51 protein-coding genes (1 of these 51 running past the window's edge) are annotated in these 57671 nt (G+C 63.7%); 21 read left to right on the plus strand and 30 right to left on the minus strand.

Annotated elements, in window-relative coordinates; genetic code table 11:
- Positions 1–143: 143 nt before the first annotated feature.
- The 3 genes from ACZXDY_RS04075 to eno form a co-directional block, all read right to left on the minus strand.
- On the minus strand, positions 144–1280 hold the full coding sequence (locus ACZXDY_RS04075) for a zinc-binding dehydrogenase (protein ID WP_464344611.1): 1137 nt from the start codon (positions 1278–1280) through the stop codon (positions 144–146).
- Between the two features lie 83 nt (positions 1281–1363).
- Entirely contained in the window at positions 1364–4210 is a 2847-nt protein-coding gene (locus ACZXDY_RS04080; RefSeq protein WP_464344612.1) for a glycoside hydrolase family 113, read from the minus strand.
- Positions 4211–4419: 209 nt separating this feature from the next.
- Positions 4420–5703 (minus strand): phosphopyruvate hydratase, encoded by a 1284-nt coding sequence (gene eno / locus ACZXDY_RS04085; protein WP_464344613.1) that lies wholly within the window; start codon positions 5701–5703, stop codon positions 4420–4422.
- Between the two features lie 167 nt (positions 5704–5870).
- On the opposite strand from eno, the gene ACZXDY_RS04090 reads away from it, so the two are divergent.
- The 5 genes from ACZXDY_RS04090 to ACZXDY_RS04110 all read left to right on the plus strand — a co-directional run bounded on the left by ACZXDY_RS04090 (position 5871) and on the right by ACZXDY_RS04110 (position 10249).
- Positions 5871–6863, plus strand: a complete 993-nt coding sequence (locus ACZXDY_RS04090) for a virginiamycin B lyase family protein (protein WP_464344614.1) — start codon at positions 5871–5873, stop codon at positions 6861–6863.
- A 113-nt stretch (positions 6864–6976) separates the two neighbouring features.
- Positions 6977–7429 (plus strand): preQ(1) synthase, encoded by a 453-nt coding sequence (gene queF / locus ACZXDY_RS04095; RefSeq protein WP_027579121.1) that lies wholly within the window; start codon positions 6977–6979, stop codon positions 7427–7429.
- Between the two features lie 129 nt (positions 7430–7558).
- Positions 7559–9043, plus strand: a complete 1485-nt coding sequence (gene pdxR / locus ACZXDY_RS04100; RefSeq protein WP_464344615.1) for a MocR-like pyridoxine biosynthesis transcription factor PdxR — start codon at positions 7559–7561, stop codon at positions 9041–9043.
- 82 nt (positions 9044–9125) lie between these two features.
- The gene (locus ACZXDY_RS04105; protein ID WP_464344616.1) at positions 9126–9755 is read left to right on the plus strand and encodes an FMN-binding negative transcriptional regulator; all 630 of its coding nucleotides are present in this window, start codon (positions 9126–9128) and stop codon (positions 9753–9755) included.
- Between the two features lie 47 nt (positions 9756–9802).
- Positions 9803–10249 carry a DMT family transporter gene (locus ACZXDY_RS04110; RefSeq protein ID WP_028167529.1) on the plus strand — a complete coding sequence of 149 codons (447 nt, stop codon included), beginning with the start codon at positions 9803–9805 and terminating at the stop codon, positions 10247–10249.
- 148 nt (positions 10250–10397) lie between these two features.
- On the opposite strand, the gene ACZXDY_RS04115 is transcribed toward ACZXDY_RS04110, so the two are convergent.
- The 6 genes from ACZXDY_RS04115 to tpiA all read right to left on the minus strand — a co-directional run bounded on the left by ACZXDY_RS04115 (position 10398) and on the right by tpiA (position 16230).
- Complete coding sequence (locus ACZXDY_RS04115) at positions 10398–11606, minus strand: MFS transporter (RefSeq protein ID WP_464344617.1); 1209 nt, start codon at positions 11604–11606, stop codon at positions 10398–10400.
- 19 nt (positions 11607–11625) lie between these two features.
- A complete protein-coding gene (gene kdsA, locus ACZXDY_RS04120; RefSeq protein ID WP_464344618.1) occupies positions 11626–12477 on the minus strand; it encodes a 3-deoxy-8-phosphooctulonate synthase in 852 nt (283 codons plus the stop codon).
- A 95-nt stretch (positions 12478–12572) separates the two neighbouring features.
- Positions 12573–12899: an NIPSNAP family protein gene (locus ACZXDY_RS04125; protein ID WP_464344619.1), complete on the minus strand. Its 327-nt coding sequence runs from the start codon at positions 12897–12899 to the stop codon at positions 12573–12575.
- Positions 12900–13146: 247 nt separating this feature from the next.
- Positions 13147–14778, minus strand: a complete 1632-nt coding sequence (locus tag ACZXDY_RS04130) for a CTP synthase (RefSeq protein ID WP_028167525.1) — start codon at positions 14776–14778, stop codon at positions 13147–13149.
- Between the two features lie 168 nt (positions 14779–14946).
- Entirely contained in the window at positions 14947–15342 is a 396-nt protein-coding gene (gene secG / locus ACZXDY_RS04135; RefSeq protein ID WP_028167524.1) for a preprotein translocase subunit SecG, read from the minus strand.
- A gap of 132 nt (positions 15343–15474) precedes the next feature.
- On the minus strand, positions 15475–16230 hold the full coding sequence (gene tpiA, locus ACZXDY_RS04140; RefSeq protein ID WP_464344620.1) for a triose-phosphate isomerase: 756 nt from the start codon (positions 16228–16230) through the stop codon (positions 15475–15477).
- Between the two features lie 311 nt (positions 16231–16541).
- Between tpiA and ACZXDY_RS04145 the strand changes: the two genes are divergently transcribed.
- The 5 genes from ACZXDY_RS04145 to ACZXDY_RS04165 all read left to right on the plus strand — a co-directional run bounded on the left by ACZXDY_RS04145 (position 16542) and on the right by ACZXDY_RS04165 (position 21343).
- Positions 16542–18443: a peptidylprolyl isomerase gene (locus ACZXDY_RS04145; RefSeq protein WP_464344621.1), complete on the plus strand. Its 1902-nt coding sequence runs from the start codon at positions 16542–16544 to the stop codon at positions 18441–18443.
- A 133-nt stretch (positions 18444–18576) separates the two neighbouring features.
- Positions 18577–19590 carry an anthranilate phosphoribosyltransferase gene (gene trpD / locus ACZXDY_RS04150; RefSeq protein WP_464344622.1) on the plus strand — a complete coding sequence of 338 codons (1014 nt, stop codon included), beginning with the start codon at positions 18577–18579 and terminating at the stop codon, positions 19588–19590.
- Positions 19591–19631: 41 nt separating this feature from the next.
- A complete protein-coding gene (trpC, locus tag ACZXDY_RS04155; protein WP_464344623.1) occupies positions 19632–20453 on the plus strand; it encodes an indole-3-glycerol phosphate synthase TrpC in 822 nt (273 codons plus the stop codon).
- Positions 20454–20457: 4 nt separating this feature from the next.
- The gene (gene moaC / locus ACZXDY_RS04160; RefSeq protein ID WP_028167519.1) at positions 20458–20961 is read left to right on the plus strand and encodes a cyclic pyranopterin monophosphate synthase MoaC; all 504 of its coding nucleotides are present in this window, start codon (positions 20458–20460) and stop codon (positions 20959–20961) included.
- A gap of 106 nt (positions 20962–21067) precedes the next feature.
- Positions 21068–21343: a hypothetical protein gene (locus ACZXDY_RS04165; protein WP_464344624.1), complete on the plus strand. Its 276-nt coding sequence runs from the start codon at positions 21068–21070 to the stop codon at positions 21341–21343.
- Positions 21344–21580: 237 nt separating this feature from the next.
- Here ACZXDY_RS04165 and ACZXDY_RS04170 read toward each other — a convergent pair whose 3' ends face one another.
- Together ACZXDY_RS04170 and ACZXDY_RS04175 are read right to left on the minus strand one after the other, a co-directional pair.
- Positions 21581–22915 carry a S41 family peptidase gene (locus ACZXDY_RS04170; RefSeq protein WP_028167517.1) on the minus strand — a complete coding sequence of 445 codons (1335 nt, stop codon included), beginning with the start codon at positions 22913–22915 and terminating at the stop codon, positions 21581–21583.
- 154 nt (positions 22916–23069) lie between these two features.
- Positions 23070–24236: an NADH:flavin oxidoreductase/NADH oxidase gene (locus ACZXDY_RS04175; protein WP_464344625.1), complete on the minus strand. Its 1167-nt coding sequence runs from the start codon at positions 24234–24236 to the stop codon at positions 23070–23072.
- 1182 nt (positions 24237–25418) lie between these two features.
- Here ACZXDY_RS04175 and ACZXDY_RS04180 point away from each other — a divergent pair.
- The 5 genes from ACZXDY_RS04180 (at position 25419) to ACZXDY_RS04200 (ending at position 29252) form a co-directional block, all read left to right on the plus strand.
- On the plus strand, positions 25419–26048 hold the full coding sequence (locus ACZXDY_RS04180) for an HAD-IA family hydrolase (protein WP_464344626.1): 630 nt from the start codon (positions 25419–25421) through the stop codon (positions 26046–26048).
- Between the two features lie 9 nt (positions 26049–26057).
- On the plus strand, positions 26058–27269 hold the full coding sequence (locus ACZXDY_RS04185) for a molybdopterin molybdotransferase MoeA (protein ID WP_028162733.1): 1212 nt from the start codon (positions 26058–26060) through the stop codon (positions 27267–27269).
- A gap of 201 nt (positions 27270–27470) precedes the next feature.
- Positions 27471–28172 carry a transcriptional repressor LexA gene (gene lexA / locus ACZXDY_RS04190; protein ID WP_028162734.1) on the plus strand — a complete coding sequence of 234 codons (702 nt, stop codon included), beginning with the start codon at positions 27471–27473 and terminating at the stop codon, positions 28170–28172.
- Between the two features lie 293 nt (positions 28173–28465).
- Entirely contained in the window at positions 28466–28891 is a 426-nt protein-coding gene (locus ACZXDY_RS04195; protein ID WP_028162735.1) for a hypothetical protein, read from the plus strand.
- A gap of 139 nt (positions 28892–29030) precedes the next feature.
- A complete protein-coding gene (locus ACZXDY_RS04200; protein WP_028162736.1) occupies positions 29031–29252 on the plus strand; it encodes a hypothetical protein in 222 nt (73 codons plus the stop codon).
- A gap of 9 nt (positions 29253–29261) precedes the next feature.
- On the opposite strand, the gene ACZXDY_RS04205 is transcribed toward ACZXDY_RS04200, so the two are convergent.
- Positions 29262–31550, minus strand: a complete 2289-nt coding sequence (locus tag ACZXDY_RS04205; protein ID WP_464344627.1) for a ComEC/Rec2 family competence protein — start codon at positions 31548–31550, stop codon at positions 29262–29264.
- 399 nt (positions 31551–31949) lie between these two features.
- Here ACZXDY_RS04205 and ACZXDY_RS04210 point away from each other — a divergent pair, with 399 nt between their 5' ends.
- Positions 31950–33278 (plus strand): MFS transporter, encoded by a 1329-nt coding sequence (locus ACZXDY_RS04210; RefSeq protein WP_028162738.1) that lies wholly within the window; start codon positions 31950–31952, stop codon positions 33276–33278.
- Positions 33279–33432: 154 nt separating this feature from the next.
- Here the strand turns inward: ACZXDY_RS04210 and ACZXDY_RS04215 are convergent, their stop codons facing one another.
- Positions 33433–33795, minus strand: a complete 363-nt coding sequence (locus ACZXDY_RS04215) for an SPW repeat domain-containing protein (protein ID WP_063623362.1) — start codon at positions 33793–33795, stop codon at positions 33433–33435.
- Between the two features lie 251 nt (positions 33796–34046).
- On the opposite strand from ACZXDY_RS04215, the gene ACZXDY_RS04220 reads away from it, so the two are divergent.
- The gene (locus ACZXDY_RS04220) at positions 34047–34229 is read left to right on the plus strand and encodes a hypothetical protein (protein WP_028162740.1); all 183 of its coding nucleotides are present in this window, start codon (positions 34047–34049) and stop codon (positions 34227–34229) included.
- A gap of 115 nt (positions 34230–34344) precedes the next feature.
- A complete protein-coding gene (gene glnA, locus ACZXDY_RS04225) occupies positions 34345–35775 on the plus strand; it encodes a type I glutamate--ammonia ligase (protein WP_464344628.1) in 1431 nt (476 codons plus the stop codon).
- A gap of 23 nt (positions 35776–35798) precedes the next feature.
- Here the strand turns inward: glnA and ACZXDY_RS04230 are convergent, their stop codons facing one another.
- Positions 35799–36191 (minus strand): YybH family protein, encoded by a 393-nt coding sequence (locus ACZXDY_RS04230; RefSeq protein WP_028162742.1) that lies wholly within the window; start codon positions 36189–36191, stop codon positions 35799–35801.
- A gap of 11 nt (positions 36192–36202) precedes the next feature.
- Entirely contained in the window at positions 36203–37900 is a 1698-nt protein-coding gene (locus ACZXDY_RS04235) for a glutamine--tRNA ligase/YqeY domain fusion protein (protein WP_464344629.1), read from the minus strand.
- Between the two features lie 249 nt (positions 37901–38149).
- On the opposite strand from ACZXDY_RS04235, the gene gltX reads away from it, so the two are divergent.
- Together gltX and gltA are read left to right on the plus strand one after the other, a co-directional pair.
- Positions 38150–39574 (plus strand): glutamate--tRNA ligase, encoded by a 1425-nt coding sequence (gltX, locus tag ACZXDY_RS04240; RefSeq protein WP_464344630.1) that lies wholly within the window; start codon positions 38150–38152, stop codon positions 39572–39574.
- 165 nt (positions 39575–39739) lie between these two features.
- The gene (gltA, locus tag ACZXDY_RS04245) at positions 39740–41044 is read left to right on the plus strand and encodes a citrate synthase (RefSeq protein ID WP_028162745.1); all 1305 of its coding nucleotides are present in this window, start codon (positions 39740–39742) and stop codon (positions 41042–41044) included.
- 95 nt (positions 41045–41139) lie between these two features.
- On the opposite strand, the gene ACZXDY_RS04250 is transcribed toward gltA, so the two are convergent.
- Positions 41140–42465: a carbohydrate porin gene (locus ACZXDY_RS04250; RefSeq protein WP_464344631.1), complete on the minus strand. Its 1326-nt coding sequence runs from the start codon at positions 42463–42465 to the stop codon at positions 41140–41142.
- Positions 42466–42965: 500 nt separating this feature from the next.
- Positions 42966–43373 carry a hypothetical protein gene (locus ACZXDY_RS04255; RefSeq protein ID WP_464344632.1) on the minus strand — a complete coding sequence of 136 codons (408 nt, stop codon included), beginning with the start codon at positions 43371–43373 and terminating at the stop codon, positions 42966–42968.
- A 90-nt stretch (positions 43374–43463) separates the two neighbouring features.
- Here ACZXDY_RS04255 and ACZXDY_RS04260 point away from each other — a divergent pair, with 90 nt between their 5' ends.
- On the plus strand, positions 43464–44018 hold the full coding sequence (locus tag ACZXDY_RS04260; RefSeq protein WP_464344633.1) for a TetR/AcrR family transcriptional regulator: 555 nt from the start codon (positions 43464–43466) through the stop codon (positions 44016–44018).
- 104 nt (positions 44019–44122) lie between these two features.
- On the opposite strand, the gene lpxB is transcribed toward ACZXDY_RS04260, so the two are convergent.
- The 13 genes from lpxB to tsf all read right to left on the minus strand — a co-directional run.
- Positions 44123–45310, minus strand: coding sequence for a lipid-A-disaccharide synthase (gene lpxB / locus ACZXDY_RS04265; protein ID WP_464344634.1), 1188 nt, complete (start codon positions 45308–45310; stop codon positions 44123–44125).
- Positions 45310–46167, minus strand: coding sequence for an LpxI family protein (locus tag ACZXDY_RS04270; RefSeq protein WP_464344635.1), 858 nt, complete (start codon positions 46165–46167; stop codon positions 45310–45312). Before ACZXDY_RS04270 ends, lpxB begins: the two co-directional genes overlap by 1 nt.
- 19 nt (positions 46168–46186) lie before the next feature.
- Positions 46187–46984, minus strand: a complete 798-nt coding sequence (lpxA, locus tag ACZXDY_RS04275) for an acyl-ACP--UDP-N-acetylglucosamine O-acyltransferase (protein ID WP_028162750.1) — start codon at positions 46982–46984, stop codon at positions 46187–46189.
- Between the two features lie 156 nt (positions 46985–47140).
- Entirely contained in the window at positions 47141–47599 is a 459-nt protein-coding gene (gene fabZ, locus ACZXDY_RS04280) for a 3-hydroxyacyl-ACP dehydratase FabZ (protein ID WP_028162751.1), read from the minus strand.
- Entirely contained in the window at positions 47599–48666 is a 1068-nt protein-coding gene (gene lpxD / locus ACZXDY_RS04285) for a UDP-3-O-(3-hydroxymyristoyl)glucosamine N-acyltransferase (protein WP_464344636.1), read from the minus strand. Before lpxD ends, fabZ begins: the two co-directional genes overlap by 1 nt.
- A 32-nt stretch (positions 48667–48698) precedes the next feature.
- Positions 48699–51278, minus strand: a complete 2580-nt coding sequence (bamA, locus tag ACZXDY_RS04290) for an outer membrane protein assembly factor BamA (protein WP_130229731.1) — start codon at positions 51276–51278, stop codon at positions 48699–48701.
- A gap of 175 nt (positions 51279–51453) precedes the next feature.
- Positions 51454–52605: an RIP metalloprotease RseP gene (gene rseP / locus ACZXDY_RS04295; protein WP_130229730.1), complete on the minus strand. Its 1152-nt coding sequence runs from the start codon at positions 52603–52605 to the stop codon at positions 51454–51456.
- Positions 52606–52647: 42 nt separating this feature from the next.
- On the minus strand, positions 52648–53871 hold the full coding sequence (gene dxr, locus ACZXDY_RS04300; protein ID WP_464344637.1) for a 1-deoxy-D-xylulose-5-phosphate reductoisomerase: 1224 nt from the start codon (positions 53869–53871) through the stop codon (positions 52648–52650).
- Positions 53872–53875: 4 nt separating this feature from the next.
- Positions 53876–54724, minus strand: a complete 849-nt coding sequence (locus ACZXDY_RS04305; protein WP_464344638.1) for a phosphatidate cytidylyltransferase — start codon at positions 54722–54724, stop codon at positions 53876–53878.
- On the minus strand, positions 54721–55479 hold the full coding sequence (locus tag ACZXDY_RS04310; protein WP_028162757.1) for an isoprenyl transferase: 759 nt from the start codon (positions 55477–55479) through the stop codon (positions 54721–54723). The genes ACZXDY_RS04305 and ACZXDY_RS04310 overlap by 4 nt, the downstream gene beginning before the upstream one ends.
- Before the next feature lie 14 nt (positions 55480–55493).
- A complete protein-coding gene (gene frr, locus ACZXDY_RS04315; protein ID WP_028162758.1) occupies positions 55494–56057 on the minus strand; it encodes a ribosome recycling factor in 564 nt (187 codons plus the stop codon).
- A gap of 150 nt (positions 56058–56207) precedes the next feature.
- The gene (pyrH, locus tag ACZXDY_RS04320; RefSeq protein WP_028162759.1) at positions 56208–56924 is read right to left on the minus strand and encodes a UMP kinase; all 717 of its coding nucleotides are present in this window, start codon (positions 56922–56924) and stop codon (positions 56208–56210) included.
- A 66-nt stretch (positions 56925–56990) separates the two neighbouring features.
- Positions 56991–57671, minus strand: partial view of a translation elongation factor Ts gene (gene tsf / locus ACZXDY_RS04325; protein ID WP_456642364.1) — the 3' portion only. It continues 243 nt past the right edge of the window; 681 of the gene's 924 nt are visible here — the last part of the coding sequence; its start codon lies off the right edge, out of view; the stop codon is at positions 56991–56993.

Below are 57671 nucleotides of genomic sequence, written 5' to 3' on the forward strand. Positions count from 1 at the left end.
CGATCACCTTCAAAACCGGCCTTGAATACTTCCATGCCGTCGCAGTCGGATGGAGCCTCAGAGATCCGTGCATGCCCTAGTGCTTTCGCAGGGACGACGTCGCGGGAGCGGTAAAAGCACAAGAGTGATCCGGAGCTACAGCACTACTTGTTCGGATTGATCAGGAATTTCTCGCCCGTTGCGCGCTTGGCATAGATGGCGATGTTGGAAAGCGACAGCGCTTCCGGCAGCGACACCACCTGCGTGTAGTGGCTTGCAAAGGTCGTTTTGAGTTCGTCGACCACACGCTGACGCAACCTTGCGAAATCCGCCGGCGGCAGCTTCTGCAGGAAATAGGTCAGGAGCCAGCCACCGACCCCCCACGCCATGCCGAAGCCGCGCGGCAATTCGACCGGTCCGGTGTCGAGGCTGCCATAGATATAGACCTGCTTGTGCACGGCCGAGCCGTAGCGGCTGTATTCCTTGGCGGTCTTGTTGATCGCGACTTCCATCGCATTGAGGATCTGGCCGGCGAGCTTGCCGCCGCCGATCGCATCGAAGGCGATGGTGGCGCCAGTCTCGACCAGCGCATTGGTGAGATCGTCGATAAATGTCGGCGCGGAGGAATCGACGACGTACTTGGCGCCGATCTTGTGCAGGATGTCGGCCTGCGCCTTGTTGCGCACGATGTTGACCAGGGGAATGCCGTCCTTGAGGCAGATCTTGTTCAGCATCTGGCCGAGATTGGAGGCGGCCGCGGTATGCACCAGCGCCTTGTGGCCCTCGCGCCGCATGGTCTCGGTCATGCCGAGCGCCGTCAGCGGATTGACGAAGCAGGAGGCGCCTTCCGCAGCCGTGGTGCCCTCGGGCAGCACCAGCACGTCCTTCGCCCGTGCCAGCCGATATTGCGCATACATCGCGCCGCCGAGCAGCGCGACCGTCTTGCCGAGCAGCGCCTTCGCCGCGTCAGACGATCCGGTCTTCACGACGACGCCGGCGCCTTCGTTGCCGACCGGCATCGACTGGTCGAGCCGCGCCGCGAGCCCGCCGAGCGCCGCCTGCGGCACCTTGGCGGAGACAATCGGAGATTCCTTGGTGCCGGAGGCCTTGGCAGTCGAGAGGTCCGCAGGGCCGATCAGAAGCCCGAGATCGGACGGATTGATCGGCGTCGCCTCGACGCGGACCACGATCTCGTCGGGACCGGGTTCGGGGATTGGCACCTCTACAAGCGAAATTTCCAGCTCGCCGCTCTTCTTGATCAGCGAACGGAGCTGAAGCCCAGTCTTGCCGTCGGATGCCATCGTACCCCTCCCTTGCTTGTTGTCTGGCCGCCTTCAGTTAGGCGGGGCGGCCGCAACAAACAAGGGCCCGAAAGAGGCGTCTGTCAGACGATCAGGAGATCATGCTGCGTGAGCGGTGCCGTGACGCCGGTCAGCGTGATCGAGGCGTCATGGCCGAGATCGATGACGGTGTCGTGCCCAACGAGGTGGACTGCGAGGTGCGAGACGTCGCTGGCGACCGAGGAATCGATCTGCAGGACATCGTGGCCGGGCCCCTCGCCCGCTCTGAAATGGTTGATGACGTCGTGACCCGAGGCTTCCTTGAAGACGAAGGTGTCGCCACCGGCGCTGTTCATGATATCCTTGCCGGCGGTCGAGGCCAGGGTGACGCCTGGCACGGCAGCGGACATCGTGTGCGAGCCGTCGTTGTTGTCGTAGGTGGTCGCGAGCCGGTGCCCCGCGGTGTCGAGAAGGTCATGCTTGGCCGAATAAGCCTGGCTCTGGATTTGGTAGGTATCGACCTCGCGGGTGCCGTCGGCGTGCCGCGTGGTCTGCACCGTCAGCTCGCCGTCGGGGTCATAGTTCGACTGGACGTAGCTGCCGTCGGTCTGAGTCACCGTTTGCAGGGTCACGTGCCCGGCAGTGTCATAGAGATCGAGCGTCTTGACGCCCGCGGCATCCACCATCTGCTTCAGCCAAAGCGAGCCGTCGTCACGGAACTGTTCCACCAAAAGGCTGTGGCCGGCGGCGTCACTAAGAACATGCTGCGACGCATAGGGCTTGTCGACGAAATTGAAATTGAAGACATCACGTGAGCCGTCGGCATGACGCAAGATCTCCGCGGCCAGGCTGCCGTCCGCCGCGTAGGTCGACTGTTGGTAGGACCCATCGGTCTGCGTCACCGTCTCCTCGACAAGGTGCATGCTGGCATCGTACCGATCCAGCGTCCTGACGCCGTTCATGTCGATGCTTTGTGTCAAGAGCAGCGATCCATCAGTGCGGAACTGCTCGATCAGGATGCTGTGGCCCGACGTGTCGGTCACGACATGCTGCGAGGCGTAGTCCTTGTCGGCAACGCCCGAAATAAAGATATCGCGCGAACCGTCGGTGTGACGGATGGTCTCGGTGGTCTGCGACCCCGTGACATCGAGCGTCCGCGTTTCCTGCACGCCGGCCAGGGCTGCCAGCATCGTGCTGGTGACGACCGTGGTGTCGGCAAATTTCAGGTACTCGACGTTGGTCAGACGATCGGCGCCGTCGCGGTCGGCGACATGGTCGTTGACCGTGATCGTGTTGCCGGAGACGGCGATGTCGTAGTCCGACCTCTTGCCGGAGAACAGCGCGGTATCCAGGCCCTCACCACCGTCGACGACGTCGTTGCCAGCGCCCCCGCTGATGTAATCATTGCCGGCGCCCCCATCGATCACATCGTTATCGGTGGTGCCGCCGAGGAACCAGTCCTGGTGGTTGGTGGTATCGAAGTGGATCATGCGTACGTAGAGATCGAACGTTCCCGGCGCGCTGGCATTGGTGGCATCGCTCGGGCTGACGGCGATGCCGTTGATCGAGACGTTCTTCAGGTGCAGGGCTCGCCCCGACGTCGAATTCACGAGTTCGATGTCGAGGCTGTGGACGGTGCCCGGATTGTTGAAGGTGACGGAAAAAGTCTGGTAGCCGGATGCGTCCGCCGCCGGCTTGAACTCGAAAATGCCGGACACGAGTTGGCCGTTGACCCAGACCCGCACCTGCGCGCCGACACCCGCCACCATCGAGCCATAACCCGTCATGGTAAGCGTCGTGGTCGGCGACGGCGCAATCGTGGTCGGACCGCCGACAATAATGTCGTTCCCTGCCCCACCATGGATCACGTCATTGCCGAGTGCGGCATTGATGTTGTCGCTGCCGCGACCGAGGTCGATAATGTCGGCGGCAGGCGTTCCGGTGACGGTGAGATCGGGAATAAAACCCTGGTCATGAAAATATTGCGAGACGATGGAAGCCGAGGGCTTCCCCATCACGGAATAGCCCGCGGCCGAATATTGATTGCTGAGGTCCCACTGCCAGAGCTCGACGCCCTTGAGCCAGCTTCCGCCTTGTGAGGCCCAGACCTGGAAGAACGCGTTGTAGGCGTCGGCCTGCGCGGCCGGATCCGGATCCCCGCCGGAGGCCCAGGACCCCGGAGCGATCGCGGTGCCCTCGATGCTGCGATAGCCGGCTTCGGTCATCAGAACCGGCTTGTCATATTGCAGCGCGAGCGAATGGAGGAAATCGACCGGTGATTTGTAGTCGAACGCGGCGGCGAAATACGGATTGGTCGGCACCTCGTTCCAAGCGTGAACGAGATCGTCCGCTGTCGGCGTCGTGCTCGACGTCAGCGGCGGATAGGTGTTGACACCGATGACGTCGAGTTGGTCCCAGAAGCTGACATGCGATGCTTCGTCGGTCGCGGCCGCGTAGGTTATCTCGCCGTGAAACACCAGGCGAACGGCGGAGATGATGTCGACCCAATAGGCACGGTATTGCGGGCCCGTGAGGCTACTCATCTCGTTGCCAATCACAAATGTATCGACCCCGCCAGCTTGCGCGATGGTCGCGAGGTGGACGACCTCCGCCTTGTAGGAAGCGAAGAAGGCACCGACGTCGCTCGGCGCAAGGCTCGATACACGAGTTCCATCAAGGGGGGAAAGCGAGGGCCGGAACACGATGGAGAGTCCCGCGTCGTGCGCTGCCTGAAAGCCCGCGAGCAGACTCTGATCGCCTTCCGTCTTGCCAGATACCGGGAAAACCGAACTGCTGGCCCCGTTGTCAGTCCAGATCCGCGTCGAGAGCAAAATAGAGTTTGAGCCAAGCGACGCGATGGATTGAAACGCCTGCCTTGCCGATGCGGTCGAGAGCTGTCCACCCCACTCGGAGAGCGCACCGAAACCTTGGATGTCGAACAAAGTCGCCACGCGAAAACTCCATCGTTGCTCGGATGGGTTTGCCGCGAAGCAATTACGTTCGTCTTAAACAGCTTGAGCGCTTTCGTAGGAAACGCCTGCAAAATTCGAATTCGGCTCGCGCGACGGTGATTTCGTCGCGCGAGGAGTTCCGATATTGGAACAGACTCGCGGGAACAGACCCGCGTCCGTGATCGGGCGCGTATTCGACGCGACGAGCGTTATGCCAACGCCTTGAATGCCGCCCTGCCCGCGTACACTGCCTGCTTGCCGAGCTGCTGCTCGATGCGCAAGAGCTGATTGTACTTCGCGGTCCGGTCGGAGCGCGCCAGCGAGCCGGTCTTGATCTGTCCGCAATTGGTGGCGACCGCGAGATCGGCGATGGTGGAGTCTTCCGTCTCGCCGGAACGGTGCGACATCACCGAGGTGTACGCGGCCTTGTTCGCCATCTCGATCGCGGCAAGCGTCTCCGTGAGCGTGCCGATCTGGTTCACCTTGATCAGGATCGAGTTGGCGCGACCATTCTTGATGCCGTCGGCAAGCCGCGTCACATTGGTGACGAAGAGATCGTCGCCGACGAGCTGGCACTTGCCGCCGATCAGATCGGTCAGCTCCTTCCAGCCCTCCATGTCGTCTTCGGACATGCCGTCCTCGATGGTGACGATCGGATAGCGCGAAACCAGATCGGCGAGATATTTCGCCTGCTCGGAGCGCGAGCGCGTCTTGTTCTCGCCGCCATAGACATACTCGCCGTCCTTGAAGAATTCGGTGGAGGCGCAGTCGAGCCCGAGCATGACGTCATCGCCGGCCTTGTAGCCGGCCTTGCCGATCGCGTTCATGATGAAATCGAGTGCGGCGTCCGCAGTCGGCAGGTTCGGCGCAAAGCCGCCCTCGTCGCCGACATTGGTGTTGTGACCGGCCTTCTTCAATTCGCTGCGCAGCGTGTGGAATATCTCCGAGCCGCAGCGCAGCGCGTCGGCGAAGGATTCCGCGCCGACCGGCAGGATCATGAACTCCTGGAAGTCGATCGGGTTGTCGGCATGCACGCCGCCATTGATGATGTTCATCATCGGCACCGGCAGCGTCCGCGCCGAGGTGCCGCCGACGTAGCGATACAGCGGCATGTCGAAGGATTCAGCGGCCGCCTTGGCGCAGGCGAGCGAGACGCCGAGGATGGCGTTGGCGCCGAGCCGGCTCTTGTTCGGGGTGCCGTCGAGGTCGATCATGATCTGGTCGATCCGGACCTGGTCCTCGACCGCATGGTCGCTGAGCGCCTCGAATATCTCGCCGTTGACGGCGCCGATCGCCTTCTGCACGCCCTTGCCGAGATAGCGCGCCTTGTCGCCGTCGCGCAGCTCGACCGCCTCATGCGCGCCGGTGGAGGCGCCCGACGGCACCGCGGCGCGGCCCACCGCACCGTCTTCCAGCACCACATCGACCTCGACAGTGGGATTGCCGCGGCTGTCGAGAATTTCGCGGCCGATGATGTCGACGATAGCGGTCATGATGTGCACTTCCTCAGGTGTGGTTCTGGTTAGATGCGCTGCGTCATACACGGCATGCAGCCAAATGTGAACGCTCACGCTTTGGCACGCATGTGACGCGGCAATGTGGTAGGTTTATGCTGATCTTCGCGTTTCAACCCATTGTTTCACAAAGCCGGGGTAACGCAATGAATCGACGCCAGTTTCTCGCTTCGAGCACTGCCGCAATGCTGGCAACGCCCATGGTGTTGCGCGCGGCCTGCGCCCAAGAGGGTGCGTTCCCCGTCAAATATTTCCCGGTGGCCCGCGGAATGGGCTCGCGCGACGTTACGCCGGCCCCCGACGGCACGATCTGGTTCTGCGGACAGCGCAATGGGAAACTCGGCCGGCTCGATCCGCGCGACGGCGCCTACAAACTGATCGACCTCGGACAAGGTGCCGCACCTCACGGGGTCATCCTCGGCCCGGATGGCGCGCCATGGATCACCGAAGGTGGACAGAATGCGGTTGCCCGCGTCGACCCCAGCGATCACAAGGTGAGATTGTTTCCGCTGCCCGAAAAATTCGCCTACGCCAACCTCAATACCGGCGTGTTCGACAAGAGCGGAATCTACTGGTTCACCGGTCAGTCCGGCTACTACGGCCGGCTCGATCCCAAATCCGGTGAGATGAAAGTGTTCGAGGCGCCGAGAGGTGTCGGCCCCTACGGCATCACGGTCACGCCGAAAGGCGATATCTGGTACGCCTCGCTCGCAGGGAGTCACATCGCCCGGATCGATCTCGCGACAGGGCGAGCGAGCGTGGTCGAGCCGCCGACGCCCAAGCAAGGCGCGCGGCGGATCTGGTCGGATTCACGGAGCCGCCTGTGGATCAGCGAATGGAACAGCGGCCAGGTGTCGATGCACGATCCCGCCGACGGCTCCTGGAAGGCCTGGAAACTGCCGGGCGAGAATCCGCGCACCTATGCAGTCTATGTCGATGACAAGGACAAGGTCTGGCTCACCGATTTTTCGGCGAACGCGATCGTGCGCTTCGATCCGGTGACGGAGACGTTTCGCTCGTTCCCGAGCGACAAGCCCGGCGCGAATGTGCGGCAGCTCGACGGCCGGCCGGGCGAGACCTGGGGCGGCGAATCCGGCAACGACCGTCTCGTCATGATTCAAACGACGGCGCCGGCATAGGACGCAAACCTGCCGGTGCTCTTCGGCGATCTGACGCGCTTCCGCCCTCCCCTTGACGGTTGACGAACAACCCCGCTTGCGTCCATGTCAGCGCTCCCCGAAGGACAGATTTCATGGCGCAAAGACCCCTGCAGCTCGGCCGTGCCGTCAAATGGCCCGACACTCCGGACAAGGCCGTGCTCGACCGCGTCCCCAATCCGCAGGCAGGCACCGATTACCTGGTGCGGTTCGCCGTGCCGGAATTCACCTCGATCTGCCCGGTGACGGGCCAGCCGGATTTCGCGCACCTCGTGATCGACTACGTACCGGGTCGCTGGCTGCTCGAATCCAAATCGCTGAAGCTCTACGCCGCGAGTTTCCGCAATCACGGCGCCTTCCACGAGGACTGCACGGTCATGATCGGCAAGCGGATCGCAAGCGAGATCAAGCCGAAATGGCTCCGCATCGGCGGCTACTGGTATCCGCGCGGCGGCATTCCGATCGACGTGTTCTTCCAGACCGGCCGCCTGCCCAAAGGCGTGTGGGTCCCCGACCAGGGCGTCGCGCCCTACCGCGGACGGGGCTGAAGCAATAATGCCGTTTGGCCAAATCGGGCCTGCGTTCGCTTCACTTTCCCGCTTGCACCGCCGCGCTTGGCATCCGTTCCGGAGGACGGCAAACTGGCCTTTGAAAACTTTCGGCTTTCGGAATCTTTCATGGGCCAGATCAAAGAGCATCCGAAGCGCGACAGCGGGCGCATGGGAGCGCGGCGCATCTACGAAGCCTTGCGAGACCAGATCCTGGGACGGACATACGGCACCGACGGTCTGCTTCCGTCGTCCCGCGCGCTTGCTGGCGAGCTCGGCGTATCGAGATCCACAGTAACGGTAGCTTACGAACAACTGGCGGCCGAAGGCTTCATCGACGTCCGTCACGGTGCGCGTCCGCGCGTTGCCCGTTCCGTCGTCGACGGAGGCAAGTCGCACGCGGTCTCCCGACCGCCGACGCGCAGCGTGCCACTCTCGGAGTTCGGGGAACGTCTGCGGAAGGACCCGCCGCGCTGGACCGAACCGCTGCGCGATCTCGTCGCGAACTTCAGATACGGCGATCTATCGCCGGCCGACTTTCCGGTACTCGCGTGGAAGAAAGCGATAGTCGCCGCCGTGACGCGACGACCCGAGCGGCTGGCCTACGACGACCCATGCGGTGCCCTGCGGCTCCGGACGGCGCTGCAGGGCTATCTGTGGCGATCGAGGAGCGTACGATGCGACGTCGACCAGATCGTCGTCGTGAACGGATCGCAGCAGGGGCTCGACCTCTGTGCGCGGCTGCTGCTCGATGTTGGCGACCGTTTCGTCATGGAAGATCCCGGCTACTTGATGGCGAGGCATACGTTCGCGGCGACGGGTGCCATTGCGGTGCCCATTCCGGTCGACGGAGACGGACTCGAAACGGAACGTCTCGCCGGAGTTGAAGCCCGGCTCGCCTACGTCACGCCTTCACACCAGTATCCGCTGGGTGGCGTGCTACCGATCGCGCGGCGACACCAACTCCTCGCCTGGACCAGGCAAAGCGGCGCCTGCGTGATCGAAGACGATTACGACAGCGAATACAGGTACGATACCAAGCCCGTGCCGCCGCTCCACGCCCTCGAAGAGGGCCACAACGTCGTCTACCTCGGTACCATTTCCAAGACGCTCTCGCCGACGCTGCGGATCGGCTACCTCGTCGTGCCGGCCGCGCTCCGATCCGCGTTCGCCGCCGCCAAGCAGATCATGGACAGGCACACGTCGCTGGCCGAACAGGACGCGCTCGCTTCGATGCTGGAGAGCGGCGCCTACGACAGCCACGTGAAGCGCGCCCGCCGGCGGAATGCCGAACGCCGCCAGGCCCTGCTGGAAGCGCTGCACCGCCGGTTTGGAGACCGGGTCCGGATCGAGGGCGCCGCGGCCGGCCTGCATGTCGTCGCCTGGTTTGATGGCCTGCCGCAGGCATCGGAAGAGGCGTTGATCCGGACGGCCCGATCAAAGGGCGTCGGCATCTACCCCGTCTCCGCTTTGTACGATCGCCGCCGTCACGGGCGGCGCGCCCGTCCTGACGCGGTCGGGCTCGTCATGGGCTATTCGGCGTTGGAGGCGCGGCAGATCGATCGCGGCTGCAAGCTCCTCGCTGCCGCCGTGGAGGAAATCGAGGCCGGCTAGCTGGACCGGCAAAATCGTTACAAACTGGTCGTTTCCCGTAGGCCAGATTTCGACTATCTCCGCGCCCAAACGGAGATACCCGATGTACATACCCCCCGCCTTCAAGGAAGACGACGTCGAGAGCATCCGGAAGACCATTCGGAACGCCCGTCTGGCCAGTTTGGTCACGGCCACCACCGACGGCCCGATTGCCACCCCTCTGCCGCTGTTCCTCGACGAGAGCGAGGGCGAACATGGCACGCTGTATGGGCACCTCGCGAAGGCCAACCCGCAGTGGCGCCTGCCTTCGCTCGGCGAGGCCCTCGCGATCTTCACCGGCCCGGATGCCTACGTGACGCCTTCCTGGTACGCGACCAAGCAAGAGACCGGAAAGGTCGTGCCGACCTGGAACTACGTTGCCGTCCACGCCTACGGCCCGGTCGAGTTCTTTCAGGAGCCAGAGCGGCTGCTGGATGCGGTAACGCGCCTGACCAACAGGCATGAAGGGGCGCGCGCTAAGCCATGGGCCGTCTCGGATGCTCCGCCGGATTTCATCGCATCCCAGTTGCGCGGCATCGTCGGCGTGCGTATCCCGGTCACCCGCTTCGAGGGCAAGCGCAAGATGAGTCAAAACCGTCCGGAGGCGGACCGTGCCGGAGTCGTTGCGGGGCTTGCTGCAAGCGAGAACCCTCAGGACCGTGAGGTCGCCCCTCTCATTCCGCTTCCAGCCTGAGCGTCCGCTCGTCGTTCGGGAGCCGAGCACAAGAACTCGGAGATAACATGCTGAAGCTCATCTTTCCCATGATCCTGGCCGTCGCGGCCGGGATCAGTCTCGTTGTGCAGCAGGCGCTCAACGCAAACCTGCGCGCGGCGCTGACGTCGGCCGCCTGGTCGGGTTTCATGAGCTACTTGCTGGGCGTCATCTGCATGGTGGGGCTCGCGCTGCTCCTGCAGGATCCGATTCCGTCTGTGGCGACGGCGTCCCGCATTCCCTGGTTCGCATGGAGCGGCGGCCTGTTCGGCGCAATCTTCATCGGTCTGGGCATCTTCCTCGTTCCCCAACTCGGCGCGGCGACCTTCTTCGCCCTGCTGATCGCGGGCCAGATGTTCGGCTCCATCGTGTTCGACCATTTCGGGCTGATGGGGGTTCCGGTCCATCCCATCACCGCGATCCGCGTTGCCGGCGCCATCATGCTTGTCGGTGGCGTCGTCCTCATCCGCATGTAGATCGGCGGTGGGGGTACAGATGCCGGCCCGCCCGGAAGCGAAAATCGAGATGTTCTACGGCTGGCGCGTGGTCGCCACCGGCTTCGTCATCGCGGCCTTCGCGTGGGGTCTCGGCCTGTTCGAGCACTTGCCCTGGCGAGGAAACACTCTACGCAGCGACGTTGGGACGACCGGCGGCGTCGGCCGGAATCCTCTGCTTCAGCAATGTGGCGCAGGCTAGTCCCAGCGCGATCATGATTGCGGCCGACGTCAGCAAGGTCGGCACCCTTCCGGCGTGCGCGAGGCCGAAGCCATAGGCGATTGGGCCCACGGTCTGGCCCATGAAGAAAAAGAACGAATGCAGGGACATCGCGGTCGCGCGCGCCTCCACCGACAGCTCGCTGGCGAATACCTGCAGGCAGCCATGGATCATGTAGAAGCCCCAGCCCATCGCCAGCAGGCTCAGCGCCTGCATCTTCCAGCCGGGACTGAACGCGACGGCCACTAGCTGGACGGCGACCAGCGTCGCGCCTGCGATCATCATGCCCTTGACGCCGAGCCGTGGCAGAAAGCGCGATACGGTCATGGTGTAGAACAGGCCGCCCACCGCGAACCCCGCGATGACGATGCCCGCGATCGACAGCGAAGTTTCACCGAGATCGAACAGGAACGACGCCACGAACGGAAACAGCCCGAGCACGCAGCAGCCTTCGATGAAGACTGCCGAATAGCAGACGGGCGCGTTCGGATTGGTGAAGATGGTGCGGTAGCCCTGCTTCAAGGCAGAAAAGCTCGTCTTGGGCGGATGCGCGAGCTTCGCGCCACGGAAGCCGGCGAGCACCGCAAGCGAAGCCAGAACGACGAGGGCGCCGAGCACGGCGAGCACGCCGCGCCAGCCGAGGAAATCGCCGATCAGGCCGGAGGCCGAAGCGCCCAGCAGGTTGCCGGTCATGGCGCCAGCCAGCGTTCGCCCGATCGCGACCTGGCGCTTGTCGGGCGCCACGAGATCGCTGGTCAGCCCGAGCGCGACCGGAAACACGCCGCCGGAGCCGATGCCGGCGAGGATGCGAGTGGCGAACAGCATCGAGAAGGATGTCGACAGCGCGCCGAGAATGTTGGCGAGCCCGAGCAGCACGAGACAGATGATCATCAGCCGCGCCTTGCCGAACAGGTCGGCGGCGGCGCCCAGCAGCGGTTGGACGATAGCGAAGGTGAAGGCGAACACCGCGGCAAAGCTTGCGGCGGTTGCGATGCTGACGCTGAACTCGTCGGCGACATGCGGAAGCACCGGATCGAGCGCACGCGCCGAAAGACTCGCGGCAAAGGTCGCGATCGCAATGATGTTGAGCGCCGGCGGCAGGCGGCCAGTTGCGGTCACGCGTTTCGCACCCGCCCCCTCAACGCGCCGCCTTCTTGGCGAGCGCGTCGAATTGCATCAGCGTCCTGACCAGCCCCTCGAACTCGCGGAGCGGCACCATGTTCGGCCCGTCGGATGGGGCGCGATCGGGATCGGGATGGGTCTCGATGAAGACGCCGGCAACGCCGACCGCAACGGCCGCGCGCGCCAGCACGGGGACGAATTCGCGCTCGCCGCCCGAGGATGCCCCCTTCCCGCCCGGTTGCTGCACCGAATGGGTGGCGTCAAAGATAACAGGCGCGCCGGTGGTGCGCGCCAGGATCGGCAGCGCGCGCATGTCGGAGACCAGCGTGTTGTAGCCGAAGGACGCGCCGCGCTCGGTCACCAGCACGTTCGGATTGCTGGCGCTAGTGAGTTTTGCAACCACATTGGCCATGTCCCACGGCGCCAGGAACTGGCCCTTCTTGACGTTGACGACCTTGCCGGTCGCAGCTGCCGCAAGCAGCAGATCGGTCTGCCGGCAGAGGAAGGCCGGAATCTGCAGCACGTCGACCGCCGGCGCAACCTCGGCGCATTGCGCTGGCTCATGCACGTCGGTCAGGACAGGCAGGCCGAGCGAGGAGCGGATCTCGGCAAAGATCGGCAGCGCCTGCGCCAGCCCGATGCCGCGCGCGGCGGATGCGCTGGTGCGGTTGGCCTTGTCGAAGGACGTCTTGTAGACCAGCCCAACGTTCAGGCGGCCTGCGATCTCCTTCAGCGCGCTGGCCACCTCCAGCGCATGCGCTCGGCTCTCGAGCTGGCAAGGGCCGGCGATGATCGAGATCGGCAGATCATTGCCGAACTTGACCGGGCCGACATTGACGATCGGGGCCGCCGAGGTCTTGGCGTTCAACGGTGTGTCCTTTCAATTTCGCGCGGACCATGCCGATCCGCGACACCAGGATCAACCCCGTATTGCCCCCGGGAATATCAGGGTTGCACTGAGCCTCACTTCAGCGCGGAGAATGTGGTCGGCACCAGCAACTGGTTGACGATATTGCCGACGATCTGACCATCCTCTTCGGTCTTGGCCCGCGCCGAAATCCACTCCGGATCGGTCTGGAACGCAGTCCATTTCTTTTCGCGATCGGCAAGCGATTCCCAAGCCAGGATGTAGGTCAGCTCCTGATTGGATTCGCCGACCAGCGTGGTGAAGAACCCGACCTGCTTGATGCCATGCTTCTCCCACAGCTTCAGCGTGATGGTATCGAAGCGCTTGAGCAGTGCCGGCAGCCGGCCCGGCAGGCAGCGATAGACGCGGGTCTCATAGATCATTCGGCAGTCCTCCCTGATTGTTGTGCGCTCGGTGCAGCACTTATAGCCGTTGCGAGGGAGACTGTCTTGAGCGGGCCACGCACGCCACGCAGCGGCGCGCGCATAACTTCACGCGGATCAATCGTAGTTTAATCGTACCCTGTCATTCCGGGGCGCGCGCAGCGCGAGCCCGGAATCCATTTGTCCACGTAGCTTGCGGCCCGATGGATTCCGCGCCTGCGCCTTCGGCGCATCCCGGAATGACGGCCTAGACCAGCCGCGATTGCGCCATCGCTGCCTGGATGAACGAGGCGAATAGCGGATGTGGCTCGAAGGGGCGCGACTTCAATTCGGGGTGGAATTGCACGCCGATGAACCAGGGATGGTCCTCGTATTCGACGATCTCCGGCAATACGCCGTCGGGTGACAGACCGGAGAAGCGCAGGCCGTGCTGCTCGAGCCGGTCCTTGTAGGCGGTATTGACCTCGTAGCGGTGGCGATGGCGCTCGGAGATTTCGGTGGCGCCGCCATAGACTTCGGAGACGCGGCTGCCGCGCTTGAGGACCGCCGGGTACGCGCCAAGCCGCATGGTGCCGCCGAGATCGCCAGCTTGCGAGCGCCTCTCCAGTTCGTTGCCGCGCAGCCATTCCGTCATCAGGCCGACGAGCGGTTCGGGCGTCGGGCCGAATTCGGTGGAATTGGCCTGCTCGATGCCGACCAGATTGCGCGCGGCCTCGATCACCGCCATCTGCATGCCGAAGCAGATGCCGAAATACGGCACGTCGCGCTCGCGGGCGAATTGCGCCGCCCGGATTTTCCCTTCCGCGCCGCGCTGGCCAAAGCCGCCGGGCACCAGGATGCCGTTGACGTGCTCGAGGAACGGCGCGGGATCCTCGTTCTCGAACACCTCGCTCTCGATCCAGTCGAGATTGACCTTCACCTTGTTGGCGATGCCGCCATGGGAGAGCGCCTCGATCAGCGACTTATAGGCATCCTTCATCCCGGTATATTTGCCGACGATCGCGATCGTCACGGCGCCCTCGGGATTGCGGACGCGCTCGTTGATGACGTGCCAGCTCTGCAGCGCCGGTGGAATCTTCGGCGCGATCCCGAACGCGGCCAGCACCTCGTCGTCGAGGCCGGCGGCGTGATAGGCCTCCGGCACGGCATAGATGTTGTCGACGTCGCGCGCCTCGATCACAGCACTTTCGCGCACGTTGCAGAACAGCCCGAGCTTGCGCCGCTCCTCCTTCGGAATCTCGCGGTCGGTGCGGCAGAGCAGGATATCCGGCTGGATGCCGATCGAGCGTAGTTCCTTCACCGAGTGCTGCGTCGGTTTTGTCTTGAGCTCGCCCGCACTTGGGATGTACGGCAAAAGCGTCAGATGAATGTAGACCGCATGATCGCGCGGCAATTCATTCTTGAGCTGACGGATCGCCTCGAAGAACGGCAGGCCCTCAATGTCGCCCACCGTGCCGCCGATCTCGACCAGGACGAAATCATAGCCGCCGTTGCCGTCGAGCACGAATTCCTTGATCGCGTTGGTGACGTGCGGGACCACCTGGATGGTGGCGCCGAGATAATCGCCGCGCCGTTCCTTCGAGATGATGTCCTGGTAGATGCGCCCGGTGGTGATGTTGTCGGCCTTGGTCGCCGGCCGCCCGGTGAAGCGCTCGTAATGGCCGAGATCGAGATCGGTCTCGGCGCCGTCGTCGGTCACGAACACTTCGCCGTGCTGGTACGGCGACATCGTTCCGGGATCGAGGTTGAGATAAGGATCGAGCTTGCGGAGGCGGACCTTGTACCCGCGTGCCTGCAGCAGGGCACCTAATGCCGCTGAAGCCAGACCCTTGCCGAGTGAGGAGACCACGCCGCCGGTGATGAATATGTACCGCGCCATGGGGCCTAACCTCTATCTCGACGAGGGCGATTCGCCAAAATGATTCGTGTCCTCCCGGCAAACTTGTTGCCGGGCTGTGAGTGACGTGAATTTTACTGCTTAGTCAGACCGTTAATGGCGATTCCTGACGCAGGACGCCAGTCCTGCACCCTGCATAGCCACCCCGCATTATTGCGAGCGCGGCGCCTGCGGGCCGCCGGCGGGGGCCTGCTGGCCCTGCTGTTCGTCGGCCTTCTTCAGCGAATCCAGGATGCCGCCCGAGGTCGGCGGCGTGATCGGCGCGCCGCCAGCGGGCTGCTGCGTCGGCGCCGGGGCGCCGGTGCCGAGGACCGAGGTCGGCTGGCGGCTGAGGCCGGCATGCCAGGACAGAAACAGGCTGGTCGCGAAGAACAATACCGCCAGGACCGCGGTGGTCCGCGTCAGCAGGTTCGCGGTGCCGCGGCTCGACATGAAGCCCGCGCCCCCACCCATGCCAAGGCCGCCGCCCTCGGATTTCTGCAGCAGCACGGCCCCGATCATCACGGCGACGATCATGAGGTGGATGACGATGACGACAGTCTGCATTGTGACCTTCCGTCGCAAGCCTAGAAGCGCCGGGTTCCGGCGGCTCACACGCTATCAGCGGGTTTTCCTGAAGTTGCGCGGTGTTACACGATCGGGACCGGCAACGCCACCCCAATAACCGCCGCAATCCAGCTAGGGAGCGCCCGCCGCGATCGCAAGGAAATCGGCTGCCTTCAGGCTGGCACCGCCGACCAGCGCGCCGTTGACATTGGCAACGCCCAATAGCTCGGCCGCATTCGAGGGTTTTACGGAGCCGCCATAGAGAATCCGGACATTTACGCCCTCTCCTTTGAAGCGTTCCGTCAAGAACCTCCGGATAAACTTATGAACTTGCTCGACATCCTGCACCGTCGGGGTCAGCCCGGTACCGATCGCCCAGACCGGCTCGTAGGCGACCACCAAATTGGCCGCGGTCGAACCGTCCGGCAGCGAGCCCTTGAGCTGGGTGCCGCAGACATCCAGCGCCCGCCCGGCATCGCGCTGCTCGCGGGTCTCGCCGATGCAGACGAGCGCGGTGAGGCCTGCGCGCCAGGCAGCTTCGGCCTTCTGGCGGACCAGCGCATCGGTCTCGCCATGGTCGGCGCGGCGCTCGGAATGGCCGACGATGATGGCGCTGGCGCCGGCATCCGCCAGCATTTCCGCCGAGATGTCCCCGGTATGGGCTCCGGAGGCCTTGGGATGGCAATCCTGGGCCCCGACGGCGACCTTCGAGCCGCGAGCCTTGTCAGCAAAGGCGGCAATCAAGGTCGCCGGCGGGCAGACCAGGAGATCGGCCTTGCCGGCCAGCGCGCCGGCCCCCGCCAGCATGGTGTCGAATTCGCCGATGGAGGCTTTCAGGCCGTTCATTTTCCAATTGCCGGCGATCAGCGGCCGGATGGCGTCGGTCATGGCAGGATTCCCGAGAGATGGTGGTCGACATGCGCTAGCAGAGCCCGGCTCTCACTTCCAGACCCGGCGGTCCACCGCTACAAATCGCCGCCATAGCGGGACGGCATCCGCCGTCCCGCGTTAGCTTCTTGTTTGAGCATGATCTTTCCGGAAAACCGGGGTCCACTTTTCCGGATCATGCTCTAGGTTGCGACGGCGCAGTTGCCACTTTATGATGCGTTCCCAACTCGGTGACGCGCTTTAAGGAATCCGCTTATCGGATCATCCCCGGGCGCGACCCGGTTCCCCTCCTTTTCAAACAAGTTGGACCCATGCTTCGAGGAATTCGGACAGCCTCATCAAACTGGCTCGGCAAGATCGTCATGGCCGTGGTGATGGGCGTTTTGATTGTCAGTTTCGGAATCTGGGGCATTGCCGACATCTTCAAGGGGTTCGGCCAGTCGACGCTCGCCAAGGTTGGCAGCACCGAAATCTCGACCGAGCAGTTCCGCCAGATCTACACCGACCGGCTGCAGCAGGTCGGCCGCCAGTTCGGCCGTCCGTTGACGCCTGACCAGGCGCGCGCCTTCGGCTTTGACCGCCAGGTGCTGCAGCAGACGATCGCGGAAGCGGCCCTTGACGAGGAGGCCCGGCGGCTTCGGCTCGGCCAGTCTCAGGAAGAGACGATGCGCTCGATCTACAACGATCCGAACTTCAAGGGGCTGAACGGCCAGTTCGAGCCGCAGCGCTTCCAGTCCGTGATCCGCCAGTTCGGCTACACCGAGCAGCGCTATCTCGCCGAGCAGCGCCGCGTCGGCCTCCGCCGCCAGATCGCCGGCACGATCGGCGCCGGCATCGAGCCGCCAAAGACCTTGATCGAGGCCCTGGTCCGTTATCAGAACGAGCAGCGCTCGATCGAGTACATCAAGCTCGACGCAGCGCAGGCCGGCACCATCGACCCGCCCTCGCCCGAGGCGCTCGCCGCCTATTTCGAGGATCACAAGGCCCAGTTCCGCGCGCCAGAATTCCGCAAGATCGCGTTCGTCGTCGTGACGCCCGAGGAGATCGGCAAGTGGACCGAGGTCTCCGACGAGGATGCCAAGAAGATATTCGAACAGCGCCGCAACCAGCTTGGCACGCCGGAGAAGCGCGAGGTATCACAGATCGTGTTTCCGAACGTGGAGGAAGCCACTGCCGCACGTGCGCGGCTGACCTCGAACACCTCGTTCGACGACCTCGCCAAGGAACGCAACCTCAATCTGTCCGACGTCGATCTCGGCGTGGTCGCGAAGTCGGCGATCCTCGATCCGGCGGTGGCGGATGCGGCGTTCTCCCTGCCCTCAGGCGAAGTCAGCCAGCCGGTACAGGGCCGCTTTGGCGTGGCGCTGGTCAAGGTCGGCAAGATCGAGCCGGGCACGACGCCGACCTATGAGAGCATGGCCGGCGAGATCAAGAAGCAGATCGCAGCCGAGCGCGCCCGCGAGAAGGTCGCCGATCTCCACAACAAGATGGAAGACGAGCGCGGCGGCGGCGCCAACCTCGTCGAGGCGGCGCAGAAGCTTGGGCTCGCCGCCGTCACCATCGACGCCGTCGACCGCTCCGGCCGCATGCCGAACGGCCAGCCCGTGGCGAACATTCCGACCGGCCTCGATGTCGTCTCACAGGCCTTCGGCAGCGATGTCGGCGTCGACAACGAGCCGATCCAGTTCCGCGGCGGCTACGTCTGGTACGACGTGCTCGGCGTGACGCCGTCGCGCGAGCGCAGCCTCGACGAGGTGCGCGCCCAGGTCGAGGCGAAATGGCGCGAGGACCAGATCGCGACCAGGCTGCGCGAAAAGGCAACCGAGATCGTCAAGAAGGTCGAGGCCGGCGGCAAGCTCGCCGACGAAGCCTCCGCACTCGGCGTGAAGGTCGAGACTGCGGATAAATTCCGCCGCGATGCCTCGCTACCGGCCGTGCCTGAGAGCGTGGTCGCGGCTGCGTTCCGCACCGCCAAGGATGGCGTCGGTCAGGCCACGGGTACCGGTGGCGAGCGCGTCGTCTTCCGCGTCACCGACATCATCGTGCCGCCGCTCGATCTTTCCTCCGAGGAGGTGAAGAAGTTGAAAGAGGCGCTGCAGCGCGGATTGACCGACGAGCAGGTCGCGCAATACGTCAACAAGATCGAAAAAGACATCGGAACCACAATCAATCAGGCCGCCTTCGCACAGGTGACGGGCGCGAATAACAACTGAGCATGATCCGATTAGATCATTGCTCTCATCTTTTGTTTGAGCATGATCTCCGCGCAAACGCTTCGCGTTTGTCGCGAGGGAAAACCGGTTTCCACTTTTCCGGATCATGCTCTAAAATCTTCACGGGCGGGCGATGGACGACCTGAAATCGATAATTGCGAAAGTCGCCACCGGCGCAACCTTGTCGCGCGACGAAGCCGCAAGCGCCTTCGACAGCATGATGTCGGGCGAAGCCACGCCCTCGCAGATGGGCGGCCTCCTGATGGCCTTGCGCGTGCGCGGCGAGACCGTTGACGAGATCACCGGCGCGGTGTGGGCGATGCGCAGCAAGATGCTGCGGGTGACGGCACCAGCCGAAGCGGTCGACGTGGTCGGCACCGGCGGCGACGGTTCCGGCTCCGTGAACGTGTCGACCTGCGCCTCGTTCATCGTGGCCGGCACGGGCGTGCCGGTCGCAAAACACGGCAACCGCGCGCTGTCGTCGCGCTCGGGCGCCGCCGACGTGCTGGCCTCGCTCGGCGTCAAGATCGATCTTACCCCGGCCCAGGTCGGCCAGTGCGTCCAGGAAGCCGGGATCGGCTTCATGTTCGCCCCCGCTCATCACCCGGCCATGAAGAATGTCGGCCCGACCCGGGTCGAGCTTGCGACCCGCACCATCTTCAACCTGCTCGGCCCGCTCTCCAATCCCGCCGGGGTCAAGAGGCAGATGGTCGGGGTGTTCTCGCGGCAATGGGTGCAGCCCTTAGCGCAGGTCCTGAAGAACCTCGGCTCGGAAGCGGCCTGGGTGGTGCACGGCTCCGACGGGCTCGACGAAATCACCCTCACCGGCCCGACCTTCGTCGCGGCGCTGGAGCGCGGCGAGATCAGAACCTTCGAAGTTTCCCCTGACGATGCTGGCTTTGGCCGCGTCGGCAGCGAGGCCTTGAAGGGCGGCGATGCCGATGCCAACGCGGTGGCGCTGCTCAGCGTGCTCAATGGCGAGCCGAGCGCCTATCGGGATGTCGCGCTGCTCAACGCCGCCGCGGCGCTGATCGTCGCCGGCCGTGCCAAAGATTTGAAGGAAGGCGTCGCGCTCGGGACCAATTCGTTGGATAGCGGTGCCGCTGCCGCGAAGCTCAAACATTTGATCGCGGTTTCCAACAGCTAGAGCATGATCCGGATCATGCTCATAGAGACATAGGGTCCGCGATGTCCGACATCCTGAAGAAGATCGAAGCCTATAAGCGCGAGGAGATCGCCGCAGCCAAACGCGCGCATCCGCTGCCCGAGATCGAGGCGCGCGCCAAGGCCGCGTCGCCGCCGCGCGGGTTCGTGCGCGCTATCCGCGAAAAGCACGCTCGCGGCGATTACGCGCTGATTGCCGAGATCAAGAAGGCCTCGCCATCGAAGGGGCTGATCCGCGCCGACTTCGATCCGCCTGTTTTGGCAAAAGCCTATGAAGCCGGCGGCGCGGCCTGCCTGTCGGTGCTGACGGACACGCCCTCGTTCCAGGGCCATCTCGACTTCATGGTCGCGGCGCGCACGGCAACCAATCTGCCGGTGCTGCGCAAGGATTTCATGTTCGACACCTATCAGGTGGTCGAAGCCCGCGCCCATGGCGCCGACTGCATCCTGATCATCATGGCCGCGCTCGATGACGCAGCGGCCAAGGATATCGAGGACGCAGCGCTCGCGCTTCAGATGGACGTGCTGGTCGAAATCCACGACCGCGCCGAGCTCGACCGCGCGCTGAAGCTCCGCTCGCCGATGATCGGCGTCAACAACCGCAATCTCCGCACTTTCGAGACCACGCTCGCGACCAGCGAGGCCTTGGCACCGCTGATCCCGAAGGAGCGGCTGATGGTCGGCGAAAGCGGCATCTTCACGCCGGACGATCTGTCCAGGCTGGAACGCGTGGGCATGTCGACCTTCCTGGTCGGCGAGAGCCTGATGCGTCAGGCCGATGTAACAGCGGCAACCCGCGCGCTGCTCGCACGCAAAAGCGCGCCGCGCGCCACCGGAACCCGTTAGAGCGATGGCGGAGAAGTCAAAGGGCGGTCCCGCCCTCACCCATATCGATGCCAGCGGTGAGGCACGCATGGTCGACGTCTCCGCCAAGCCCGCGACCGAACGCACAGCCGTCGCCGAAGGCCGCGTCATCATGAGCAAGGCAACGCTCGAGCTGATCGTCTCAGGCAATGCCAAGAAGGGCGACGTGCTCGGCACCGCGCGCATTGCCGGCATCATGGCGGCGAAACGGACCTCGGAACTGATCCCGCTCTGCCATCCGCTCGCGCTGTCGAAGGTGACGGTCGATATCGAGCCGGACGAGAAACTGCCGGGCTGCATCGTGCAGGCGACCGTCAAGGTCACCGGCCCGACTGGCGTCGAGATGGAGGCGCTGACCGCGGTCTCGGTCGCCTGCCTCACCATTTACGACATGATCAAGGCGGTGGAACGCGGCGTCCGCATCGAAGGGATCCACCTCGTCGAGAAGCAGGGCGGCAAGTCCGGCCACTATCGCGCCGCGGATCGCTGACGCGTTACGTCACGACTGCGCTGTCACGCGGCTGTGACCGGATCGCCCGGACTGCGCCATCGCGTGCGGTGTTACATTTGGCGTAGCCCTTTGAAGGAGCAACGCTATGTGGGCCTTCAAGCTTCTTGGTGCGGCCGCGGCACTCTGCGTCCTCAGTGCGCCGGCGATGGCACAGCAGGTGATTTCCGAGCCCGGCTATTGCGCGCAATTCTACCCGAACGCCAATTGCCAGAACAAAGGTCCGGGCAACCCCTATACAGGCGGCTATCAGCGCTACATCGAGCAGGGTTACGGGATGTGGGCTCAGGATCCACCGATCCGGTCGGTCGGCAAGCGCCCGCGGACCCACCGCTCGGATTCATCCGCCATCCGCGCGCGCTGAACCTGATTGAATCCTGTAGGGTGGGCAAAGCGCAGCGTGCCCACCTTTCTTGCACCGCCCGCGGACGGTGGGCACGCTGCGCTTTGCCCACCCTACGATTCCTGCCTGAGGCCCGTCATGGCCGGGCTCGTCCCGGCCATCCACGAAGAGGCTTGCACAGCAGCAAAAGACGTGGATGCCCGGGACAAGCCCGGGCATGACGAACCCTGAGACGGTCCTCCCGCGTCAACGTGATGTTCAGTTCGGGATCGTCCGCTTCGGCGCGCCCTTGGCGTCGGCGTTGACGGTGACGCCACGCAACAGGTTGTAAGCAGCGTTCAGCGCCTTGTCGTTCTTCTCGTCAGGCGGGACGAAGGATTGCGAGCCGGTCTGCTCGGTGCCTTCGGCCGCCAGATGCCCGCGCATCGAGGCCTCGCCCTTGATCTCGGCACGCGTCTTCAATTCGTCCGGCACATCCTGCAGGATCTCGATATCGGGCGCGATGCCCTGCGCCTGGATCGATCGGCCCGACGGCGTGAAATAGCGCGCGGTGGTCAGTGCCAGCGCGCCATTGCCAGCCCCGAGCGGAATGATGGTTTGCACTGAGCCCTTGCCGAAGGTGCGGGTGCCGATCAGCGTCGCGCGCTTGTGGTCGTGCAGCGCACCGGCCACGATCTCGGAGGCAGAGGCCGAGCCGCCGTTGATCAGGACCACAAGCGGCTTGCCCTTGGTCATGTCGCCGCCGCGCGCGGTGAAGCGCTGAGTCTCCTCCGGCAACCGGCCGCGGGTCGAGACCACCTCGCCGCGCGCCATCAGCGAGCTCACCACCGACACCGCCTGGTCGAGCAAGCCGCCGGGATTATTGCGCAGGTCGATCACATAGCCGGCAAGCTTGTCCTGCGGGATCTCCTTGGAGATATCGGCGATCGCCTTGTGCAGGCCCTCGGTGGTCTGCTCGTTGAACGAGTTGATCCTGATATAGCCGATATTGCCGCCATCGGTGTGGAAGCGCACCGGGCGCACACGGATGATCTCGCGGGTGATGGCGACGTCGATCGGCTTGTCGGCATCCTTGCGGATGATCTTCAGCTTGGTCTGGCTGTTGGGCGGGCCCTTCATCTTGTTGACGGCCTGATCCAGCGTCATGCCCTGGATCTGTTCGTCATCGATCTGGGTGATGATGTCGCCCGACATGATGCCGGCGCGCGAGGCTGGCGTGTCATCGATCGGTGCTACGACCTTGATGAAACCGTCTTCCATCGTGACCTCGATGCCGAGGCCGCCGAACTCGCCGTGGGTGGTCTCCTGCATGTCGGTCCAGCCCTTCTCGTTCATGTAGCGAGAATGCGGATCGAGCGAGGAGATCATGCCGTTGATCGCGCCCTCCATCAGCTTGGAGTCGTCGGGCTTCTCGACATAGTCGGTCCGGACGCGCTCGAACACGTCGCCGAACAGATTGAGCTGGGAATAGGTATCGGAGCGGACCGCGGCCTTGGCGACCGCAACCAGATTGGCGCCCTGCGGGGCGGTGACGAGAAGGGTAAGGCCAGCACCGGTCACCGTGCCGAGGAGAAAGCCAAAATTCCTGCGCATGCGTGCGATCCTTCCCGCTGTAGCCGCCACGACTGTGATGAATCGTCGTTCTCACCCGACGTGGACAAACACACAATGCCTTTTTGGTCGGATCAAGGCCAATTGTACCGGAGAAATACCGTCGCTCACGACATCGTGCGTTGCTCGTGCGCCGCTATGGACGTCCCTCCTGGAGGCCGCTCTGCCAGGTCGACGGATTGGTTCCAAAGCCGCGTTTGGCGCGCGTGCCGAGCCAATAGCCGAACTGCGGCGGAACATTACGGAATGGCCCGTCCACGCCAAGCTTCAGCGCGGCGTCCATCGGCCAGTTCGGGTTGTTGAGGATTTCGCGCCCAATCGCGATCAGATCTGCCTGTTTTTCGCGCAGGATCTGTTCCGCCTGGTCACCATGAATGATGAGGCCAACGGCCATGGTGAGGATGTCGGCGTGACGGCGGACGTATTCCGATAGGGGCACCTGGTAGTTGTACTTGATTTCCTTGCCGAGGATCGGCGCCATGTCGGTGATGCCGCCGGACGAGCAATCGATGACATCGACGCCTTTCGCCTTGAGGATGCGGGCGAGCCGTACGCTCTGCTCCGGGCCCCAGCCGGCATTGTCCTCCACCGACAGCCGCACGAACAGCGGCTTGTGGTCGGGCCAATAGCTGCGCACCGCCTCCGTCACTTCGATGATGAAGCGCATGCGGTTCTCTTCCGAGCCGCCATACTCGTCGGTGCGTTGGTTTCCGCGCTCCGACAAGAACTCATGCACGAGATAGCCGTGGGCGCCGTGCAATTCGAGCACGTCGAAGCCGGCCGCGTTGGCGCGGCGCGCGGCCTGGCCCCAGGCCTGCACGAGGTCCTTGACCTCACTGCGCTCCAGCGCCCGCGGCACCGGCCAGCGTGCACTGTGCGCGATCGCGCTCGGCGCGACCGGGGTCCAGTCGTCCCAATCCTCGATGTCAGGCGACCGCTGCAGCGGGCCATCACCTTCCCACGGGCGCGTTGCGCGCGCCTTGCGGCCGGAATGGCCGAGCTGGATGCCGGCAACCGCATTCTGCTGCCTGATGAAGGTGACGAGCCGATTGAGTGGCGCGATGAACTTGTCGTCCCAGATGCCGAGATCACCGACCGTGCCGCAGCCGCGCCGCTCGACCTTGGTCGACTCGACAATGACGAGCCCCGCGCCGCCGGCGGCGAACTTGCCCGCATTCATCAAATGCCAATCGGTCGGAAATCCCTTCACGGCCGAATATTGATGCATCGGCGGCACCACGATCCGGTTCTTCAGCGTGATGCCGCGGATCGTCATTGGTGAGAACAGGAGCGTATCGGACATGGTTTTCCTCGCATCACCGGACATCGTTACCCGCTATTTCACCGGGGTCGGTTTCCTGCCGCGAACGATATATGTGCCGTCAATGACGGCAAAGCCGAAATGCGGGAGGCTTCCATGCCCAATCGGCGATTGCCGAAGCACGAGTCTTGCGCTCGTCCGTCGCACTTATGCTCCACCCGTTGCCAACTGCCGCGGTCATTCCGGGGCGGGCGCAGCGCGAGCTATGATGTGCAATTGCACATCAGAGAATCCATTCATCCGCTGGCGCAAGCTGCGAAATGGATTCCGGGCTCGTCCTTTGGACGCCCCGGAATGACAGCCTCCGTCATTGCGAGCGGAGCGAAGCAATCCATGCCTCCGTTCGCTGCGCTATGGATTGCTTCCCGGAGCCTGTCATCGGGCGGCGCTTCGCGCTTATCCGTTGGCTCGTAGTGACGATGTGGTTGCTTTGGGTGCGACATATCAACCCGACGGGCAAATCAGCAGAAACGTATCCAGACTATCAGCGAAAAACATTTCGCTTTCGCCGTCGGGCAAAATCAGTGATTTAACTCCGCGCGTCTCACCCAAGAGAGGGGCGGCTCGCGATCGTCACGAACGTTGCGGTGAGATGCGGTGGACGCGATGGGTGTGACTGACGAGCACGCGCATTACGGACGGCGAAGTCGTGTGGTCCTGGCGCCCCGACGCTGGCGCTAAGTTTCGTGCGAACACATTCGCACTAGGCGACGGTGGCAAGAAAGCCCGGTCACCGGGGAGAGTACGAAGTAAGCCGTAACACCATCGCGCAGGGAAGGCCGGAATGCTTCGGTTGAACCTGTGGTCCTACTCCCGTGCTTTTTGTCGCACGGGACCCATGGGTGCAACCGGCACCCGGCTTTCCCTGCGCCCTCTGTTCGATGAGAGGGTGAAACGAACGCAAAGCTCGGGCGCAATGCGCCGCGAGAATGTGGACTCACATCCTCAAGCTGTTTGAAAATTGAATCGGACGTTCCCCTCGTCGACCCATAACCACAGGACTTTGCTGTGTGCTCCGCTACCACTGCTTGCTCGCGCCACCACAACTCCCTGTGGTTATGGGTCCCCGCCTTCGCGGGGACGACATCGGTGTGTGTGACCCGCCTGGCTGATACAATCGAAGACATTGCCGGCCCCTCGGGATTTTCGTACACAGCCGTCGCCATGACTCAACCGTCCCTTTCCCCCGGCTCCGCCGACGTCCTGTTGTTCGACCTCGGCCGCGTCGTGCTCGATATCGATTTCGGCAAGGTGATGACCACCTGGGCCGGCCATGCCGGCTGCGAGCCCGGCGAGCTCGCCACCCGCTTTGTGATGGACGAGAGTTACAGACATCACGAGGTCGGCAAGATCGATGACGCCGCCTTCTTCGCAAGCTTGCGGCAGTCGCTCGGCATCGGCATCTCCGACGCCCAGTTCCTGGAAGGGTGGAACGCGATCTTCGCCGGCGAGATGCCGGGAATCGCCGAGCACCTGGCGCGCGCCAAGACGCGTCTGCCGCTTTATGCTTTCTCGAACACCAATCCGCCCCATATCGAGCATTTCTCGACAGCCTATTCGGACGTGCTCGGCCACTTCCGCCAGATCTTCTTCTCCTCGACGATCGGGCTACGGAAACCTGACGCGGACGCCTATGACTACGTGATAAAGGCGATCGGCGTGCCGGCCTCACGCATCGTGTTCTTCGACGATTCCGCAGAGAACATTCGCGGCGCACGGGCGATAGGTCTCACGGCCATTCACGTCACATCGCCGGATGATGTGACGAACGCGCTTGTCGCGCTCGGAATTTAGGAGTTGCCCGTGGCCCTGATGCCGGTCGCCGATGCGCTAGCCGCGGTCCTCGCCGGCGCGGAACCATTGCCGGAAGAGATGGTCGCGCTCGATGCCGCCTATCACCGCACGCTTGCCCGTGACGTCGCGGCAAAGCGTACTCAGCCGCCACTGGCGATGTCGGCGATGGATGGCTATGCGGTGCGATCCGCCGACGCCGCCGACTTGAGCGCGCGGCTGAAGGTGATCGGCGAAGTCGCCGCGGGCCGGCCGTTCGATCGGGAACTTGGTCCGCGGGAAGCGGCACGGATCTTCACCGGAGGCGTCATTCCCGCCGGCGCCGATGCGGTCGTGATCCAGGAGGACACCCGGGTCGATGGCGATCACATCACCATCACCGAGGCCGCTGTCGCCGGGCGGCATATCCGGCCCGCCGGCGTCGATTTCCGCGAGGGTGACGTGCTGCTGAGGCGCGGAAGCCGGCTGACCGACCGCGCGCTGTCGCTGGCGGCGTCAATGAACTATCCGGAACTCCCCGTGCGGCGCCGACCCAAGGTCGCCGTGCTCGCGACCGGCGACGAACTCGTGATGCCGGGCACCTCTCCGGGTCCAGGCCAGATCGTCTATTCCAACGGCTATGCGCTGCGGGCGATGGCGCGTGCGGAAGGCGCTGAAGCGATCGATCTGGGGGTCGCCGCCGACACGGTTGCCGCCACCACTGACGGCATCCGCCGCGCGCATGCCGCGGGCGCCGACATCCTCATCACCACCGGCGGCGCTTCGGTCGGCGACCATGACCTCGTCAAACCGTCGCTCGAGGCCGAGGGCGTGACCATGGCGTTCTGGAAGATCGCGATGCGGCCGGGCAAGCCGATGATGCATGGCCGGCTCGGCGCGATGCGAGTGATCGGCCTGCCCGGCAATCCGGTGTCGTCCTATGTCTGCGCCTATCTGTTCCTGGTGCCGTTGATTCGGGCCCTGCTCGGCCGCTCGGCGATTCATCACGTGACGGAAAGCGCCCTGCTCGGCCGCGATCTCGCCGCCAACGATCAGCGCGAAGATTATCTTCGTGCGCTACTCGAAGAGCGCGACGACGGCACGCTGATCGCAACGCCGGTCACCAAGCAGGACAGTTCGCTGCTTGGGAATCTCACTGCGGCGCAGGCACTTGTGATCCGTCCGCCATTCGCGCCAGCCGCAGCAAAAGGCGCGCCTTGCGACATTCTCCGATTGCCCGAATGACGTCGCGACCGACACCTGCCCGAGCATCTCTGGTCGCGTTCACCAGAAATTAAGTGGTTGCGGAACACATATCGAACATATAGTGTCCGTTCATGATTTGTTTCGAAACTCGCTGTCTACGAATGGGAGTGCGTGACTCCCGAGATCAGCTCTTCTCAAGTCTCGGATCGAACGACGCTACCAACCGGGGGAATGCTCGCGATGCTTACGCGCAAACAGTATGAACTTCTGCGTTTCATCAACGAACGGCTGAAAGAGGCCGGCGTGCCTCCTTCGTTCGACGAGATGAAGGACGCACTCGACCTGCGCTCGAAGTCCGGCATCCACCGCCTGATCACGGCGCTGGAGGAACGGGGCTTCATCCGCCGCCTGCCGAACCGCGCCCGCGCGATCGAGGTGATCAAACTGCCCGAGCTCTCCGCCGCCGGCAACGGTCGCCGCGGCTTCACGCCAAGCGTCATCGAGGGCACGCTCGGCAAGCGCACGACCAGCGCGGCCGTGGCCGAGGATGATGGCAACCGTCCCGTCGCCGTTCCCGTGATGGGCCGGATCGCGGCGGGTACGCCGATCGAGGCGCTGCAGACCCGCAGCCACACCATCAGCGTGCCGCCCGACATGCTCGGCTCCGGCGAGCACTATGCGCTCGAGGTGCGCGGCGATTCCATGGTCGAGGCCGGCATCCTCGACGGCGACATGGCGCTGATCCAGCGTAACGACACCGCCAACACCGGCGACATCGTGGTGGCGCTGATCGATGAGGAGGAAGCGACGCTGAAGCGCTTCCGTCGCCGCGGCGCGTCAATCGCGCTTGAGCCTGCCAATGCGGCCTACGAAGTCCGCATCCTGCCGCCGAACCGGGTGCGGATCCAGGGCAAGCTGATCGGGCTTTATCGCAAGTACTGAGCCGACGAGGACGCAGCAGCTCGTCTGGTACTTTGGTGGGTGCTCTGCCCTCAAGGACACTGACAAGAACGATTTAGAGTGATTAGAATAAGAGCCCCGGTAAGTTCGCCGGGGCACTCTCGGTGCAAGGAGATGTCCGGCAGCGCCTCCTATCGTGTTTGTGAACGGCTAGAGGGCGCGGGCCGTACAAATGCCAAGAACGGAGCAGAGGCTTATAAGTTATCGTCCACTCTGATAGAGGCCTGCGCCTCTTCCCAGGCACGGGTCGGCTATCTCGAATGAGGAGCAATCCGATGTGTGACTATAGCCTGCACGCCGTGGCGACGCGTCCCGCCCAAGTCGGAGAGACGCTTATCACCACCACCTTCCGCGGTACCTCGACCCGCGGCTTCGCTTCGGAAAGCGATCCGACGGTCGCAGTCTGCATGCTTCCCGGGACCGAACTCGCGTTCGCCGATAACGTCCGCTACGACAATCGCTGGATCTGGACCAAGACGACCGGCTTCCGTGTCGGCAAGTTCAACCAGATCGATGCGCATATTCGGGATCGTCATCACGACGCGATCGAATTCCCCGATGGCAGCCATGTGCTGGTGACCCAGCTCTGCGAAGGGCAGCGGGCCACCGTGCTGCAATTGCCAGTGACGCATCATGTTGCAGAGCCGGCACCGAAGGCGGTCGAGCAGCGCCCCGCGCCGAACCCGCTGTTCATCGGCTGAGAGCTTCGGGCAGCGTGCGCCGCCGGTCTCGGCCGGCGGGACGTTGCCGCGGGTGAAAAGCAAAGTATTCGAGCGGCCCCGGAGGCCATCCGGGGGCGCATGCGGTTTTTTGTTGAACTATTCGCAAGGGGCATGATCGGTGGTCACCAAGATCACATGGCAAAAAGCCGGACGGGTGGCCCAGCCCGGCCGATACATGTTCAGGTTCGGCTGGCTCACCGTCGCAGCGGAAGATCTCGCGATCTGGGAGCGATTTCCGGATGCGAGCTTCACGCTCGTGCAAGTGCCGTCGCATTCGGGCGGTCCGGACGAATTTCGGCTCGGCGCCTTCGAGCTGCCGGCCAACGCCGGTGGAGATTGACGGGAGCGCTCAGTCTTCCGGCTGCAGGTCGGACTCGGACGGGGTCGCATCGATGGCGCGCGGCGCGGGTGCCCCTTGGATCCGGATCGTGGTCTCGGGTTCGCCTTCGCCTGACACCGCAGGCGACCACGGCCGGTCGAGGCCGGCGGGCTTGACCGCATCGATGACGAAGCCGTTCCGGTTCCGCCGCAGCGCCAGCCCGCCCTGCCGCCGCAGGCGCTCGGCATCGATGACCGCCGCCGCACCGCCTTGTGGCACCGGCCGTGCGGTCACGATCAGCACCGCCCGTTCGCAATCGTCCGCGAGCGCCTCGGATCGCTGCGTGAGCGCGATGAACGCGCCGCCCGCGGCCGGGGTCACGCAGCCGCCCTCATCGCATGAGACGCCCTCCGTGAGCGACGGGTCGCTTGCAGTGCGGGCATCGGCATCCGCGGCAAGCCACTCCTTGGCGAGAAACGCGTCCTTCGCGGTCCGCATCAGGTGCAACCGCCCGTCACCGCCGCGAACGGCGACATTGCGGCCGTTGCCGGAAATCAGGATGTCGGGTTGCGGCGCCCTCACCGCCCAGACCACCGCAATGAGAAGCACCGCCGCGCCGACGAAGCGCAGCGGCGTGCGCAACAGCCCGAGCAGGATGACGCCCAGGCTCGCGGCGATCAGCGGGCCGATCCCGAACGCACTGACGTGGCCGACTGCGCCCGGCAGCGCGGCGACCCATTGCGCAACCACGATCATCCAGTCGATGCCGCTGCCCATGATCGCCCAGAACACGCCGTCGAAACCGAACGGCATCGCCAGCAAGCCGAGGAGCCCGGCCGGCATCACCAGCGCCGACACCACCGGCATCGCCGCCAGATTGGCAAGCACGCCGAAGGGCGCCACTCGATGGAAGTGAAAGGCGGCATAGGGCGTGGTCGCCGGCCCCGCTACCAGCGAGGCCAGCAGCAGCATCGCAATCTCGCGCCCGCCCCACAGCGCGATCCGCGCGGTCGCGGAATGATCGGGCGCGGCAAACAGATGCGGCATGCCAATCTGCACCAGCGCCACCAGCCCGAGGGTGGCCGCAAACGACATTTGAAAGCTCGGATGAACCAGTGCTTCCGGTGCGATCGCGAGCACGATCATGGCCGCGACGGCGAGCGTCCGGAACGTCACCGCGCGGCGGTCGACCATGACGGCGATCAGCACCACTGCCGTCATGAAGAACGATCTCTGGGTCGCGACCTCCGCTCCCGACAGCAGCAGATAGAAGGCGGCAGCGACCAGCGCCGCCGCGGCGGACCATTTCTTGATCGGAAAGCCCACAGTGAGCACCGGGAACAGTGCGAGCAAGGCGCGGACTGCGAAGAAGACCACGCCCGCGACCACCGCCATGTGATAGCCCGAGATCGAGAGCACGTGGCCGAGCCCCGAAATGAACATCGCATCATTCACCGGCTCGGAGATCGCATCGCGCCGGCCGGTCAGGAGTGCGGTCGCGATCGCGCGATTGTCGCCTTCGAGCACGTTGCGGATCCGCGCATCGATCGCATCGCGCATGCCTTGCATGAACGCCGCATAGCGCAGCGCAAATCCGCGGCCTTCCGGCGACGCCGTCGTCTTGATCGCGCCGAGTACGAAACCGGAGGCGCCGATGCCCTGGAAATAGAGATCGCGGCTGAAATCGTAGCTGCCGGGCCGTAAGGGAGCGAGCGGCGGCTGCAGCCGTGCCTTCAATTCGACGAAGCTGCCGACGTCAGGGGCAGTGCCCTTCTTCACCGACAGCCTGACACGCTCGAGCTTCGGCGCGCCGCGCTGGCTTTCGATGCTCGCGACGCGCAGCACGAAACGGTCGGTACGCTCGCGGATGTCACGGGTCTCGACAAATCCGGTGAGCGACACCGAAAACATCGGCCGCGCCAGCACGCCATGTGCGACCCGCGCGGTGCGCCAGGTGGCAACCGCAAAACCCGACGCAACGGCGGCAATGATGACGGCGGCAGCGAACGCCTGCCGCCGCCTGAGCAGGAACGCGACAGCGCATAGCGCGATGGCGACGATGGCCGCGACCGACAGCACTGGCTCATGGTCGGCGGCGAAGTAAAGCGCGATGCCGCAGCCGAACGCGACCGGCACCCAGGGCAGAAGCCGTCCGGCGCCCGCTTCCGCCCGGATCCACTGGCGCAACGTCTCGACGATTGGCGGCCAGGCGCCGACGCCGATCGGGGCATAACCACCCGCCGGCGCCACCGCCTCGCGGGGCGGCCAGGTGCCGGCATAGCCGCGCCTGCCGCCCGGCGTCCTGCCCTCGTCCGACATCCTCCGCCCTGAGTATTCCTGCTTCAACAAAGCTACCGGAACCGGGTATCCGCGGGATAGCGGAACAGATGCGGAATACGGAGGAAAGAACGTCCTGCCGGCGCGTTTCCGATCTTAGCGCTCCAAGCCCGATTGAGCCGAAAGTCTCATAAGGCCACAGTCCCATTGAGGATTAGAGTACCGTCACGCCTCCACTCGGACAGATGGGAAAGAGGCAGTGGTGGCTCGCGGTTCGAAGACCGCTGGAGCCCTTCTCAGGTGGTTCAAGGCTTCCCTGAGACCGGCGTTGCGGACGCAACTCGCAAATCAGGCCTGTAGCGTCACGCATCACGCGCACTCCGCGAGCGAACAGAGCGCTGAAAAACGCGAGGAGAAGCCTTTGAACCAAAGGAGCAGCACATGGCAATTCAGGTACCGAGCGATTTTCGCCGGGTGATCGTTGCCGCGTCGGTCGGAAACATCATCGAATGGTATGACTTCTATATCTTTGGCAGCCTGGCCGCCGTTCTGTCGGTCAAGTTCTTCGAACAATCCCACCCCGTCGCAGCCCTGCTGAGCACGATCGCCCTATTCACTGCAGGATTCCTGATCCGTCCGCTCGGAGCATTCCTCTTCGGATGGATGGGCGACCGAGTCGGCCGCAAGTACACGTTCCTCATCACGCTCACCGGAATGGGACTGGGAACGGGCGCGATCGGCCTGATCCCGACTTACCAGTCGATCGGTCTCACCGCCGCGTTCGTGCTGTTCGGGCTGCGCATGATCCAGGGTTTGTGCCTGGGTGGCGAGTATGGCGGCGCCATCACCTATGTGGCCGAGCATGTGCCCGACGACAGACGCGGCTACTACACAGGCTGGCTCCAGACCTCGCCGACGCTCGGGATCGTGGTGTCGCTGGCCGTGATCATTCTGACCCGGATCTATTTCGGCGATCAGGCCTTCAACGAATGGGGATGGCGCGTTCCGTTCCTGCTGTCATTCCTGCTGGTGGCCATCGCCATCTACATCCGCCTCCAGCTCCAGGAGACGCCGATCTTCCAGGAGATCAAGGCCCGCGGGCAGATGACCAGGAATCCCTGGAAGGAGGCGTTCCTTAGCTCGAACATCAAATACATCGGAATCGCCATCATCGTCCTGATCGGACAGGGCGTGGTGTGGTACAGCGGTCAGTTCTGGGCGCTGTACTTCCTGCAGCAGGTCTCCAAGGTGGACGCGCTGACCTCGTCGTACATCGTCGGGGCTGCGCTGCTACTTGCGACGCCGAGCCTGATCTTCTTTGGCTGGCTGTCGGACCTGATCGGCCGCAAACCGGTGATCCTGGGAGGCATGCTGCTTGCCGCGATCACCTATTATCCGCTGTATCTGTGGCTCGGAACGGTCACGCAGCCCGGAAACATCAACTATCCGATCGCAATCTTCATCATCTTCATCCTCGTCTGTTACGTCGGGATGGTGTACGGGCCGGTCGGCGCGTTCCTGGCGGAGTTCTTCCCCAGCAGAATCCGGTACACCTCGGTGTCGGTGCCGTATCACATCGGCAATGGCTGGGGCGGCGGCTTGGTGCCGTTCATCACCTCGGCGGCTTTCGCCGCCACTGGCAGCGTCGGCTACGCGCTGATCTATCCGATCCTAGTTCCTGCGATCTGCTTCGTGCTCGCCGTTTTCCTGATGCCGGAGACGAACAAGACCAGCATCTGGGAGCAGGTCGAACCGAGAACCGCATCGTGACGCCCAATAGCCCTTGCCGCGGGGCTACCAAGCCCTGCGGCGGGGGAATCCAACATCCGGCAGGAGCGGATCGACACCTCTGCCGCAACAATCCCCCTCGCGCCGGCCGCTACCGCGTAGCGGTCGGACCGATGGCTCGGCCAAACCTGCCTTCTCAGCCGGCGCGGTGATGCCAGCGATCGTGCCACCAGGCGGTGAAATCACGATCCGTCAGCAGCTCCCATCCGGCCAAGAGGATCACCAGCATGCCCGACAGCACGCTGCTTACCGTCGCCGAGACCTGCTCGTAGCCGACCGTCCACGGTGCCAAGAGCAGAGCCAGTCCGAGCAGCATCTCTCCCCATTCCTCCAGATAGGACGGAATGACAAATGCCTCGACGGCAAACAGGATGACAGCCAACCCAAGCGCGATGGTGATCCAGACGGCCGCTCCGCCGAAGCCCAGGGCAAACGGCGACCCGACCAGCCACACACCCACCAACAAGCTGGCAACGTCCTGCCAGTGTTGAATGCGCATGACGCTCACCTCCCCTCTCCCATGCATATGGTGAAGCGCCGCCGGAAAGATAACCGCCCCACCTGCGTTGTGTTGCCGCTGCCGCTGCTCCGGAGCCGCTCCCTCACCCCAGCGCCCATCACCCGGAAAGCACGCTTGCAAGTGCGCCGCAGCAGGATGCAAACTGCTGCGCTCAATCAGGTGTCAACGTCTACGGCTCTCGGCCCGACCGGAATTCAAGGTTGCGTCCAGAACGAGAGGAGCATGGCGCCATGCGAGAAATCGAAATCCACGATTATGCGCGGCAGCTCTTGGAAGCACATGGCGCCAAGGCCATTGCGGAAGCTGCGCAGAATGCCATCGAGCTCGAGGCAAAGGGCGAGGTCGAACTCGCCAAGACCTGGCGGCATATCGAAGACGCCATGAAGCTGATGCGCGGGCCGCACCAAAGCTGACGCTCCGGTGCGGCAACCGCGAACGTCGCGCAGGATTCGTCGCAAGCCGCTTTAACACGCGGCGGAGCGACAACATGACCTCTAGTGACCGGCTCTCCATGACAGGAGCGAAGCCATGTTTCCCAGATGTACGACAGCCGAAGATCTCGTGAAGGCGATCACCGATGAGAAGGTGCAGATGATCGACCTGCGCTTCACCGACCTGCCGGGGGTGTGGCAGCATTTTTCCGTCCCGCCGAGCGCGGCGAGTATCGATGCTCTCAGCGAGGGCATTGGCTTCGACGGCTCATCGATCCGCGGCTTTCAGGAAATCCAGGAAAGCGACATGCTTGTCGTCGCGGATCCGACCACGGCTTTCCTCGACCCGTATTCGCTGGCATCGACCCTGGTCCTGATCTGCAACATCCGCGATCCCGTGACCGGTCAATCCTACAGCCGCGATGCCCGCTACATCGCCCAGAAGGCCGAGACCCATCTGAAGGGCACCGGGCGCGCCGATACGAGCTACTTCGGTCCGGAGGCGGAGTTCTTCGTGTTCGACGACGTCCGCTACGGACAGGGCATCAATTACGCCTTCCACGAAATCGATTCCGGTGAAGGCAGTTGGAACACGGGCAAGGAGGAAGCGCCGAATCTGGGCCACAAGCCGCGCCCGAAAGAAGGATACTTTCCCGTTCCCCCCACCGACAGCATGCAGGATCTCCGCACCGAAATGGTGCTGACGATGGAAGAACTCGGCATCCAGATCGAAGCCCATCACCATGAAGTCGCGACCGGCGGCCAGAACGAGATCGACATGCGCTTCACCACGCTCACGCGCATGGCGGACAATCTGATGATCTACAAATACGTGGTGAAGAACACCGCGAAGCAGCATGGCATGACCGCGACGTTCATGCCCAAACCGCTGTTCGAGGACAACGCTTCAGGGATGCACGTTCACCAGTCGCTGTGGAAGGGCGAGGCCAATCTGTTCTACGACAGGGGCGACTATGCCGAGCTGAGCCAGCTTGCCCGCTACTATATCGGCGGTCTCCTGACCCACGCCTGGGCGCTGTGCGGGCTTTGCGCGCCCACCACGAACTCCTATCGGCGCCTGGTGCCGGGCTATGAGGCCCCGATCAACCTGGTCTACTCCCAGCGCAACCGCTCGGCCTGTTGCCGCATTCCGATGTATTCGCCGAATCCGAAGGCCAAGCGCGTCGAGTTCCGCTCGCCGGATCCTTCGTGCAATCCCTATCTGGCTTTCTCCGCGATGCTGATGGCCGGCCTCGACGGCATCAACAACCGGATCGACCCGGGCAGCCCGATCGACAAGAATCTTTACGACCTGCCGCCCGCCGAGGCGAAGGATGTGAAGTCGACGCCCGGATCGCTGGACCAGGCCCTCGACGCGCTCGAGCGCGATCACGCCTTCCTGCTCCGTGGCGACGTCTTTACCGCCGACGTGATCGAAACCTGGCTCGACTACAAGCGGAAGAAAGAGGTCGATCCAATCCGGCTACGCCCGCATCCGTACGAGTTCCACCTCTATTACGACATCTAGCGACGACCGCCCGGGTGACCGGCCTATTGGTCAATCAGCGGCGTCTTCGATGAAACGTGATGGCTGGCGATTTTCCAGTCGCCGTCTTCACGAACGATGACCCAGGTGATCTTGACTGAGAGCGTCGGATCACTCTCGCCCAGAAAGAATGACGCGGTGCCAGCCATGTTGATGAGATCAGGGCTGACCTGCGCCGCGCGCACATCGGAAAACTGAACGGTCGGCGAGCGCCATCGCGGCAGGCCGTTGAAGTAGGCCGCAACCCCTTCCCTGCCGCGATAGAGCGTCGGATTGGAGCCGAAGAAGAACGCGCGCTCCGAATAGAGCGAAGCGAGTGCTGCGGCATCCAGCCTGCTGAAGCCGGCGGACCATTTTGCCATGATGGCGGAGACGATCTCCTCGGCTTCGCCCTGCATCTCGCCCGCCCCTAGCTCTTGCCGCCGACTTCCTTGGCGAAGGTATCGCGGAGTCCAATGGTGCGGTTGAACACCATCTTGTCCGACGTCGAGTCGGCATCGCGCACGAAATAGCCCTGGCGCTCGAACTGCATTACCTCGTTCGAATTGCTCTCGGCGATCGCTGGCTCGATGCGCGCGTCCGTCAGCACTTCCAGCGACTGCGGATTAAGGTCGGCGGCGAAGTTGCCGGCGTCCGGACTGGGCGTCGCGAAGAGCTGGTTGTAGATGCGGATCTCGGCCGGTTTCGACTGCGCCGCCGGCAGCCAGTGCATGGTCGCCTTCACCTTGCGGCCGTCGGGCGCATTGCCGCCCTTGGTCGCGGGATCATAGGTGCAGCGCAGCTCGACGACCTCGCCGGCGTCGTTCTTGATGACGCCGGTGCACTTGATGAAATAGGCGTAGCGTAGCCGCACTTCGGTGCCCGGCGAGAGGCGGAAGAATTTCTTCGGCGGGTTCTCCATGAAGTCGTCGCGCTCGATATAGAGCTCGCGGCCGAAGGCGATCTTGCGGGTGCCGGCCGTGGGATCGTCGGGGTGGTTGATCGCCTCGATCTCCTCAACCTGCCCTTCCGGATAGTTCTCGATCACCACCTTGAGCGGCCGCAGCACCGCCATGCGCCGGAGCGCGGTGCGGTTCAGCTCCTCGCGGATGCAGAACTCCAGCATGCCGACGTCGACGACGCTGTTGGACTTGGCCACGCCGATCCGCTTGATGAACTCGCGGATCGCCGCTGGCGGCACGCCGCGCCGCTTCAAGCCTGCAATCGTGGGCATGCGGGGATCGTCCCAGCCGGCGACATGTCCCTCGCGCACGAGCTGGGTCAGCACGCGCTTGGAGAGCAGCGTATAGGTCAGGTTCAGGCGCGCAAATTCGTACTGCCTGGGCTTGGACGGCACCGGCAGCTTGTCGAGCAGCCATTCATAGAGCGGGCGATGATCCTCGAATTCGAGCGTGCAGATCGAGTGCGTGACGCCCTCGATCGCGTCCGACTGCCCGTGGGCATAGTCATAGCTCGGATAGATTGACCATGTGTCGCCGGTGCGCGGATGGTGTGCGTGCAGAATCCGGTACAGCACCGGGTCGCGCATGTTGATGTTGCCCGAGGCCATGTCGATCTTGGCCCGCAGCACGCGCGCGCCGTTCGGGAACTCGCCGGCCTTCATGCGGCGGAACAGGTCGAGGTTCTCCTCTACCGAGCGGTCGCGATAGGGCGAGTTCTTGCCGGGCTCGGTCAGCGTGCCGCGCGCGAGGCGAATCTCCTCCTGGCTCTGGTCGTCGACATAGGCATCGCCCTGCTTGATCAGTTCCTCGGCCCATTCGTAGAGGCGCTCGAAATAGTCGGAGGCGAAATAGAGGTTATCGCCCCAGTCGTAGCCGAGCCAGCGCACGTCGGCCTGGATCGAGTCGATATATTCCTGCTCCTCCTTGGTCGGATTGGTGTCGTCGAAGCGCAGGTTGCAGTGGCCGGGAAACTCCTGCGCGATGCCGAAGTTAAGTGCGATCGACTTGGCGTGGCCGATGTGCAGGTAGCCGTTCGGCTCCGGCGGGAAGCGCGTCACGACGTGGCTGTGCGTCTTTGACGCGAGGTCAGCCTGGACGATGTCGCGAATGAAATCGCGTCCGGTCTCCGCCGCCACCGCTTCTGCCGCCACTGGTTCTGTCGTCATCGAGGGTTCCTATGCATGGTCCAGAAAACCGGAAGCCGCTTTCCCGAAAGATCATGCTCAAAAAAGGGATCAGCCGCCCTTCTGCCAAATTCGCCCCGGCCCGCCAAGCCCGCTTTCGAGGCTGCCGCTTTCGAGGCTGCCTTGGGACAGCCCAAGTGGACAGCCAAGGCTTTGGTAAGGCCAAGGCTTTAGTTATGCGTTGTTCCTGCTATACACCAGCGCCGTTCAAGCCCGAGCCCGCATCCGGTCATGTCTGATTCCGTCGTCACACGCTTCGCCCCCTCGCCGACCGGCTTCCTCCATATCGGGGGTGCCCGCACCGCGCTGTTCAACTGGCTCTATGCCAGGAAGCACGGCGGCAAGATGCTGCTCCGGATCGAGGACACCGACCGCGAGCGCTCCACCAAAGAGGCGATCGAGGCCATCCTGGATGGCCTGACCTGGCTCGAGCTGAATTGGGACGGCGAGGTCATCTACCAGTTCAGCCGCGCCGCCCGCCACCGCGGGGTCGCCGAGCAGTTGCTCGCCGCGGGGCGCGCCTATCGCTGCTACGCCACGGCAGAGGAACTTGCCGCCATGCGCGAGAAAGCGCGCGCCGAGGGCCGCACCCGCCTCTACGACGGAATGTGGCGCGACCGTGATCCGGCCGACGCGCCGGCCGGGATGAAACCCACGATCCGGCTGAAGGCGCCCCTGACCGGCGAGACCGTGATCGAGGATCAGGTCCAGGGCCGCGTGGTCTGGCAGAACGAGAACCTCGACGACCTCGTCCTGCTGCGCGGCGACGGCACGCCGACCTACATGCTCGCGGTGGTGGTCGACGACCACGACATGGGCGTGACACATGTCATCCGCGGCGACGATCACCTGATCAACGCCGCGCGCCAGAAGCAGATCTACGACGCACTGGAATGGAACATCCCGAGCATGTCCCATATCCCGCTGATCCATGGCCCCGACGGCTCAAAGCTCTCCAAGCGCCACGGCGCGCTCGGCGTCGATGCCTACCGGGCGATGGGCTACCTGCCGGCGGCGCTGCGCAACTACCTGGTCCGGCTCGGCTGGAGCCATGGCGACCAGGAGATATTCTCCACGCAGGAGATGATCGAGGCGTTCGACCTGCCGTCGATCGGCCGTTCAGCGGCGCGGTTCGACTTCGCCAAGCTGGAGAACCTCAACGGCCACTATATCCGGCACAGCGACGATCAATCTCTCGTGACGCAGTTCGAGAACGTGCTGGACTACGTTCCCGACGGCGCCGCCATCAAAGCCAAGCTCAACGAGGAGACGCGTGCGCAATTGCTGCGGGCGATGCCGAGCCTGAAGGAGCGCGCCAAGACGCTGCTCGAATTGATCGCCGGCGCCTCTTTCATCTTCGCCGACCGGCCGATCCAGATCGAGCCAAAGGCCGCCGCGCTGCTGACGCCGGAAACGCGCGCGCTGATCGGGAAGCTTCGCGCGGCGCTGGAGACGGTCACCGACTGGCGGCTGGAGACGACGGAAGCCGCCATGCGGAATTTCGCGGAGCAGAACAATCTCAAGCTCGGCGCCGTCGCGCAGCCGCTCCGGGTGGCATTGACCGGACGCACCACCTCGCCGGGTATTTTCGATGTCCTGGCGGTATTGGGGCGGGAGGAAAGTCTTGCCCGGCTGGGCGATCAGTCGGCTGCGTAAAGCCCCCTGCCATGCCCCTCCGAGGGTCCACCTTGCAGCGCACAGGGCAATAAGCTACGCATTCCGCGAGGCCTTCTAGACAATCCGGCTTGTCCCGACATCCGCCGTAGAAACGGCAACCCGGGCAGGCTCGATTTTCGCAACAAATTCATCGGGGACTACACGATGGACGCACAATCCAGCAGCAAAACAGCTACCCTCACGATCGGCAACAAGACCTACGATTTCCCGATCCTGAGTGGCACCGTCGGTCCTGATGTCATCGACATCGGCAAGCTGTACAACCAGGCCGGCGTGTTCACCTACGACCCGGGCTTCACCTCGACGGGGAGCTGCCAGTCCAAGATCACCTATATCGACGGCGACGCCGGTATCCTCGAATACCGCGGCTATCCGATCGAACAACTCGCCGAGCATGGCGACTTCCTGGAGACCTGCTATCTCCTGCTCTACGGGGAGCTTCCGACTCCGGCGCAGAAGAAGGATTTCGACTACCGCGTCACCCATCATACGATGGTGCACGAACAGATGGCGCGCTTCTTCCAGGGCTTCCGCCGCGACGCCCATCCTATGGCGATTATGGTCGCTGCCGTCGGCGCACTCGCCGCGTTCTACCACGACTCCACCGACATCAATGATCCGCAGCAGCGCATGATCGCTTCCATGCGCATGATCGCGAAGATCCCAACGCTGGCGGCGATGGCCTACAAATACACCATCGGCCAGCCCTTCATGTATCCGAAGAACTCGCTGAAGTTCGCCGAGAACTTCCTCAATATGTGCTTCGGCGTGCCTTGCGAGGAATACAAGATCAACCCGGTGCTCGCCGACGCGCTGGAGAAGATCTTCATCCTGCACGCCGACCACGAGCAGAATGCGTCGACCTCCACGGTGCGCATCGCCGGCTCTTCGGGCGCCAACCCGTTCGCCTGCATCGCGGCCGGCATCGCCTGCCTGTGGGGCCCGGCGCATGGCGGCGCCAACGAAGCCGCGCTGAACATGCTGTACGGCATCGGTAAGGTCGAGAACATTCCGGACTTCATCGCCAAGGTGAAGGACAAGAACAGCGAAGTCCGCCTGATGGGCTTTGGCCACCGCGTCTACAAGAACTACGATCCACGCGCCAAGATCATGCAGAAGATGTGTCATGCCGTGCTGAAGGAGACCGGCCACGGCGACGATCCGATGCTGAAGGTGGCGATGGAGCTGGAGAAGATCGCGCTCAGCGACCAGTACTTCATCGACCGCAAGCTCTATCCGAACGTGGACTTCTATTCGGGCATCACGCTGAAGGCGATGGGTTTCCCGGTCGACATGTTCACCGTGCTGTTCGCGGTCGCGCGCACCGTCGGCTGGATCAGCCAGTGGAGCGAGATGATCGAGGATCCGCAGCAGAAGATCGGCCGCCCGCGCCAGCTCTACACCGGCGTCGCCCGCCGCGAATACGTCCCGATCGACAAGCGGAAGTAAGTTTCAAGCTTTCTGCGAAATTCGAGGCGGCGCCATCGTTCTGATGGCGCCGTTTTTGTTTGCCGCGGGCTGCGATCTCCGCCGCCGACGGCTCGCTAATACGCGATCGTGCTGCGTACGCCAATCAGTGCCCCGCTCTTCACCGGCGAATTCGGCAAGACCTGATCAGGAACGTGTCCACCGGGATGGACGATGTATTCAAAGACCGGCTGAAGCGTCCAGCCTGGCTTGATCTGAGCCTGGTAGGAGAGCTCAATCGTGAGCTCGAAATCTCTAAGCGGCTGTTGGACTCCAGTTAGGCCGATGATGTCGCGATCGAGCGCGCGCGCCCGATCGGATATATGCGCGCAGATGAACGACGCTCCGAACTTGTCGTCGGGTCTGCCGGGCAGCAGTCCTGAGAACACGATTCCGGTGTCGACGAAGAAGTCGATCAGGTTGCGATCCGATGGAGTGCCCGAGATCCGGCTGAACACGGCGATGCCGCTTGCGGCATCCCCGCCCTCGGGGCGCCAGATCTGCTGATCAATGATGCCGTAGATGCCGCTCGACCCGCGAAACAGACGAGCGTTCCCGCTGCTGAACGGGCTCGCCTGCGAAAGGCCGGCATCGTCGAACCTCATGTCCGCGAACATCCCGAAGTGGTGCCATCCGCCAACCCGCAGCGTGCCGGCCAGCCCGCGCGAATCCTTGTCCTGATTGTAGCGATACTGCAATTCCCCCATCAGCAAGGGCGGATCGTTCACGCGGAAATTGGTGCCGGCGCGATTGACGGTCGCCTGCCCGCCTGGATCGCCGTTGAACAATCCGACCAGGGTCGTCCAGCTTGGGCTGGGATCGAATTTCAGCCGGATGCCCGGCGTTGCGAGAGGATAAGCGGGACCGCCGCTTGGCAAATTGCCACCGGCGATTGTCGGCCAATCGCTGCTGATGAGCGTCTTGCTATAGTCGCTGACGAAGAACTCGGTGTCCGCCGCAAGCTGGCCGAGGCGGATGCTGAAGCGATCGTCGAACAATTTTTGCTCCAGCCATAGCTCGGACAGCCGTGTCGACGGCACAGCCTCGATGTGGCTGATCGTGATCAGGCTCTCGAAATGCTGGTCGCGCAGCCCCGCCGTATGATGAATCTGGAAGGCGTTGGCGAAGAAACCCAACCCTGACCACCCCGCGAGCTTCTCCAGGTCGGCCGCGACGAAGGCCTCGAGCTTGCCCTCATAGAGCCCACCGCGCCGCACGCCTCCGGACAGGTTGCGCAACGCTTCGCCGGTGTAGATCAGCCCATAACTGATCCCGCGTTCCGCGAGCCATTTGCGCACGCCGGTGGGATCGCCCTCGTCCGGCAGGCTGGTCGCGATCGACGACGGGGGAATGCCGTTCAGCGAAGCGGCGGCGGCAGACGCGGAAACCAGAAACGCAGCCACCAAGCCCACCACCACTGACACCGGGGATCGTCGACTGGAAGCAGAGAGATGCAATTGCGATGCATTCGCAATTCCATTGCAGACCTCCCCCAAATCCCCGATCTGACGCCTCACTCCCACAGTCGCCTCACCCCAGTTGCGAGTTACTCGCAGTCAGGACTGACACAGGCGGTTCCACTAGGCAAGCTTTATGCAACTAAGTTGCAACAGCAACAAGTAGCCCTCGCTGAAGGCGAGGCATGGTCTAAGCGGGCCGATGGAGATCTGATCGGTTAGTCCGGGAGCTCAATGGATGAATGACGACGGGGCTGATGCGCGCCGGCGTGCTGAAAGAGGGCCGTGAACGACGGCTGGCTCGACTAGAGCGCTTTCGAGCGAAGGACACCGGTTCGCGTGAAGAAAACGCGTCAAAACAAGAATCTAGAGCTTCGGTTCTAATTCCATCAGAACCGAAAATGCTCTAGTGCGCCCCACACCAGCGGCGGGGGCCGTTTCCGATATCATCGACCTCGAGCGGCGAAGAAGCGCCAGTTGGCGATCCCGGCGAGCCGATGCGGGGTGGCGGTTCGGTCGTAGGCGTCGCTTTCCACGATCTTTCTAAGGTCGGCGAAACGCTCATAGCGCACGACGACGATGTCGTCCCAATCATCGTTCGGCCCGGCGAGCAGTCCGTTCAGCCGGTTGCCCGCATAAACGACCTGGGAGGCGACGCCGAGATCTTCGGCTATTGTCCTGAAAGCACCCGCATAGCCTTCATAATAGGCGCTGCGGGCGTTCGGCTTGGCGCCCTCGAACCCAGCGGGGTAGTCGGGAGCGTTGCGGAACCAAAGTAGATTGATCATCACCACTGGACCCTCGCCGACCGCGCGCTCCGCAGCGTCCAAGGCTTCCTTCGTGAGTTCGTTCATTTCCACGAAAATCTCCCCACAAATTGACAATTTTCGTATTAATGTCAGATAGTCAAACTAGCAACATTAATCAGTGAGGAATTTGGCGCGATGGCGCTGAATAGATCAAAGGAAGAGCGGGCGTTGGACGGCGCGACCGAGGTGTTTACCCGTTACGGCTACGCGCGCACCACCATGGGCGACATCGCCGTTAAAGCGGGGATGTCCCGACCCGCTCTTTATCTCGTGTTCCCAGACAAGGAAGCCGCTTTCAATCGGGTGATCGCACACATGGATCAGCGCAAGCTGACCGAGATCGCCGCTGTTCTGTCGACGCTACCGAACCTTGAATCCAAGCTGCTGCACGCGTGCCTCGCTTGGGGCCTGCACGGAGTGGAGCTGGCGGCCATGCACCCGGACGCCGCCGATCTGTTCGATTTGCGCTTCCCAGCGGTCCGGCAGGTCTATGCGAACTTCCAGGCTCTGGTGACCGAGCTGATCTCCGACGCGGTCACCAACTCGCATCTGGATGCGACCCCGGCGGATCTCGCCCGTGTTCTGGTATACGGCCTGCGCGGCCTGCGCGAGGCAGCCTCGGACCCCGACGACATGCGCCGGCTCGTCACCACGCATGTTCTTAGCTTCGCCAAGGCTATAAGTGCGTAGTCACTGGCCAGATCCGTGAAAGCGACCGTTTGCCTGCCGGCAAGTCTATCGGACAGCACGCGATTGACTGGCCGGACTACAACGCCTGAAACACCCTGCTTAGTCTAATTCGTCTGCCGGCCGTTCCGCATCGTCGCCAGCACGATGTCGGCGGCGCGAACGCTTGGCGGCTGGTCGCCGGTCGACATGATCGTGTCCATCGTGGCGAAGGCCTCGATCTGGCTGCGGCGCAGCGCGGAATCCGCGAGCACCTCGCCGAGCGCCTGCGACAGCTTTTCGGGCGTCGCGTTCTCCTGCAGGAATTCCGGGATCACCTCCCGGCCGATCACGAGATTGGCCAGGATCACCGATGGCACGCGGATCGCGCGGCGCAGGATGAAGGCCTCAATGGCGCCGACGCGGTAGGCCGTCACCATCGGAACGCCTGACAGCGCCAGCTCCAGCGTCACGGTGCCGGATTTGGCGAACGCGGCATGTGCGATCCTGAACGCGGCGCGCTTCTCGCTCTCGCCGACCACGATCTGCGGCTTGACCTGCCAGCCCTGCACAGCCTCGCGGATCACAGCTTCCAGATGCGGCATGGTCGGAAGGACCGGCTCGAACACAACGCCGCTTGCGCGCAATCGCGCTAGCGTTTCGCCGAACAGCGCGAGATGATGCCTGATCTCGCTGCGCCGGCTCCCGGGCAGCACCAGCAGGACCGGTGGCTGGGCATCGCGCCGCTTTGCTTCCTCGTCGTTCGGCCGCAGCGAGGCAAACTGCTCGGTCAGGGGATGGCCGACATAGCTGCAGGGCGGCCCGCGCAGCTTGCGATATTCTTCCGGCTCGAACGGCAACAGCGCCAGCACGTGATCGACATAGCCGAGCATCGCGCGCGCCCTGCCCGGTCGCCAGGCCCAGACCGACGGCGACACATAGTCGACGATCGGAATGGTAGGATTGCGCGCCCGGACGCGACGGGCGACGCGATGGGTGAAGTCGGGGCTGTCGATGATGACCAGCACGTCCGGCGCCGCATCGATCACGGCATCCGTAGCGTGCCGGATCAATCGCAGGATTTTCGGCAACTGCTGCACAACAGCGGCAAGGCCGACAATCGAAAGTTCTTCGATCGGAAACAGCGACGTGAGGCCCTCGCGCGCCATCATGCGGCCGCCGACGCCGGCAAACTGCACGGCATCGCCGAGCCGCTGGCGCAGCACCTTCATCAGCGCCGCCCCGAGGCGATCGCCGGATTCCTCGGTCGCGATCAGGAAGATCTTGCGCGTGATGTCTGGGGCGCGGCCGTGCATCAGCTTGGCACACCGATGACGAACAGCCGTCTTGCGTCCGCAGCCTCGATCATCGCCTGCGGTTCGGCGGCAAGCGTATTGCCGGCAATGACGGCAATCCCGGCAAGGCCCGCTTTCGCGGCGCCCTCGACTGTGCGCGGCCCGACTGTCGGCAGATCGTAGCGCAGATCCTGGCTGCTCTTGGGCGCCTTCACCAGCACGCCGCGACCGCTCGGGGCGCGGATGCGGCCGTCGGCACGCAGCCGCGTCACACGCGCCAGAAGCCCGTCGGTGCCCTCGATGTCCTCGACCGCGACCACATGCCCGTCGATCACAACCGCAGCCTGGCCGATGTCGAACGGGCTGAGCGCGGCAAGCACCTCGCGCCCCCTTGCAATGTCGGCGCTGGCGTTGACGGCCGGCGTCGTGCGCGTGATGCAACCTTCGGGCATCAGCAGATCCGGGGCGACATCTTTGATCCCGACCATGCGAAATCCATCCTGCTCGAGAATGCGGCCCACCCCCGATAGCAGATGATCGTCACCGCCTCGAAACGCGCGGATGACGTTTGCGAGAACACGGAGCGTCTTCAGATCCAGCCGGATTTCCGACAGCGCCGGCCGCATCAAGGTGCCGATGAAGATCAGGTCGCGGCAGCCCTCCTCGCGAAACAATCTGGTCGCCCGCCCGAGCTGGCCGACCGAAATCCAGCGATGGCGGAACCCCTCGACACGGACCGGATCGCACGCGCCGCGCAATGCGAACAGCACCGGCGCGATACCGCGTTTGGCGAGCGACTCCGCGACCGCAAACGGCATGGCGCCGCCGCCTGCGATGACGCCAACCGGAGAGGAAATCGCTGGAGCCGCTGACGTCATGGCTCGGGCGCCCCTCGCGTCAGTGCTTGCCGTCGACAGCCGGAAGACAGAGCGGCCGCTTGCCTTTGCCGATGAAGGCGAGGATTTCGGCGATCGCCGGATCCTCGGCGGCCAGCGGCTGCACCGCGGCCAATCGCTCGGCGAAGACGCCCTCGCCATGGAATAGCTTCTGGTAGAAGGCGCGGACGGTCACCAGCCGCTCCCTGGTGAACTTGCGGCGCTTCATGCCGATGATGTTGAGACCTTCGAGCACGGCATATTGGCCGTTGGCGAGGCCGAACGGGATGATGTCGTCGCGCACGCCGCAGACGCCGCCGACCATCACCTGTCGCCCGATCCGGGTGAACTGGTGCACGGCCGAGAGCCCGCCGATATAGACGAAGTCCCCGATCTCGCAGTGACCGCCAAGCGTGGCTGATGTCGCAAAGATCACATCATTGCCGACCATGCAGTCATGACCGACATGGCTGTTGTTCATGAAATAGCCGCGGTCGCCGATGCGCGTCAGCCCGCCGCCCTTCACCGTGCCGATGTTCATCGTCACACCTTCGCGGATGGTGCAGCCGGTGCCGATCTCAAGCCGCGTCGGTTCTCCGCGGTAGCTCAGATCCTGCGGCGGCCCGCCCAACACTGCAAACGGCGAGATCACGCACTCCGCGCCGATCGACGTATGGCCGGAGACGGTCACATGCGCATCAAGCTTGCAGTTCGCGCCGATCGCGACGTTAGGGCCGATGATGCAATAGGGGCCGATCGAGGTACCCTCGCCGATCACGGCGCCATCCGCAATCCGCGCGGTGGGATCGATCATGCTCATTACGACAGGCCCGCTACTGGTTGATGCGCAAGCGCGCTAAACAATCGAATTTTCCGGCTGTTAGCGCGACATTGCCCGGCATGTCCAGTGACGTATGATGACTGCATATTGCAGCGCGCGGTACACGGGACGAAGATTGAAGGCGCCCCGAGCCGATCAATCCGTCAGCATCGCGCCGACATCGGCTTCGGCGACGATCTGACCGTTGACCTTGGCGTCGCCGTGAAACCACCACATGGTCTTGCGGCGGCCGATCGAGCGCATGTGGTACTCGATAGTGTCGCCGGGCATCACGGGCTTACGGAATTTGCACTTGTCGATGGTGAGGAAGTAGACCGCGCGCGGCTTCTCGGTGCCCTCCACCGACTTGATGCCGATCACGCCGGCAGTCTGCGCCATGGCCTCGATCATCATCACGCCGGGATAGACGGGACGTTCGGGAAAATGCCCGAGGAACGATGGTTCGTTGTACGTGACGTTCTTGACGCCGATGCCGCTATAGTCGGCGCGGATGTTGATGACCCGGTCGATCAACAACATCGGATAGCGGTGCGGCAGCGTCTTGAGGATGTCGTTGATGTCCACAAGCTCGAACCTGACCGGTGACTCCTCCATCACTCCCTTTCCTCGCCTTTCGAATTCGGCGCACCGTCACGCACCAAGCGCTCCACCGCAAGGATCTCCCTAAACCACTGTTTGGTCGGTTTGGCAAAGTGACCGCCCCAGCGGCCGTTGGCTGGAATGTCGTCCTTCACGGCACTCATCGCGGTGACCTGGGCGCCGTCGCCGATCTTCAGATGGTTGTTGATGCCCACCTTGGCGCCCAGCGCGACATTGTCGCCAATGGTCAGGCTACCCGCGAGCCCGATCTGGGCCGCCAGCAAGCAGTGCCTGCCGATGGTCACATTGTGGCCGATCTGGACCTGGTTGTCGACTTTAGTACCCTCGCCGATCACGGTGTCGCGCAGGCTACCGCGGTCGATGGTGGAACTAGCGCCGATCTCGACATTGTTCTGGATCAGGACCCGACCGGTCTGCGGCACCTTCAGATGGCCGTCGGGCCCGAAGAAGATGAAGCCGTAGCCGTCCTGGCCGATGTTGCAGCCGGGATGGATCAGCACGTTGTTGCCGATCAGCGTGTTCTGGATCGTGGTCTTGGCGCCGACATTGCAGTCGCGTCCGATCTTGACATCGGCCCCGATCACGGCGCCCGCCCCGACGACAGTCCCCGAACCGATCTCGACCCTGGCCCCGATCACGGCCAATGGGTCGACGATCACGCCGTCCTCCAGATGCGCCGTGGGGTCGATAATCGCCGACGGCGCGATGCCTTCGACACCGAACCACGAGCCCGGCCTGAGCGCGTCGCTGTGCCATTGCCGGGCCAGTTGCACGAAGGCATGGAACGGCTTTGCGGCCCGCAACACGGCCACATGGGCAGGCACGTCCGCCTCGAAGCGCGGGCTGACCAGACAAGCGCCGGCCTTGGTTGCGGCGAGCTGGTCGACATATTTGAGATTGTCGAAAAACGTCAGATGCATCGGGCCAGCCTCGTCGAGCGAGGCAAGCCCCTTGATCACATGATCGCCCCTGGCGGGATCGACCAAATGCGCCTTCGTCAACGCGGCGATGTCAGCCAGCGTCGACGAAGGGGGACTCTTGAAGAAGATCGGCAGCGCCATTCCATCCGTCGCAGTGCGGCCGACGATCGCGGTTAGAACGATGTTCCGCCGCCAAACTTGAATTGCTGCACGCGATCGAACTGACCCTTGGTAAGTGGGACCGCGTAGTCGAACCGCAGCGGACCAAACGGCGATTGCCAGATCAGGCCGACACCGACCGAGGTGCGGACGACGTTACCATTATCGTACTGCAGTCCGAGGCAGGTTCCAGGATTGGACGGGACCACCCCATTGCCGACAGTTGGCGGAATGCAGCCCGGCACGTTGACCTCGCCCGTCTGCGCCCACGACGTCGGTCCCTTGTAGTCATAGAGACCACCGGCGTCAGCATAGATCGACCCCTTGAGCCCGACTTCCTTCGGCAGGAACCAGAACGGCATCTGCAATTCCGCCGACACGCCCCAGTACTTGGTGCCGCCGAGCGCGTCCATCGTGCCGAACGGGTTGATGTCGCGCGGACCAATGCCGTTCGGAGCAAAACCGCGGACCAGGTTCGGACCCATCTGGAAGTGGTCGAGCATCCGGATCTGATCGTTGCCGACCTGGTTGAGAATACCACCCTGGGCATGGATCAGGCCGACGATATCGGCGACCAGCGGGGTGTAGTACTTCACGTCGATCGCGGACTTGATGTAGCTGACGTCACCACCGACGCCGGCGAAGTCCTGCTTGAAGTCGACCAGCAGGCCGTCCGTCGGGTTCTTGTTGTTGTCGAGCGTGTTGTAGTTGAGCGAGTAGCCGAGCGCCGACGTGAGCGTCTTGCCGCCCTGCAACTCCTTGCGAACCGGCAGCGAAGCTTCGCCGTCGCTGTAGCACCACAGGCCAAGTCCGGAGCTGTCGGTGGCGCTCTGGCCCCCGGCTGTCGCAGTGCCTCCCGCGGGAATTCCGTTCAGTTGCGCGAAGGCCGGCGACGGGTTGAAGGCAAGCAGGCCGTTGTTGGGATTGTTGTTACAGTTCGCGAGCTGGTACGGCAGGCTGATCTTCTGCTGATAGATCGAGTAGCGGAGCTGCAACGCGAGGTCTTCACGCAGGCTGAAGCCTAGCCGCGGGCTGAAGCCGAGCGTTTCGGTACCGTACGAAATGTAGCTGTTTGCGAGTTGCTGGCGCTGGTACAGGTCGAGACCGAGCGCGACGCGATAGTCGAGCAAATACGGCTCGACGAACGACAGCGAGTAGCCGCGCGCATATTGTCCGTAGGTCACCGACGCCTTCGCAAACAGGCCTCGTCCCAGGAAGTTGCGTTCCGAGATACTGACTTCGGCGAGCGCACCGTCCGTGGTCGAATAGCCGCCCGAGACCGAGAAGTCGCCGGTCGACTTCTCCTCGAGATCGACGACCAGGACGACGCGGTCGCTGGACGAGCCCGGCTCGGTGGTGATCTTCACGCTCTTGAAGAAGTCGAGGTTCTTCAGCCGCCGCTCGGCGCGGTCGACCAGGGCGCGGTTGTAGGCGTCACCCTCGGAGAGATCGAACTCGCGGCGGATCACGTAGTCGCGGGTGCGGGTATTGCCGCGAATATTGATACGCTCGATATAGGTCCGCGGGCCCTCGTCCACGGCGAACACGATCGAGACCGTGTGATTCTCGAAATTGCGATCGCCGCGCGGCCGCACGACGGCGAAGGCGTAGCCGCGCCGCGAGGCTTCGATCTGCATTTCCTCAACCGATTTCTCCAGCGCCTCGGCGTTGTATAGCGAGCCGACGGAAACACGCGAGAACGAGCTCAGCGAGTTCGGATCCAGCGTCGCGATCGAAGACTGGTAGCTGACGGACGCCACCCGATACTGCTGTCCCTCCTCGATCTTGAAGGTGACGAGGAAGCCCTTCTTTTCGGGATCGTATTCGGTCAGCGCGGCCACCACCTGCACGTCGGCGAAGCCGTGCTTGAGGTAGAAACGGCGAATCAGGTCGCGGTCGGCCTCGACCCGATCGGGATCGTAGGTGTCGGCGCCGCCGAGGAAGCTCAGCAGGTTTGATTCGCGGGTCTTGATGACGTCGCGCAGGCGATAAGAGGAATAGTAATTGTTGCCGATGAACTCGATCGACCGGACACCGGTCTTCTGGCCTTCGGTGATGGTGAAGATCAGGTCGACGCGGTTGTTCGGCTGCTCGATGATCTCCGGGTTGACGCGCACGTCATAGCGGCCCGAACGGCGGTAGATTTCGACGATACGCTGGGCATCGGACTGCACCATCGGGCGCGAGAAGGTACCGCGCGGCTTCGACTGGATTTCAGCCGAAAGCTGGTCGTCCTTGATCTTCTTGTTGCCCTCAAAGGCGATGCGGCCGATCACGGGGTTTTCGACCACGGTGACGACGATCCGGCCGCCGGCGGGCGTGATTCGAACGTCCTGGAACAGGCCGGTCTCGATCAGCGCCTTCAGGCCATCGTCGATGTCAGCCTGGCTCAGGCGCCCGCCCGGACCCGGCTTGAAGTAGGAGCGGATGGTCTCGACCTCGACACGGCGGTTCCCCTCCACCGTGATCGACTCCACCGTCTGCGCAACGGCAGGCGCAGACACAAACATTGCCGCCAGAGAGGCAGCCACCGGCACAGCGAACATGATCAGAGCGGCAAGCAAGCCCCCCCGCACTCGCATTCCAACAATCATGCGCACCGCGCCCTTATCATTCCACGGCCGGCCCGTTCCCCAACGGACCGGCAGATTCCCAACCTTGCTGCACAGCTTGTAGCCAATTTTGTTACGTCGGCAACCGACTGACGGCTGTACAATTCCATTTTCATTCCAAGACGTTGCCGTTAGGCAACGCCACAAAAAAGCCGTTTCACGATGCCGCGAGATGGAGAATGTCGTTGTAAGTCGCGAACACCATCAGCATTAGCACCAGAGCGAGGCCGATTCGGAACCCCATTTCCTGTGCGCGTTCAGATAACGGCCGGCCGCGGATCGCCTCGACCGCATAGAACAGAAGGTGACCGCCATCGAGCAGCGGTACCGGGAACAGGTTGAGAAGCCCGATCGAGATCGAGAGCACGGCGGCAAGGTGAATCAGAGCGGCAATGCCGATGCTGGCGACCTGGCCCGAGATTCGCGCGATCCCAAGCGGCCCGCCGACCTGGTTTGCCGCCTCGCGCCCGGTGAACACACCGCCGATATAGGACAGTGTCCGATCGACCACGAACCAGGTCTCCTTCACCCCGAGCCAGAGCGCGGTGGCGGGATCGACCCGCTCGGTCACTTGCTCGCCCGGAGCGGTGGCGCGGGTGATTCCCAGGATGCCCTGCCGGTGGGTGTTCCCGAAGGGATCCTTGATGTCGCGAAGCTCAGGCGTCGCCTGCAACTGGATCGTGGAACCGCTGCGTTTGACGGTGAAAGTGAGCTGATCGCCGCCGTGGATGCTGACGACGCGCTGCATGTCCGAGAAGCTGCCGATCGTAGTACCGTCGATCGCGGTGATGACGTCACCAACCTGGAAACCGGCGACCGCCGCGGCACTTCCCGGCTCGACCTTATCGACCTGCGCCGTGGTGCTCGGCTTGCCGAAGAAGGTGAACAGGCAGGTGAAGATCACGATCGCCAGGATGAAATTGGCAATCGGGCCGGCGGCGACGATCGCCGCGCGCGGCGCGACCTTTTTGTGATGGAAGCTGCCCTTCCGCTCCTCCGCCGTCATGCCCGAGAGGGTCTCAGTCGAGGGCGTGGAAGCTTCACTGTCATCGCCGAAGAATTTGACATAGCCGCCGAGCGGAATCGCAGAGAGCTTCCAGCGCGTACCATGCCGGTCGTTGAAGCCGAACAGCTCCGGCCCGAAGCCGAGCGAGAAGGTCAGCACCCTGACGCCGACCCAGCGGGCGACCAGGAAATGGCCGAGCTCGTGAAAGAAGACGACGATGGTCAGGACAAATAGGAAGGGAACCACATAACCGACGAGCCCGTGGCTCAACGTGTTGAAACCATGTACGAAAAACTCGGTCATTCAGTTCCCCTCAACCAGGGCAACAGGCCCGGTTCCAACCCTCTAAGATGCCTTTAAGGCAATTTGAGGCAATAGGGAGGCAGCCCTATTTCTCGCGTTATGGTCAACGGAAATCGCATCATCTGCCGATGTCAGAGGCGCCAGATTGCCGGACCTGATCCAGTCGTCCAGGGTCGCCTCCACCAGCCGCGCGATCGCGCCGAACTTGATCTTGCCGGCGATGAAGGCGGCAACCGCCACCTCATTGGCTGCATTATATACCGTGGTCGCGCCCCGACCGGTCCTTAACGATTCGTAAGCCAGCCGTAGCCCCGGGAACCGCTCGAAATCCGGCGCCTCGAAGGTCAACTGGCCGATCTTGGCCAGGTCGAGCTTGGCCGACGGCCCGACGATCCGGTCCGGCCAGCCGAGGCAATGCGCGATCGGGATGCGCATGTCGGGCGTGCCGAGCTGAGCGACCACCGAACGGTCCGAGAATTCCACCATGCCATGGATGATCGACTGCGGATGCACGAGCACGTCGATCTGATCCGGTGTCAGCGCGAACAGGTAGGAGGCCTCGATCACCTCGAGCCCCTTGTTCATCATCGAGGCCGAGTCGATCGTGATCTTCTGGCCCATGCTCCAGTTCGGATGCTTCAGCGCCTGCTCGAGGGTGGCTTGCTCGATGTCGGCGGGAGCCCAGGTGCGGAACGGACCGCCGGAAGCGGTGATGATCACCCGCACCAGCTCCTCGCGATTGCCGGAGCTCAGCGCCTGAAACAGCGCATTATGCTCGGAATCCGCCGGCAGGATGCAGGCGCCCGCCTTCAGCGCGCGCTGCATGAAGAAATCGCCGGCGCAGACCAGACATTCCTTGTTGGCGAGCGCGACCGTCGCTCCGCGATCGACCGCCGCGAGCGCCGGCTTCAGGCCCGCTGCACCACTGACCGCCGCCATCACCCAATCCGCCGGCCGTGCGGCGGCCTCGATGATCGCGCTGTCGCCGGCGCCGCATTCGATCCGGGTGCCCGCCAGCGCATCCTTCAATTCGGACAGCTTGCTCGGATCGGCCACGGCCGCAAAACGCACGTTGAATTCCCGGGCGAGCTTGGCCAGGGCCTGCGCATTGCCATTGGCGGTCAGCGCCTCGACGCGGAAACGGTCGCGCGCGCCGCGCAGCAAGTCCATGGTGCTGTCGCCGATCGAGCCGGTGGCGCCCAGCACGGTCACCGCGCGGACCGCGGAGGCCGCAGCCTTGTTGTTTCGCAATGGGACAGCACTCATTTTCTCACCAAACCATAAGACCGCGGCCGACGCCATCCGCGCCGCCCCGCAAGAAGCCAAAAATTGCGGCAACGGCAACCGCGGCGACGAAGCCGTCCAGCCGGTCCATCAGCCCGCCATGGCCGGGAATGAGATGGCTGGAATCCTTCACGCCGAACCGCCGCTTCACCGCGGACTCGAAGAGATCGCCGAACTGGGAAACCACCGAGAGCACCGCGCCCAAGACCAGCAGCGGCACAACCGCGCCGAGGCCGAACACCGCAAAACCCACCGCGACGACGAGACTACCGACGAAGCTGCCGACCGCGCCCGCCCAGGTCTTCTTCGGGCTGACCCGTGGCCAGAGTTTTGGGCCCCCAATGCTGCGACCGGCGAAATAGCCGCCGATGTCGGTCGCCCAGACGACCAACAACACGAACAGCAGCGCCACGAAGCCTTCTTCCGGATCCTGCCGCAGCAGGACCGAGGCGACTTCCGCGACGGCGGCGTAACAAAATCCAGCGATCGTCCACCGACGTTGCTCGGATGAAATCACAGCGACCACGATCAGCCCGATCGCCAGCACCGATAGCGCAGCGTCAAGCCGCCCTGCCCCGAGACAGAGCCCAGCAGCCGCCAGCGCAAGCGCACCGGCCATGGTCATGCGCAGCATGTGTCCGGCGCCGATGACCATCAGCCATTCGACATAAAGGCCGATCGCGGCGAGCGTGACCAGAAGCGTCCAGAGAACACCGCCGGCATAGGCGATCGCAATCGCAACCGGCGCCAAGACCAGCGCGGCGATGATGCGCATCAAGAGATTGCGCGAGGACGGCTCGCTCCTTGCCGCGGGTGCGGCTTTATCTTGGGTCACGATGCGGTTTTCGCAGCCAGACCGCCGAAGCGGCGCTCGCGTCTGGCGTATTCGGCGATCGCACTTTCCAGCGCCGCCTTGTCGAAGTCCGGCCAATGGATCGGCACAAACACAAGCTCGCTATAGGCCGCCTGCCACATCAGGAAATTCGACAGCCGCTGTTCGCCGCTGGTGCGGATGATCAGATCGGGATCGGGAATGTCGGGCGTGCCGAGATATTGCCCGAGTGTGTCGGCATCGATCGATGCGGGATCGCGCCTTCCTTCCGCCACCTCCCGCGCCAGCCGCCGCGCGGCGCCGGCGATCTCCTGGCGCGAGCCATAATTGAAGGCGACGACGAGATTGAGCTTGGTGTTTGCCCTGGTCAGCTCTTCGGCTTCGTTGAGCAGCGCGCAGATATCGGGATCGAGTCCCTCGCGCTCGCCGATGACGCGCACCCTCACCCCGTCCCGGTGCAACGTCGCCAGATCGTTGCGGATGAAGCGGCGCAACAGGCCGAAGAGATCGCCGATCTCGGTCGCCGGACGCGACCAGTTCTCCGACGAGAACGAGAAGATGGTGAGATAGAGGATGCCGAGTTCGTGCGAGGCCCGCACCACCCGGCGCAACGCCTCCACGCCGCGCCGATGTCCCTCCGCGCGCGGCAGGCCGCGTGCCGCCGCCCAGCGCCCGTTGCCGTCCATGATGATCGCCACATGCAACGGACTGCCGGTTCGATCCGGTCCGGCAGTTGCAGGTGCGGGGGCGTTCGACATTGGCGCTGTCCAAATCAAACGGTCAGGATTTCCTTTTCCTTGGCCGCCAGCAACTGATCGATCTCGGCGATCACGCCGTCGGTCGCCTTCTGCACCTCGGCGGCGAGCCGCTCCTGATCGTCCTCGGAGATCTCGTGATTCTTCTCGAGCTTCTTGACGACATCGAGCCCGTCGCGGCGGACATGGCGGACCGCCACCTTGGCCGCTTCCGCATATTTATGCGCGACCTTGACGAGTTCCTTGCGCCGCTCGGCGTTGAGTTCGGGAATACGCAGCCGCAACACCTGGCCTTCGGTCGCGGGCGTGAGGCCGAGATTCGAATCGACGATCGCCTTCTCCACCGCCTTGACCATCGTCTTGTCCCAGACCTGCACCGAGAGCAGCCGCGGCTCGGGCACGCTGACGGTGGCGAGCTGGTTGAGCGGCATATGCGAGCCATAGGCCTCGACCTGGACCGGCTCCAGCATCGACGCCGCGGCACGGCCGGTACGCAGGCCGCCCAATTCGTGCTTGAGGGACTGGGTCGCACCTTGCATGCGGCGCTTTACTTCGTTGATGTCAAAACCAGGCGTGGGCATGACGCTCTCCCCTTCCTCTGGATGGTCCGATCAGGTGGGATCGGATCACGATCTAATCACTTCGTTTGAGCATGATCTCCGCGGAAAACCGGTTTCCACTTTTCCGGATCATGCTCGAGAAACCAACCGCCTTGCCGCAACGCCCAAGCGTCAGCCGGCGACGACCGTACCGTGGCCCGTGCCGCGCAGGATGGCGCCGATCGAACCAGGCTCGGCGATCGAAAACACAATGATAGGCAGCGACGTCTCGCGGGCAAGCGCGAATGCGGTCGCATCCATGACCTTGTAACCGCCGGCGATCGCCTGCGAATGCGTCAGGCGATCGAAACGTTTGGCCGACGGGTCCTTCTTGGGATCGGCGCTGTAGACGCCGTCTACGTTGGTGGCCTTCAAGACCGCGTCCGCGCCGATCTCGGCCGCGCGCAGGACCGCGGTGGTATCGGTGGTGAAGAACGGATTGCCGGTTCCACCGCCGAGCAGGATGATCTTGCCCTCGGCGAGGTATTTGTGCGCCGCACTGCGGGTGAACAATTCGGAGATTTCCGGCATCACGAAGGCTGACAGGGTGCGCGCCGGCGTGCCCTTGCGCTCGACCGCCGATTCCAGCGCGAGGCAGTTCATGACGGTCGCCAGCATGCCCATGGTGTCGCCGGTGGTCCGGGACACGCCATGGGACGACACCTGCACGCCGCGTACCATATTGCCGCCGCCGACCACGACCGCAATCTCAGTGCCGAGATGGCGCGCCGCGATCAGGTCGTCGGCGATGCGGTCGATGGTGGGCTGGTCGATGCCGAAGGATTGGCTGCCGGCGAGGTATTCGCCTGAAAGCTTGATCACCACGCGACGATAGACCGGCTCAGCCATGATGCTCCCTCATCCCGCGCAAGCAGGTTCCGGCACGATGGCGCCGGAACCGTTCGACCCACGCGGTTACTTCTTGCCGCTGGCCGCCGCGACTTCGGCTGCGAAATCGGATTCCTGCTTCTCGATTCCCTCACCAAGAGCATAGCGCACAAAACCGGCAATCTTCACCGGACCGCCGACCTTGCCCTCAGCTTCCTTGACCGCCTGCGCCACGGACTTTCCGCTATCGTGGATGAAAGCCTGCTCCAGCAGGCAGACTTCCTTGTAGAAGGTCTTCAGGCCGGACTCGACGATCTTCTCGATCACGTTCTCGGGCTTGCCCTGCTGACGGTACTTGTCGGCCAGCACATCTTTCTCGCGCCGGACGACGTCGGGATCGAGCCCGGCGGGATCGATCGCCTGCGGGTTGGCCGCGGCGACATGCATGGCGAGCTGGCGGCCGAGCACGGCAAGCTCATCGGTCTTGCCGGCCGATTCCAGCGCCACGATCACGCCCATCTTGCCGGCGCCCTCGATGACTGCGTTGTGGACGTAGCTCGACACCACGCCCTTGCCGACCTCGAGCGAAGCCGCGCGGCGCAGCGTCATGTTCTCGCCGATGGTCGCAATCGCATCGTTGATCGCAGCCTCAACAGTGACGTCGCCGACCTTGGCCGCCTTGATCTTCTCGACGTCGGCGCCAACCTCGAGCGCGACCTGGGCGACCATCTTGACCAGGCCCTGGAATTGATCGTTGCGCGCGACGAA

The sequence above is a fragment of the Bradyrhizobium sp. LeoB3 genome (assembly GCF_055456055.1).

Coding starts and splice junctions, on each gene's coding strand:
- frr (WP_028162758.1), bottom strand. CDS start 56,057: ATGCCCACGCCTGGTTTTGACATCAACGAAGTAAAGCGCCGCATGCAA.
- moaC (WP_028167519.1), top strand. CDS start 20,458: ATGGCGGAGAAGTCAAAGGGCGGTCCCGCCCTCACCCATATCGATGCC.
- lpxB (WP_464344634.1), bottom strand. CDS start 45,310: ATGCACGGCCGCGCCCCAGACATCACGCGCAAGATCTTCCTGATCGCG.
- ACZXDY_RS04130 (WP_028167525.1), bottom strand. CDS start 14,778: ATGGCGCGGTACATATTCATCACCGGCGGCGTGGTCTCCTCACTCGGC.
- pdxR (WP_464344615.1), top strand. CDS start 7,559: ATGGGCCAGATCAAAGAGCATCCGAAGCGCGACAGCGGGCGCATGGGA.
- ACZXDY_RS04215 (WP_063623362.1), bottom strand. CDS start 33,795: ATGCGCATTCAACACTGGCAGGACGTTGCCAGCTTGTTGGTGGGTGTG.
- gltA (WP_028162745.1), top strand. CDS start 39,740: ATGGACGCACAATCCAGCAGCAAAACAGCTACCCTCACGATCGGCAAC.
- ACZXDY_RS04230 (WP_028162742.1), bottom strand. CDS start 36,191: ATGCAGGGCGAAGCCGAGGAGATCGTCTCCGCCATCATGGCAAAATGG.
- ACZXDY_RS04235 (WP_464344629.1), bottom strand. CDS start 37,900: ATGACGACAGAACCAGTGGCGGCAGAAGCGGTGGCGGCGGAGACCGGA.
- ACZXDY_RS04310 (WP_028162757.1), bottom strand. CDS start 55,479: ATGTCGAACGCCCCCGCACCTGCAACTGCCGGACCGGATCGAACCGGC.
- ACZXDY_RS04210 (WP_028162738.1), top strand. CDS start 31,950: ATGGCAATTCAGGTACCGAGCGATTTTCGCCGGGTGATCGTTGCCGCG.
- ACZXDY_RS04165 (WP_464344624.1), top strand. CDS start 21,068: ATGTGGGCCTTCAAGCTTCTTGGTGCGGCCGCGGCACTCTGCGTCCTC.
- ACZXDY_RS04205 (WP_464344627.1), bottom strand. CDS start 31,550: ATGTCGGACGAGGGCAGGACGCCGGGCGGCAGGCGCGGCTATGCCGGC.
- ACZXDY_RS04075 (WP_464344611.1), bottom strand. CDS start 1,280: ATGGCATCCGACGGCAAGACTGGGCTTCAGCTCCGTTCGCTGATCAAG.
- pyrH (WP_028162759.1), bottom strand. CDS start 56,924: ATGGCTGAGCCGGTCTATCGTCGCGTGGTGATCAAGCTTTCAGGCGAA.
- ACZXDY_RS04260 (WP_464344633.1), top strand. CDS start 43,464: ATGGCGCTGAATAGATCAAAGGAAGAGCGGGCGTTGGACGGCGCGACC.
- ACZXDY_RS04105 (WP_464344616.1), top strand. CDS start 9,126: ATGTACATACCCCCCGCCTTCAAGGAAGACGACGTCGAGAGCATCCGG.
- gltX (WP_464344630.1), top strand. CDS start 38,150: ATGTCTGATTCCGTCGTCACACGCTTCGCCCCCTCGCCGACCGGCTTC.
- trpC (WP_464344623.1), top strand. CDS start 19,632: ATGTCCGACATCCTGAAGAAGATCGAAGCCTATAAGCGCGAGGAGATC.
- ACZXDY_RS04170 (WP_028167517.1), bottom strand. CDS start 22,915: ATGCGCAGGAATTTTGGCTTTCTCCTCGGCACGGTGACCGGTGCTGGC.
- rseP (WP_130229730.1), bottom strand. CDS start 52,605: ATGACCGAGTTTTTCGTACATGGTTTCAACACGTTGAGCCACGGGCTC.
- ACZXDY_RS04180 (WP_464344626.1), top strand. CDS start 25,419: ATGACTCAACCGTCCCTTTCCCCCGGCTCCGCCGACGTCCTGTTGTTC.
- glnA (WP_464344628.1), top strand. CDS start 34,345: ATGTTTCCCAGATGTACGACAGCCGAAGATCTCGTGAAGGCGATCACC.
- lpxD (WP_464344636.1), bottom strand. CDS start 48,666: ATGGCGCTGCCGATCTTCTTCAAGAGTCCCCCTTCGTCGACGCTGGCT.
- queF (WP_027579121.1), top strand. CDS start 6,977: ATGGCGCAAAGACCCCTGCAGCTCGGCCGTGCCGTCAAATGGCCCGAC.
- ACZXDY_RS04255 (WP_464344632.1), bottom strand. CDS start 43,373: ATGAACGAACTCACGAAGGAAGCCTTGGACGCTGCGGAGCGCGCGGTC.
- ACZXDY_RS04195 (WP_028162735.1), top strand. CDS start 28,466: ATGTGTGACTATAGCCTGCACGCCGTGGCGACGCGTCCCGCCCAAGTC.
- trpD (WP_464344622.1), top strand. CDS start 18,577: ATGGACGACCTGAAATCGATAATTGCGAAAGTCGCCACCGGCGCAACC.
- bamA (WP_130229731.1), bottom strand. CDS start 51,278: ATGATTGTTGGAATGCGAGTGCGGGGGGGCTTGCTTGCCGCTCTGATC.
- ACZXDY_RS04175 (WP_464344625.1), bottom strand. CDS start 24,236: ATGTCCGATACGCTCCTGTTCTCACCAATGACGATCCGCGGCATCACG.
- ACZXDY_RS04125 (WP_464344619.1), bottom strand. CDS start 12,899: ATGATCTATGAGACCCGCGTCTATCGCTGCCTGCCGGGCCGGCTGCCG.
- dxr (WP_464344637.1), bottom strand. CDS start 53,871: ATGAGTGCTGTCCCATTGCGAAACAACAAGGCTGCGGCCTCCGCGGTC.
- secG (WP_028167524.1), bottom strand. CDS start 15,342: ATGCAGACTGTCGTCATCGTCATCCACCTCATGATCGTCGCCGTGATG.
- fabZ (WP_028162751.1), bottom strand. CDS start 47,599: ATGGAGGAGTCACCGGTCAGGTTCGAGCTTGTGGACATCAACGACATC.
- lpxA (WP_028162750.1), bottom strand. CDS start 46,984: ATGAGCATGATCGATCCCACCGCGCGGATTGCGGATGGCGCCGTGATC.
- ACZXDY_RS04145 (WP_464344621.1), top strand. CDS start 16,542: ATGCTTCGAGGAATTCGGACAGCCTCATCAAACTGGCTCGGCAAGATC.
- lexA (WP_028162734.1), top strand. CDS start 27,471: ATGCTTACGCGCAAACAGTATGAACTTCTGCGTTTCATCAACGAACGG.
- ACZXDY_RS04220 (WP_028162740.1), top strand. CDS start 34,047: ATGCGAGAAATCGAAATCCACGATTATGCGCGGCAGCTCTTGGAAGCA.
- eno (WP_464344613.1), bottom strand. CDS start 5,703: ATGACCGCTATCGTCGACATCATCGGCCGCGAAATTCTCGACAGCCGC.
- ACZXDY_RS04110 (WP_028167529.1), top strand. CDS start 9,803: ATGCTGAAGCTCATCTTTCCCATGATCCTGGCCGTCGCGGCCGGGATC.
- ACZXDY_RS04090 (WP_464344614.1), top strand. CDS start 5,871: ATGAATCGACGCCAGTTTCTCGCTTCGAGCACTGCCGCAATGCTGGCA.
- tpiA (WP_464344620.1), bottom strand. CDS start 16,230: ATGACCGACGCCATCCGGCCGCTGATCGCCGGCAATTGGAAAATGAAC.
- ACZXDY_RS04270 (WP_464344635.1), bottom strand. CDS start 46,167: ATGACGTCAGCGGCTCCAGCGATTTCCTCTCCGGTTGGCGTCATCGCA.